Source organism: Streptomyces sp. NPDC001549 (genome assembly GCF_042894025.1).
Taxonomy (GTDB): Bacteria; Actinomycetota; Actinomycetes; order Streptomycetales; family Streptomycetaceae; genus Streptomyces; species Streptomyces kutzneri.
The window spans coordinates 8465-64610 of record NZ_JBIAVJ010000010.1 but is presented as its reverse complement, the minus strand read 5'-3'; the positions used below and the strand labels follow the sequence as shown (position 1 = coordinate 64610).

The following is a 56146-nucleotide window of genomic DNA, read 5'->3' as shown; positions in this document are numbered from 1 at the left end:
GGGAAGCAGATCGCCGGGTACCTGGTGGAGAGCGAGATCGGGCGCGGCGGCATGGCCGTCGTCTACGAGGCGCGTGACCTGCGACTCGACCGGCGGGTGGCACTGAAACTGCTGGCCCCCGAGCTGGCCCGGAACGACACCTTCAGGAAGCGGTTCGCCCACGAGTCGAAGGTGGCCGCGACCATCGAGCACCCGCACATCGTGCCCGTGTTCGAGGCGGGGGAGGCGGACGGCCTGCTCTACATCGCCATGCGCCTCGTCGAGGGACCGGACCTGCGGGTGATGCTGGACCGGACGGGCCCGCTGCCGGTGGAGACGGCCGCGCGGATCGCCGGCCAGGTGGCCTCCGCGCTGGACGCCGCCCACGCTCACGACCTGGTCCACCGGGACGTGAAACCGGGCAACATCCTGATCGCCCCGGGCACGGACCGGGACCACCCGGAACACGCCTACCTCACGGACTTCGGGCTGACGAAGAAGTCGCTGTCGCTGACCGGGTTCACGACCGACGGGCAGTTCGTCGGGACCGTGACCTACGTGGCGCCGGAACAGATCTCCGGGAAGCCGGTGGACGGCCGCTGCGACGTCTACAGCCTGGGGTGCGTCGTCTACGAGGCCCTCGCCGGGGAACCGCCCTTCCAGCGGGACGACGACATCGCCCTGCTGTGGGCCCACCAGTACGACCCCCCGCCACCGCTGAGCTCGCGGCGGCCCGGGCTGCCGGAGGAGGTGGACGCGGTACTGGCGAAGGCGCTGGCCAAGTCGCCGGACGACCGGTGGAACAGCTGTCTGGAGTTCACCGGAGCCCTGCGGCGGGCGGGGGAGGGCGGCCGGCCGCCGACGACGGACGAGGCGGGCGAGCCGGGCGTGGCGGGCGAGGCGTTCGGTGAGGCGGCGCAGCCCGCTCGGCCCGGGTTGCCCGCCCCGCCGCCGGTTCCGCCCTGGGCGCTGCCGGTGTTCCGCCTGCCGGCGTCCAGGGGGACGGCCTGAGCCGCTCCCGGCCTGTTCGGCCTGTTCGGCCTGCTCGGCCCGTTCCACCTACTCGGGTGCCGCGCGGGTCGCGGCGGCCGGTTCGTCGACCCGCCCGCCGCGGTGCAGCGGACGGGCCAGCAGAGCACCCAGGAATCCCGCCACCGCGCCCCACAGGAGCCCGAGACCGACATTGCGCCACAGCACGGGCTGCAGCTGGACCTGGCCGCCGAGGCCGTCCACCTCACCGATACCCAGCAGGGAGAGGCCGAACTGCGCCTGGATCCGTCCCAGCAGGCAGACCGCCAGGGTCGCCAGGGCCAGGGCCACGCCCAGATGGAGGGCGTGCTGCCAGGGGCGGACGTGGGCGGGGGAGCGCACGGCGGCCAGTACGCCCGTGCCGAGCAGCATGACGGCGGCCACCGCCACCAGCCACCAGGCCCGGGAGTCCTGCTCCGCGAGCGCGGCCACGTCGATCCGGGACGGGTCGGAGCCACGCAGGACCTGGTCCAGCAACTGCGGCATCGGCAGCCCGAAGGGTCCCTCCACGTTGCCCTCCCAGGCGCCGCCGAAGCCCAGGGTGAGCGCGAGCCAGACGAGGTTCGGCAGCCCGAGCAGGATCACGGCAAAGGTCCGGTCGGCATGGCCCTGGGTGGCGGCCACGACCACGCCGACCCCGATGCCGAGGACGACGTAGGCGAGGAGCAGCAGCATCGTGGCGAAGGCGGCCGGGCGCAGCGCCGTGTGGAAGCGGACCAGCCGGGCCGGCAGCGGGGCGCGGCGCGAGACCAGCAGGGCGATCAGCAACAGGCCGAGGATCCACAGCAGTCCGTACAGGAGGGTGGCCGGCAGGTCTGCCTGGAAGCCCACCGTGGGCGCGGAGTCCAGGAGTTCGGTGATGGTCCCGATGGGCGAGTCGCCGGTGGAGATGCCGAAGGTCTCGCGGGCCAGGAAGGCGGCGCCGGTCAGGGCGAGCAGCCACAGCACGACCAGCGGGACCGCGCGGCCGATGAGTTCGCGGGGCCGGGCCACGGCCCGGTTGTGCAGGGGGCGCAGGAAGAGGCAGCCGGTCACGAGGGCGCCGGCCAGGCTCACCGAGAGGGGGACCACCGACAGGCTCACCTCCGCCCCCGCCAGTGAACCGGCACCGCCCGACACCTCCAGCGAACCGCCCGCCGCCATCACCACGACCGCGGCGACCACATGCGGGAACGCGCCGCCCGGAAGGCCGCCCGCGCCCGCGCACATCAGCCCGGCTGCGGCGACCGCGCCCATCACCACGAATCCCGCGACGACGGCGACGAGGGCGTCCCGCCAAGCCCTCGCGGAGCCCCCCGACGATGACGATTCCGGCGTCCGACTCACCCTGCCACCGTGACATCCCCGGCTTGCGGGCACCACCCGGACGGCGCACACAATGGTCCCCGGGGAACTCACTCCTCCTGGGAAGAAGAGCCCGTGACCACACAGCCCTCCGGCCGACCGCCGTCTTCAGAACGCCCCACCGGGCCGCCGTCAGGCCCGCTCTCGGGCGGGCAGCAGGGGCCTCCGCCACCGCCGCCGCCGGCGCCGCCGGGTGGGCCCGGAGGACCGGCCCCCGGACCGGCAGGAGGTCCCTGGTGGCGCTCCGTGCCACGGCTCGTCACCGCGCTGGTCGCGGTGGCGGCGGTCGTGGCTCTGGCCGTGGTCCTCACCCGGCCCGGCGGGAAGGCCGACAACGCGGGCGGCGAGGTGTTCCTCCAGCCGGTCGCCGCCTCCGGCCCCGACCCCTTCACTGAGTCCACGGTGGTGAAGGACGCGCCGCCCCCGCCGGAGAGCCCGCCGCCCTCTCCCCAGGGCACGGTCAGCCCGAGCGCCAGCCCGACCGGGCCGGTGGGTACCAGGAGCGTCAGCGGTTCCGCGCCGGGCGTGTACGGCGGCACCAGGAACGTCGCCAGCTGTGACGTCGAGAAGCTGATCGGATCGCTGAGCGCGGATCCCGCCAAGAACGCGGCCTTCGCCCAGGCGCAGGGCATCCAGCCGGCCGCCGTTCCCGGTTACCTCCGCTCGCTCACCTCGGTGCAGCTGCGGATGGACACCCGGGTGACGAACCACAGCTACCGGGACGGCAAGCTCGTCCCCTACCAGGCGGTGCTCCAGGCCGGGACGGCCGTGCTGGTGGACGACCGGGGCGTGCCGCGGGTGCGCTGCGCGTGCGGGAACCCGCTGGGTCCGCCGGTGCCGCTCAAGGCCTCCCCGAAGCGTTTCGGGCAGACGTGGCCCTCGTACCAGCCGGCGAAGGTGGTGGCCATCGCACCGGCGCCGACCGTCGTCACCAAGATCGTGATCTACGACCACCGTGACAACCAGTGGTACGAGCGCCCCAAGGGCGACCACCAGGGCAAGCCCAAGCCCGACCGGCCGATTCCGCCGCCGCCGGTCCCGACGCCGCCGCTCACCCCGAGCCCGGTGATCACACCGACCTCGTCCGTGACGGCCCCGACCCCGTCAGGGATCTCGCCGAGGCCGACCCCGTCCGGGACGTCCCCGACCCCGAGCACGTCCGTGACGACGCCGACACCGTCGAAGTCCCCCTCGAAGTCCCCCTCGAAGTCCCCCTCGAAGTCGCCCTCGAAGTCGCCCTCGGAGTCACCGAAGAAGTCCCCGTCCGAATCTCCGTCGAAGTCTCCTTCGGAGTCCCCGTCGAAGTCGCCCTCGAAGTCCCCGTCGGAGTCACCGAAGAAGACCCCCTCCGAGTCCCCGCCGAAGTCTCCTTCGGAGTCCCCGTCGGAGTCACCGAAGAAGACTCCGGCCGAGTCCCCCTCGACGGCGCCCTCGGAGTCGTCCGCCGAGTCGAAGCCGCCTTCGAAGCCGGCCTCGGAGACGCCGTCGAAGCCGCCGTCCTCGCCGGCTGCGGTGTCACCGACGCCGAAGTCCGCGCCCGCGACTCCCACGTCTCGCACGGCTCCGCCGACCGTGGCGTCTCCGGCGCCGCGCCCGTCCGCTCTGCGCCCGTCCGCTCCGCGGCCTTCCGTCCCGCAGTCGGTCGCTCCGCGGCCTTCCGCCCCGCCGTCCGTCCCGCCGTCGGTCGCTCCGCAGCCGAAGCCGGAACCGGCCCGGACCGCTCCCCAGCCCGAGCCTGAGGGCCCGGCCCAGGAGAGCTGACCGCTCCCGTCCGTGACCGCGCCTCCTTCCCCGTACCGGGGGGAGGAGGCGCGGTCACCGGGCGCCGCGGCAGCGGACCGGGATTCAGGCCTGGCCGCGGCGGGTGAGGGTGTCGCCCGCGGCACCCACCGCGAGGCCGAGGACGATCATGACGATGTAGCTGTAGATCTCGTAGCCGTCGGGGGCGAGGAACCGGACGAAGCCCATGAAGCGGATCCAGCCGAGCCACTCGTGCAGCAGGCCGCTCGCGCCGCCGACGACGAGGACGAAACAGAGCACACCCGTGACGGTGGCCAACGGGGACTTCGGGGACTTCGGTGAGGTGGAGGTCATGCTCCGACGTTAGGAACCGGGCGCCGGGCCGGACATCGGCCTTAGGGCTGCCCGCGCTCGTACTTAAGTATTCGGTACGGGACGAGCACGCCCGCTCCCGCACCCGCCCGCGTAGATTCCCAGGACATGCGCCGTATCCACCGCACCCGCCGGGACTGGGCCGCCGACCTGGCCCTGTTCCTCTTCGCCGCCTGCTTCGCCGCCGTCAGCTCGCAGTCCATCCCGGTCGCGGAGAGCCTCGGCCCGGGCTGGCGGGCCGCCGACCAGGTGGCCGGCGGGCTGGGGTGCGCGGCGGTCCTGCTGCGGCGGCGCGCGCCGGTCCAGCTGGCCGTGGTGCTGCTCCTGGCCGGCAGCGTGGCGCACTACCTGACCGGGCCGGCCATGGTGGCGGTGTACACGGTGGCCGCGACCCGGCCGTGGAAGGCCACGGCATGGGTGGCGGCCCTGGTCTTCGGACCGCTGCCCCTCTTCCTGTGGCAGCTGCCGGACATGTCCGAGGAGCGGGCCGGTTCGGCGGTGACGTACTTCGCCCTGATCGCCGGGGCCATCGGCTGGGGGCTGTTCCGGCGGTCCCGGCAACAGCTCATCACCTCGCTGCGCGAGCGCGCCGAGCTGGCCGAGGCGGACGCGGAGTCGCGGGCCGAGCGGGCCCGGATGGAGGCCAGGGAGGAGATCGCCCGCGAGATGCACGACGTACTCGGCCACCGGCTGTCGCTGCTCAGCGTGCATGCGGGCGCCCTGGAGTTCAATCCCGGCGCCCCGCGGGCGGAGATCGAGCGGGCCGCCGGGGTGATGCGCGAGAGCGCCCACCTGGCGCTGCACGACCTGCGCGAGGTGATCGGCGTACTCCGGGCGGGGCCAGGCACGGGTACGGGTACAGGTGCAGGGTCTGCGGAGGGCGGCGAGCGCCCGCAGCCGGAACTGGTGGACCTCCCCCGGCTGGTGGCGGAGGCGAGGGCCGCGGGCGGACGGATCGGGCTGGCCGGACCGCCCGAAGGGGCCGCGCCGCCACCCCTGGTGGGGCGTACGGCGTACCGGATCGTGCAGGAGGCGCTGACCAACGTACGCAAGCACGCGCCCGGCGCGGCCGCCGACGTACGGGTCACCGGGAGCCCGGGCAACGGGCTGACGGTGGAGGTCCGCAACACCCGGCCCCCCGGACCGGATCCGGCCCGGGGCCCGGTCCCCGGGCCGGCCGAGAGCGGCGGGCAGGGGCTGATCGGGCTGGCCGAACGCGCCCGGCTGGCCGGTGGGGAACTGACCGCCCTCCCCGCCGGCGGCGGCTTCGAAGTACGGGCCTGGCTACCCTGGCAGGGCTGACCGACGGGCAGGACACGGGACCACGACACACGGGACCACGAGACATGAAAGACGAGGCGCCGGTGATCCGCGTACTGCTGGTCGACGACGATGCGATCGTCCGGGCCGGACTGCGCCTGATGCTGGGCGGCGCCCCGGACATCGAGCTGGTCGCGGAGGCCGCGGACGGGGCGGAGGTGCCCGCTCTGGTCGACGCGCACGGACCCCACCTGGTGCTGATGGACATCCGGATGCCCGGCGTCGACGGGCTGGCCGCCACCGAGCGGCTCCGGGCGCGGCCGGGAGCCCCGGAGGTGCTGGTCCTGACCACCTTCCACACCGACGCGCACGTCCTGCGGGCGCTGCGGGCAGGAGCGGCCGGGTTCCTCCTCAAGGACACCCCGCCGCAGGAGATCGTGACGGCCATCCGGACGGTGGCCGCCGGGGACCCGGTGCTCTCCCCGGCGGTCACCCGTCGGCTCATCGACCAGGTGGCGGGCGACTTCGGCCAGGACGCCCGGACGAGTGCCGCCCGCGCCCGGCTGGCACTGCTGGCCGGGCGCGAGCGGGAAGTGGCCCTGGCGGTCGGGCGGGGTCTGTCCAACGCGGAGATCGGACGGGAGCTCCACCTGGCGCTGCCCACGGTGAAGACCCACGTGTCCCGGATCCTGACCCGGCTCGACCTCAACAACCGGGTCCAGATCGCCCTGTTGGTCCATGACGCGACCCTGCCGGACAGCGGACCGCGCTGAACCGTCCGGCCGCCGGTTCCGCCGCTTCCGCCGCTTCCGCCGCTTCCGCGGCCGCACCGCCGTCGGCCGCACCGTCGCCGGGGCGCACCCGCCGGGGTGGCGGGCCGGGCACGGAGGGTGTCCGGGCCTCCCGCAGGGACACCGGCGGGCGAGAGTGAGACCCTGGCTGCATGGCCCGGAGGGCAGAGAACCCCGACGTCGGCTGGCCGGCGCGGCCGGACACAAGCCTCGCGCTCAATCGCATGGGCACATTCGACTGGGACCTCGACAGCGGTCGGATGTATCTCGATCCCACCGCCCTGGAGGTACTGGACCTGCGCCCGGACGAGTACGACGGGACCCCCGGCGGGCTCCGGAGCCGCCTCGCGGCCGGTGAGGAGGCCCGGCTCGACACCCGGGTCGCGCAGGCGATCAAGGACGGCCGAAGCCACTACGGGGCCTACGTCCGCAGCCGCCGGCGCGACGGTTCGCCGTCCTGGACCCACATCCAGGGGCACCTCCTGCGGGACCCGTCCGGTCGCCCGTACCGCGTCATCGGGATCCTCCGCGACGCCGCCCACGACCCCGGCGAGCCCGGCGCCGCCGGCGAGGAGATCGAGGGACGGCGCCGGATGACCGGTGTCGTGGAGCGGACCACCGCCATCCTCGCCCACGCCCGCACCGTCAACGACGTGACCGACATCCTCAAGGACCCGCAGGCCCTCGGCCACCTCGGCGCCGTCAGCGTGATGCTGGGCGTCGTCGACGGCGGCCGCATCCACCTGGTCGCGGAGGGGCAGCTCGGCTCGTACGTACCCGAGATCGAGTACACGCGGATCGACGCACAGCTTCCGATGAGCGAGGCCGTACGCACCATGCAGTCGGTCTTCCTGGTCTCCCGGGAGGAGTTCCAGCGGCGCTACCCGGACCTGTGGCCGTACATCGAGCCGCTGTCCGTCCGCAGCGGCGTCTATCTCCCGCTGATCGCCCAGGGCCGGCCCGTCGGGGCGCTCGGGCTGCTCTACACGCGGGACGGCGATTTCACCGCCGAGGAGCGGAACCTGCTGATGGCGCTCGGCAGCGGGGTCGCGCAGAGCCTCCAGCGGGCCATCCTCTTCGAGCAGGAGCACGACCTGGCCGAGGGACTCCAGCGGGCCATGCTGCCCCGCCGGATCCCGGACGTGCCGGGCGCGCGGATCGCCGTGCGGTACCGGTCCGCGCGGATGGGCCGGGACATCGGCGGCGACTGGTACGACGTGGTCCCGCTCGGCGAGGGCCGGGTCGGGGTGATGATCGGCGACGTCGAGGGGCACGACACGGACGCGGCCGCCGTCATGGGGCAGCTGCGCATCGTGATGCGCGCCTACATCGTCGAGGGCCACACGCCGGGCGCGGCGATGGCCCGGGCGTCGGCCTTCCTGCGCGAGCTGGAGACGGAACGGTTCGCCACCTGCACCTACGCCGAGGTGGACCTCACCACCGGGATGGCCCGGCTGGTCCGCGCCGGGCACCTCGACCCCGTCGTACGGCGCGGCGACGGCAGCGTCCACCGGATCCAGGTGGCCGGCGGGCTGCCGCTCGGCCTGCCGCCCCGCGAACAGTCGGGCACCGGCTCCGGATACCCCGTCACCAGCCTCGAACTCCACCCCGGGGACACCCTGCTGCTGTGCACCGACGGCCTGATCGAACGCCCCGGCGCCGACTCGGACACCGGCATGCGGGAGCTCATGGCGGCGGTCCACAGCGGCCCGGTCGACGTGGAGGAACTCGCCGACGTGCTGTGCGACCTGGTCGGCGACTCGGGTGGCGGGGACGACATGGCCATGCTCGTCCTGCGCCGCCGCGGCACTCCCACCCCGCGTGGTGGGGGCCCGCTGCAGCAGCGGCTGGAACCGGGTGACACGAAGGCCCCGGCGCTGGCCCGGCACCTGATCCGGGCGGCGGTGGCCGCCTGGGGCGCGCGGCACCGGGCCGACGAGATCGAACTGGCGGCGGACGAGCTGATGACCAATGCCCTGGTCCACACGGACGGGGGCGGCCACGTCAGCATGCGGCTCACGGCGCAGGGCCGGATCCGGATCGAGGTCGAGGACAGCAGCAGCGCCCTGCCGAGGCGGCGCGAGGCGGGAGACTGGGCGGTCTCGGGACGCGGGCTGATGCTGGTGGACCGCCTCGCGGACGAGTGGGGCGTGGAGCCCCGGGGCGGTGGGAAGTGCGTGTGGTGCGAGTTCGCCCTGGCCGCCCCGGAGGACGCCGGCTGAGGCCCGGGCGCAACGGTCCGGACCCGGCGCGCCGCCGGTACCCGGGGTCTGGGACCGGCGCCTCTGGGATCCGGGCCCGGGGGGATCCGGGACCCTGTGATCCGAAGCCCGGGGATCCGGGGCCTGGGATCCGCCTGGGACCCGCGCCGTCAGAGGCGTACCAGGGTGACCTCGGTGGCCTTCACGCTCGTCCACACCGCGGCGCCTTCCACGATGCCCAGTTCGGCCGCCGCGTCGGGGGTGATCTCGGCGACCAGGTCGGGCGCGGCGGCCGAGGCGATCAGCACGCGCAGCCGGCTGCCGACCGCGGTGATCTCCCGTACGGTGCCCGGCCAGACGTTGCGGGGGCTGCCGCCCGGGCGGTCCCGGTGCACCGAGACCGCCTCCGGAGCGATGATCGCCAGTGCGGTCGCCCCCTTGGGCAGCGTCTCGGCGACCACCAGCCGACCGCCCGCCGCGAGAGCGAGCCCGTCGGCCGACGCGGTGCCCGGCCAGGCGTTGCGCCCCAGCATCCGGGCCACCCACGGGGAACGCGGGTGCCGGGTGACCTCGGTGGGCGGCGCGTCCTGCAAGGCCCGGCCGTCGGCCAGGACGAGGACCCGGTCCGCCAGCGACACGGCCTCGACGGGATCGTGGGTGACGATGAGGCAGACCCCGCCGAAGCCGGCCAGGTGGGTGCGCAGGGTGTGCCGTACCCGGGCCCGGGTGGTCTGGTCGAGTGCGGCCAGCGGTTCGTCCAGGAGGAGGAGCCGGGGGCGGGCGGCCAGCGCCCGGGCCAGCGCCACCCGTTGGGCCTGGCCACCGGAGAGCTGGGCGGGCCTGCGGTCGGCGAGGTGCAGGACGCCCAGCCGGTTCAGCCAGGCCTGGGCGTCGCGGCGGGCCTCCGCACGCGGCACCCCGCGGGCGCGCAGCCCGTACGCGGTGTTGGCCACGGCGGTCAGGTGCGGGAACAGCGCCCCGTCCTGCGGCACCCAGGCCACCTGGCGCTTGTGCGGGGGCAGGGCGGTGACGTCGGTGTCGCCGAGCCGCAGTTCGGCGTGGGCGCGCGGGGTGAGGCCGAGCAGGGCGCGCAGCAGGGTGGTCTTGCCGGCGCCGTTCTCGCCGACCACGGCGATGGTGGTGCCGGGTTCGGCGTCGAGGGTGAGCTCGGTGAAGCCGGTGACGGTGGCGTGCAGGGGCCAGCGGCCGCTGTCGTGGGGCGCCGCGGTGTCGTCGCCGCCGGTGGTGGTCGGGGTGGTGGTGCGGGCGTCGGAGGCGGGCGGCTCCTCGGGGACCGGCGGCGCAGTGGCCTCGCGGGCCACCGGAGTGCCCGTCCAGCGTCCGCGCAGGGCGATCAGGACGCCCATGGCGATCGCGAGGAGCAGCAGCGAGACGGAGGTGGCCGCCTCGGGCTTGTCCTGCAGCAGCAGGTACACCTGGAGCGGCAGGGTCTGTGTGGTACCGGGCAGGTTACCCGCGAAGGTGATGGTCGCCCCGAACTCGCCCAGCGCGCGGGCCCAGGTCAGCGCCGCACCGGCGATCAGGCCGGGGGCGACCATGGGCAGGGTCACGGTGAAGAACACCCGGACCGGCGAGGCGCCGAGCGAGGCGGCGGTGTCCTCGTAGCTCTGCCTGAGACCGCCGAGCGCGCCTTCGAGGCTGATCACCAGGAACGGCATGGCGACGAACGTGGCCGCGACGACGGCGCCCGACGTGTGGAACGGCAGGGTGATCCCGAAGGTGCCTTCCAGCCAGGGCCCGAGCAGCCCGCGCCGGCCGAAGCCGAGGAGCAGGGCGACACCGCCTACGGTCGGCGGCAGCACCATCGGGAGCAGGACGAGCGAGCGGACGAGGGCCTTGCCCTTGAACTCCACGCGGGCCAGCAGCCAGGCGAGCGGTACGCCGAGGAGCAGCGAGAGGGCCAGGGCCCACAGGGACACCACGAGCGAGAGCTTCAGGGCCTCGACCACGCCGGGGCTGGTGAGGTGGTCGCCGAGCTCGCCCCACTGCGTGCGGACGAGGATGCCGATGAGCGGCAGCAGCAGGAACGCGACGGCGAGCAGCGCGGGGAGCGCCAGGGCCAACGGGGGCCGGGTGCGGGCACGGGTGCGGACGCGTGTGCCGCTGTGCGTGCCGGTTCGGCTGCGGAGTCTGCTCATGAGGGTTCCTGGCTGGGGTGTCGGCTGCGGGGGAAGCGTAGGCGGCCGGCGGCGGGTCCAGGGGCCCGTCCGCGAGAACGCCGAGAGGGGCTTCCTGTCCCCCCGGTCCAGGCAGCCCCTCAGGGGGCGTGGGGCGTACGGCGGTTACGCCTTCTGGAAGCCCGCGTCCTGGAGGATCTTCTGCGCCTCGGGCGTGCTCAGCCAGGCCACGAAGGCGGCCGCGTCCGTGGCGTTCTTGGACTGCTTCAGCGTGGCGGCCGGGTAGGAGGCCACGGCGTTCTGGTCGTCCGGGATCTCCACGGTGACGACCTTGTCGCCGGACTTGGCGGAGTCGGTCTTGTAGACGAGACCGGCGTCGGCCTCACCGAGCTCGACCTTGCTCAGCACGGCACGGACGTTGGGCTCCTGGGAGACCGGCTTCACCTCGATCTTCTGGGCGTCGAGGATCTGCTTGCTGTAGCGGCCGACCGGGACCTCGGGCGCGGCGAGCACGACCTTGATCTTGGTGTCGGCGAGGTCCTTGAGCTCGTCGATCTTGAACGGGTTGGTCTTGCCGGCCGCGATGACCAGACGGTTCTTGGCGATGACGGTGGCGTCGCCGGTCTCGGCCTTCAGCCCGTCCATGGTCTTGGTGTCGGCGGTGACCAGAGCGTCGGCCGGGGCGCCCTGCTTGACCTGGGCCGCGAGCTCCTGCGAGCCGGCGAAGGAGAAGGTGATCTTCGTGCCGGGGTGGGTCTTCTCGTACTCCGCACCCGCGGTCTTGAAGACGTCGGTGAGGGAGGAGGCGGCCAGCACCGTGAGGTTCACGGCCTTCGGCTCGGGGGTGGTGCCGGCGGTGGCGGCCTTGTCGTCGCTCTTGCCGCAGGCGGCCAGTGGCACGAGCAGGGCGGCGGTCAGTGCGGCGGCGGCGGTACGACGGCGGATCGTGATCGGGGACATGAGCAGGTGCTCCTCGGTCGGGTCGGCGGCCGGCCTGGTGCCGGAACCGCGTGGTGGTGACCCGCGCCGGTGACGGGCGGAGCGGGTGGGGACGTTCGGTGGTGCCGAGCGGGTGGTGCGGGGGACCGCGGGTGGACGGCGGGCGGCGCCGTCCGGATCAGGTGCGGTCGATGTGCACGCTGGTGGACTTCACGCGGGCGGTGGCCTGCATGCCGACCTCCAGCCCGAGCTCCTCGACGGCCTCACGGGTGAGCAGGGAGACCAGGCGGTGGGGACCTGCCTGGATCTCGACCTGAGCGGCCACGTCGCCGAGCTTGACGGCTGTGACGATGCCGGGAAAGGCATTGCGCGCCGAGGTGTACGGTTCCCCGTCCTCGAGGTGGGCGCCCTGGCCCACCTCGACGGAGAACGCGGCCAGGTCGCGTCCGTCGATCAGGCGTCGGCCGCCTTCGTCGCGATGGGTCACGACCCGGCCGGCGTCGGCCCAGCGGCGGGCGGTGTCCGGGCTGACGCCCAGCAGGCGCGCCGCCTGTCCGATGGTGTAGGACTGCATGGGCGACAACGTAGGGCCACTTGTGGCGCATTTGCAATTCTCTTGGCCTGATCTCCATGGCAGATGCCATACTTCTTGGCGCATCTGCCAAAACTCGTTCCGTTCCGCCGGGCCCGGCTCGCTAGAGTCGGGGGCATGGCTGATGAGGGAACGGGAACGGGCACGGTACGGGTCGACGCGTGGATCTGGTCCGTGCGCCTGACCAAGACCCGCTCGATCGCGGCGACCGCCTGCCGGGCGGGCCACGTGAAGGTCAACGGGGAGCGCGCCAAGCCGGCGCAGCCCGTGCGCGCGGGGGACGAGGTGCGGCTCTTCCACGCGGGGCGCGAGCGGATCGTCGTCGTGAAGCGGCCCGTGTCCAAGCGGGTCGGCGCCCCGGCCGCCGCCGAATGTCTGATCGACAACAGCCCGCCGCCGCCGACGCCCGTGGAAGCCGCCGTGGTCGGCATCCGCGACCGGGGAGCGGGCCGTCCGACGAAGCGCGAGCGCCGCGAGATCGAAGTCCTCCGCGGACGTCCGTAGAGGTCTCCCCGCAAGGTCCCGGTCGGCCTGCCCGCGGCGCCCGCGGTCAGGCCTTGCGGTCCAGGCCTTCCGGTGCAGGCCGGGCGGTCCAGGCCTTGCGGTCCAGGCCGTCCGGTCAGGCCTTGCGGTCAGGTCTTGCGGTACGTGTACGCGTCGGCGGCGGACGCCGCGACCGCCGTCAGCGGGGCTCCGGCGGACGCGGTCACCACCGCCGCCACCGCGCCCTCGACGAACGGCGCGTCCAACAGCTCTGACCCCGGCGGGAGTTCGTCCTCCATCAGCAGGGCCTTCACCGTCAGCACCGAGCTCCCCAGGTCGGCCAGCAGGGCCACCCCGGCGCCCCGGTCCACCTCCCGGGCGGCCGCGACGATCCGCTCCGTGCTCGTGCCGAGCCCGCCGACGGCCGTGCCGCCCGCCGCGGCCACCGGGGCCACGGGTCCGCCGGCCGCCAGCTCGCGCGCCAGCTCCGCCACCGCCTCCGCGACCCGCGCGCTGTGCGACACCAGCACGATGCCGACCAGGGCCGGGCCAGGGCCGGAGTCGGAGTTGGAGTCGGAACCGGAACCGGAACCGGAGCCGGAGCCGGAGCCGGGCCCCGGGCGCTCGCCCGTCACTGCGCACCCGCCGATTCCGCCACGTCCGCCAGCGTTCCCAGCAACAGCGCCGACGAGGTCGCCCCCGGATCCTGGTGGCCGATGCTCCGCTCGCCCAGATAGCTGGCCCGCCCCTTGCGCGCCTGCATCGGCACCGTCGCCAGCGCCCCGTTCTCCGCCGCGCTCCCGGCCGCCCGGTACGACGTACCCAGCGCGGCCACCCCCGGCACCAGCGCGTCCAGCATCGTCTTGTCCCCCGGCGCCGCCCCGCCCAGCTGCGCCACCGCCCCGATCCCCTCGGAGAGGGCCTCACGCAGCTCTGCGTCCGACACCTCGGCCGACTCACCGAGTGCCTTGCCCGTGCGCCGCAACAGGGTTCCGTACAGCGGCCCCGACGCCCCGCCGACCGTCGAGATCAGCGTCCTCCCGGCCAGCTGGAGCACCGCGCCCGGGGCCGCCGCCGTCGGCTCCGCCTCCAGGGCGGCGAGCACGGCCGTGAAACCCCGCAGCAGATTGCTCCCGTGGTCGGCGTCACCGATGGGGGAGTCGAGCTCGGTCAGCCGGTCCGCCTCCCGCTCCACAGCGGCCGCGGCGGCCGCCATCCAGCGCCGGAAGAACTCTGCGTCACGCACTGGATCTCCTCGCCTCGCACCCGTCTGGCCAGTCCCACCGACACCATACGTTCAGAGACCCCAGCGCAGCGCCGCGGTCCGGACGGGCGCGTCCCACAGCCGCAGCACCTCCTCGTCGGCCCGGCACAGCGTCACCGAACACCCCGCCATGTCCAGCGACGTGACGTAGTTGCCGACGAGCGCCCGCGCCACCGGCACACCGCGCTCGGCCAGCACCCGCGCCACCTCCGCGTGGAACCCGTACAGCTCCAGCAACGGTGTCGCCCCCATCCCGTTGACCAGTGCCAGGACCGGCCCGTCGGCCGGACCGATCTGCGCCAGCTCCTCCAGTACGGCGCCCACCGCGATCTCCGCGATCTCCCGCGCCGACATCATCGGGCGCCGCTCCCGGCCCGGTTCGCCGTGGATGCCGATGCCCAACTCCAGCTCCCCGTCGGGCAGGTCGAAGGTCGGGCTGCCCTTCGCGGGAGTGGTGCACGCGCTCAGCGCCACCCCGAAACTCCGCGAGCGCGCGTCGACCCGCCGGGCGAGCGCGGCGACCCGCTCCAGCGGCGCCCCCTCCTCGGCGGCCGCCCCGGCGATCTTCTCGACGAACAGGGTGGCCCCGGTACCACGGCGCCCGGCGGTGAACAGGCTGTCGGTCACCGCGACATCGTCGTCGACCAGGACGCGCTCGATCCGCAGGCCGTCCTCCTCGGCGAGCTCGGCGGCCATCTCGAAGTTCAGCACGTCCCCGGTGTAGTTCTTGACGACGAACAGCACCCCCTGGCCGGAGTCCACCGCCGCGGCCGCCCGCACCATCTGGTCCGGCACCGGCGAGGTGAACACCTCCCCGGGACACGCGGCCGACAGCATCCCGTACCCCACGAACCCGGCGTGCAGCGGCTCGTGCCCGGACCCGCCCCCGGACACCACCCCGACCCGCCCGCCGGCCCGCGCGTCGCGCCGTACGACGACCCGCCGCTCCACGTCGACGTCCAGCTCGGGATGGGCGGCCGCCATCCCGCGCAGGGCGTCGGTGACCACGGTCTGCGGACTGTTGATCAGCATCCTCATGCGTATCTCCCGGCGAGGTGAACAGGTGACTTTCTGAGCAGTGTCTTCGCAGGTCAGAGTGTGTAGGTATGAATATCTGCCCTGGTGGTTCACGGTGCCTGAAAGCGGTTTCCGGCGGTACTGATGCCGACCTCTCGCCGACTTCAATGACGTTCCGTCAGACGCCATGCTGACGGCACACCGCTCACGTCGACCGTAAGGGAGCCCGCCCCGCAGCGACAGGCAGACGGTGTCTCGGGCGTGGCACAGGGCTCAGGCCGCGCTGCCGGCGAACTGCGCGCCCTGGCCGGGCTCGCCGCTGCGGCGGGATGCGCAAGGCGGTGGGGTGTGCTTCACCGGGAGGCTGCTGACTGGTCGCGGTCGTGGGGGAGCCGTGCGAGGGTGACCGCGCGGAGGAGCCATTCGACCGGGGCGTACCGGTACCGCGCCGTGAGCCGTCTGCTGAGGGCGAGTTGGCCGGCGTAGAGCACGAGTGCGCCGAGTGTGACGACGGCCGGGCTGAGGCGGTCGTACAGGGCCAGTCCGTAGCCGGTGAAGACGAGGGCCGTGATCAGGGACTGGCTCAGGTAGTTCGTCAGGGCCATCCGGCCGGCGGGGGCGAAGACCGCTGCGATCCGTGCGCCGCGGGTGGTCTTCATGAGCAGGAGCATTCCGCAGATGTACGCGGCGGTGAGGGCGGGGGCAGTGACCGTTCCCACCATCAGACCGAAGGTCGACCATCGCGGACCGAGCGGGCCGGTGGTGGTCATGGCCATGAAGAGGCTGCCGGGCAGGCCGACGGCGGCACCGAGCAGGAAGATGCGGCGCATCTGCGCGCGGTGGTGCCCCGTGTCGGCGAGCAGGCGCCGCTTGCCGCAGTGCAGCCCGACCAGGAAGGCCGTCATGACGAAGCCGCTCATGAGCAGCGTGGCGAGGAGTTGGTCGGGCAGCTGGCCGATGTTGGCCTGCACGACGGACGATGCGTCGCCGCGGTAGCCGGCGATGAGTTCGGGCAGGCCTTCCGCGAGTTCGGCGTCCGCTTCGGCTGTTTCGGCATCCGACATGAACAGGGTCCCCAAGCCGAGAAGGACAAGGAAGACGCTGAGGCATCCGTACAGGATTCGGGCGGCGCGGAGTGCCGCGCCGGGTGTGCAGTTGCGTGCGGCGATGAGGATCAGGCCGAGCACCGCGTACGTCGTGAGGATGTCGCCGGTGTACAGGAGTACGGCGTGCAGGACGCCCAGGACGAGCAGGCCGAGCGAACGGCGCAGCTGCCGGGGAACCGCGCTCGCGCCGGCGCGTTCGGCGGAGGCCAGCTGCAGGGTGAAGCTGTAGCCGAAGAGGAACGAGAACATCAGGTAGAACTTGCCGACCGCGAAGGTCAGGACGACACCCTCGACGGTCCCGTCAAGGGCAGAGGCCCCCGGATCAGTGATGGCTCCGAGGCCGTACGGATTGGCCATCATCTGCGCGTTGACCAGGAGGATGCCCATGAGCGCGAAGCCGCGCAGGGCGTCGACCTCCGGTATTCGCGCCGGCCGGTCTTCTCGTGTGCGGGCGGCCGTCAAAGGCACTGCTTCCCCCAGGTGGTCGTGGGTGTGGGGGCTCCTGCCCATGTCGTACAGGCGGCCGGCTTGGTCGAGCCGTTCTCGGGCCGAACTTGGCAGAGCTGACGGGAGGAGCCGCGCACCGTGGTCTGGTGACGGTAGCCCAGTTGCCCGTGCCGCGGCCGAAGACCAGGCGCTGCGCACTGAGGCGTTCGATGCGATGGCGACGGGGGAGCGGGACCTCGCGGACGGCATACGGCAGGAGACCGAGCTGCCGCAGCGGAAACCGACGGGCGCCTGGTCCGGCATCAACGCCTTCTTCACCGGCGCCGGTCGTCGGAACTGGCAGGTGAACCTGGAGCGGCGCGTGTACATCCTTCGATGTACTGTTTCATTGTGATTCATCCCCGTGTGCTTATGGCGGGGCGATGCGGGTTCGGCCAGAGGGCTCCGCGAGGTCAGGCTCCGGAGTGGACCGGCCTCTGCTGCGACTCCAGGCTGTCTCGAATCGCGCTACCTGTACCGGGCAGCTGAACGGTCGCCTCTCCAGGACGGCGAAGCGCGTCGTGACGCCCTGCGCCTCGCGGACCACGCCGTACAGCCGGCCCCCGACGTGCCCAGGTCCGGGCCGTCCCCGGTCGACCCGGGCAGCACCACGGGGGGCTGTCCAGGAGCTTCGGAAACCGCCTCTACAGCGCCCACGCCGGCATCGACAAGCAGGTGTACATCACCCGCTTCGACGGCACCTCGCGAGGGCGGGCGCGTGGTGGCTGACGCCGCCGGGCTGGGCGCTGCGCGCCGGTCGGCGGGCTCCGGGCAGGACGCCGGCGCGGTGTGGGGTGTACGCAAACGGCCGGCAGCAGACGGGCAACGCTACGCACCGACGCCGCAGGCACCCGGCGGGCGGCACCCGGCGGGCGGCGGGTATGCGGCGACAGTTGGGCACGCGAGCTCACCCGTACGGACCACGCCGGCCGGCTCCGGCGCACGCGCGGGAATGATCTTGCCGATCAGGTTTCGTGTGGAGCGTTCTTGGCGAAGTACTTCAACCATGGGCTTATCGCCGGTTGCCGGTCATCCTGCTGTCGCTGTTTTCCGTGAGCCCCGAGGCGGGCGGTCCGTCCCGGTGCTGGGCCCACGGGTCGATGCCGAGGCGGAGCGGGCCGCGCGCGTGCTGGCCGGGCTGGCGACCCATGCCAGACCTGTCGAGCGGACCCGCGCGCTGCGCCAGTCCGCTGCGGCTGCAGGTGAGTTGGTGGCCGCGCTGTCGGCTCTGGATCCGGCCGTGGCCGGTGAGGGACTGCCGGCGGAGTCGACCAGTCAGTCGTTCTTCCGGGTCCGTGAGGGGGAACTGTCGGATCAGCAGGCCGCCCTGCACGGTGTCCTGGTCGTCCACCGCGGTCTGGAAGACCTGTGTGAGGCCCCGCTGTCGGGCGCCGACCTGGCGCTGGAGGCGGCCGGGATGCGGCAGGCGGTGCTCGACCTCACCGGCGCGGTGCCGGGCGCAGACCCTGACTCCATACCGCCGGCGGCCGTCCCCGAGCCTGCTGCGGGGGCGTCGATGGAGAGCGTGTGGAGTGCTCGGTGGCTCATCGGGCACCAGGTCCACGTCCTGTTCAACATCTGCGCCGCGGTGGCCGTGGCCGACGCCACCCGCCATCTACGGCACGGCGACGGCGATGCCGCTCTGCCACGGCTGGCAGATGCGACGGTGTACGTGCGGGGCTTCCCGGCGGCCATGACCCACGCAAGTACGGTCCCGGCCGACTACTACATGGCGGCGATACGCCACACCATGGCGCCCCCGTCGGTGGACGTCCCGCTGAGCGGGCGCCAGCATCGCGGATACAAGCTGTTCCGGGCGGCGATGAAGGAGCTGCTGTCCGTGGTTCCCGACACCTACGAGCAGTTGGCGGCCCGCGCCCCGGAGCTGGCCGAGGCACGGGACGCGCTCCTGGAAGCCGACATCGTGGACGGTGAACGGCACGTCACCCTCGCGTACTCGATGGTGCATCTGCGCCGTTCCATCGCTCAGAAACCCGAAGGCCCCGAGAACGCCGTCGCCGAACTACGGCTCATGCGCCATCGCCGCGCGGCCCAGTACGCCTCCCTGATCCGATTCGGGGACCACTACATCGCCGACGCCGTGGCCGGCCTGCGCCACGCGTGAGTCCGCGTGTCCGCCGCCCACACCTCCGGCAGGAGCCCCTGATGCCCGAGACGACGCCCGGCACCACCCAAAGCTCTGCCGTCGTCGCCGACTGGGCACTCGACCCGGTCGATGCCGGCGCGTGCGAGCAAGTGGCCCGCACCCTGTGCGCCGGCGAGCACGACCAGGTCGACCACCCCGGGTGGGTGGCCCGGGCCCGGGACGCCTGGGAGGACCTTCCGTTCCCGCTGCGCCGTGGGCTGCGCCGATTTCGAAGGAACTCCGGCCCGCACGGCACATTGGTGATCGGGGGCCTGCCCGTCGATCAGGCGGCCCTGCCCGCGACACCGTCCGTAGCCGGCTCGGTCCAGCGCCGGGCCACCGTCCCGGCCGCGGTGCTCACCATGGTGGCCTGCGGGCTCGGCGAGCCTCTCGCCTACCGGGCGGAGAAATCCGGCGCCCTCGTGCAGGACGTCGTGCCCGTGCCCGGGCAGGAGAGCTTCCACGGCAATGCCGGATCGGTGCCGCTGTCCTTCCACACCGAGAACGGCTTCCACCCCCACCCACCCGACTACGTGGTCTTCCTGTGCCTGCGCGCCGACCACGACCAGCTCGCCGGCATGCGCGTCGCCGGCATCCGCCAAGCGCTGCCGCTCCTCACCCCGGCCAGTCGCCAGGCCCTGTTCGCACCGGAGTTCATCACCACACCACCACCTTCCTTCGGCTCCGGCGCTGCGACGCGTGAGCCCGACGTCGAGCCCCGACCGGTGCTGTCGGGAGCGGACGAGGATCCCGACATACGGATGGCCCAACTCGTCACCACCCCGCTCACCCCTCGGGCCGCCGCCGCGCTGACCGAATTCGGCCGCGCCTGCGAGGCGACCGCCCGTACCCTGCGCCTGAACCCGGGCGACCTGGTCATCATCGACAACCGCGTCACCGTCCATGGCCGCACCGCCTTCCACCCCCGCTACGACGGAGCAGACCGCTGGCTGCAACGCACCTACGTCACCACCGACCTGCGCCGCTCCCGCGACCACCGTCCCCACGACGGCCACGTACTCGCCCGCTGACCGGCGTCCAGCCTGCCGGGTTGCGCAGCCCGTGCCGGTGTCAGCCGTCGCCCTCGAAGGGCCAGGACTGGATGTCGCGGTAGTGGATGGGGCCGGGGCCGCGGCCGGTGTTGCTTCCGACGAGGTGGAGGCGCCGGGCCTCCCACGGGCGGCCGGTGAACGCGTCGAGCCCGGTGGCGGCCTCCACCGCGCTGGTGGTGTCGTGGCGGCGGGAGCGCGCCAGCGTCAGATGGGGGCGCAGGGGCCGCCCGTGGAAGGGGACGCCGCAGTCGGTGACCGCGGCGCGCACCTCGGTGGCGAGCAGGTGCAGTCCTTCGAGGTCTCCGCCGATCCCGGTCCACAGGACCCGCTCGTCGAAGTGCCCGCCGCCGCGCAGCGCGAGCCGCAGGGGCCGCCGGGCCGCGGCGAGCTCCGCGAGCGGCGGCCGCAGCAGTTCGACGGCGGTGACCGGGAGCTCGCCGAGGAAGGCCAGGGTGATGTGCCAGTCCTCGATGCGGTTCCAGCGCATGCGCGGGTACGCGGCGTAGGCCGGCTGCATCCGCTGCTCCAGCTCTTCCTTCGCGTCGTCGGGCGGGGCCAGCGCTATGAACACGCGGACGGTCGCTGCCTGGGTCTTTTCGTTCACGAGGTCTTCGTATCCTGTTCGGGCACGTTCCGTCATCTTCTGCCCGGTGGGGTGCGGGTCAGCGGGCGCCGGGGGATCCGATGGTCACCACGCGGGCCCAGGCGGGCGGGGAGTCCGGCACGTAGTCGGGGTCGTCCTCGCTCCAACGGCTCCCCCGATCCCGGGGGAAGAGGCCCACCACCGTGCGGCAGGGCGGTCGCGTGGCCGGCCAGGCCGTCTGCCCGTCCGTCAGGACCACGATCACGTCGGGCCGGGGTCCCGTGCCGAGGGCCTTGGCGAATCCCGTGCGCAGATCCGTACCCCCGCCGCCCAGCAGCGGGATGCCCTCACCGCTGCACAGCGGGTGCACGATCCGGGCCGCCGCGTCGCACGGCACCACGCTCACCATGTCGCTACGGCCGCCCACGGCACGGGCGATCGCGGCTACCTCCAGCAGCGCACTGCCCAGTTCGGCGTCGCTGACCGAACCGGAGGTGTCGATGACCACGCAGACCCGGGGCGGTCTGCGCCGCAGGCTCGGGAGTACGGTGCCGGGCACCGCGGCCGAGCGCCGGGAGGGCCGGGCGTAGCTGTAGTCCTCGCCCGCGCCCGCACCGGAGGCCGCCGACCGGACCGCCGCCCCCAGCAACTCCCGCCAGGGCTGAGGCGGCTGGAACGCCTCCTCCGCCCACCGCCGCCACCCCGCCGGCGTGCTTCCGGGACGGCCGTTGATCCCCTGCGCCACCCGGAACCGCACCGCGTCCTGCTCCTGCGCGCTGAGGCCGTGCGCGCCGTCCGGCCCCAGGTCCCATGCGCGTTCCAGGCCGTCGGCGCCGCTGCCGCAGTCCAGCCAGACCAGCTCCTGCGTGAGCGGTCCGAGCCCGAACTGCCGCAGGTAGTCCTCCATGAGCTCGCCCGGGCGCAGCCCCAGGTACTCCGGCGTCAGCGCCCCTTCGGGACGTACCAGACCCTCGCCGTACGCATCGTCGTTGATCTCGCAGTCCGCGGCGATGTTCATCCGCAGCCGTTCGCCCGGGCCGGTCAGTCCGCGTTCCCGGGCGACCCGGTCGCCGCGCCCGTGGTGGTCGCGCAGCAGGTGGGACACCTCATGGACCCAGACCCCGGCGAGCTCCTCCACCGGTGTCCGGTCCACGAACCCCGGCGAGACGTAGCACCGCCAGTGCCGGTCGACGGCCATCGTCGGCACCCGCCGTGATTCCACGGTGTGCAGGGCGAACAGCGCCGTCGCCAGGTAGGGCCGGACCCGGGCGGCGTGCAGCCGGGCCGCGAAGAGCTTGTCGAGGTCCAGTGCCCCGGCCCGCTGCGTCCCCGCCGGGTGCGCTCCCGCCCGCCCTGGCCCCGTCGCCGGTGCGCTCATCGGCCGGCCCCCACGGGGTCCCCGGTCCGGGCCGCCGCCCGCTCCTGCGACAGGTCCGCCCGCCGGGACAGGGCCACCACTCCGGCGAGCCGCTCGATCGACTCCGGCACGTCCCAGTCCTCCTGGCGCAGCGTGGCGAGGGTGGTCGCGGGAACGACCACCAGGTCGGGGGCCCCGGTCTCCAGCGCCCGGACCAGGAGCGCCCACGCCGCGTACCAGCGGGCCCTGTCCGGGCGCCTGCGGACCGCCTCCACCACGCCGTCGAGCGTGGCCTGGCGCCGGTCCCCCCGCTCGGGCAGGTCGGCGCCCGCCGGGTCGGCGAGCAGCTCCTCGGGGTCCGGGAGGTCCATCCGGTCCAGAGCGGCCAGCAGCTCCAGCCCCGGACCGTCCCCCACCGTGCCCCTGACCAGCATGGAGAGCACTTCCCTGGAGGAGTCGGCCGCCTGCGCGAAGGCGAGCAGACGTACCGTCATCTCCCAGCTGCGGGGCGACGGCCACGCACCTCCCCGGCGGGTCTCGGTGCCGGGGAGCCGGTGCACGAGCGCGGGGCGGGTGGTGAGGAGCCCGCACACCGCCCGGCGGGCGTGGTCCACGGCCGCCGGCAGCCTCTCGGCGTCCAGGCGCGGCAGGGTCGCCCGGGGCCAGGTCCCGCCGAGCCCGCGGACCACGACATCGTGGTCGTGGGTCCACTGGAGGTGGACGAACCGGTTGGCCAGGGGCGGGCTCAGCTCCCAGCCGTCGGCCGCCGAGCCCCTCGGGTTGGCGGCGGCCACGATCCGTACCCCGGGCGGCAGTTGGAGCGAGCCGATCCGGCGTTCGAGTACGAGGCGGAGCAGGGCGGCCTGGACGGCCGGCGGTGCCGTGGACAGCTCGTCCAGGAACAGCAGCCCGCGCCCGGCCCGTACGAGCCGCACGGCCCAGTCCGGCGGGGCCATCGGGACACCCTGCTCGGCGGGATCGTCTCCGACGATGGGCAGACCGGAGAAGTCGGACGGCTCGTGCACGCTGGCGATCACCGTGGTCAGGGGCAGGTCCAGGGTCTCGGCGAGCTGTGTCAGGGCCGCGGTCTTGCCGATGCCGGGCTCACCCCACAGGAGTACCGGCAGGTCGGCGGCCACGGCCAGGGTCAGGGCCGCCAGCTGGTCGTCGGGGCGCGGTTCGGTGGTGGTGTCGCGCAGGAGGGCCAGCAGCCGCTCGGCGACGTCGAGTTGGTCGAGTGGGGAGGGGGCACCGGTGGACGTGAACGGGGTGTGCGAGGGCATGAGTGATCACCTGTGGGTTCGTGAGGAGTGGGCGGTCCGGGGGACCGGGGGAGAGAAGGGAGAGGGGCCGAGGGCCGGAGGGCCCCGGGGTCAGCGGGCCTGTGCCTGGCGCGGGTGGAGCCGGTGGTCCCGTGGACGGGATGCTCCGGGGCGGATCCGGCCGGGGCCGGGTCCGGCCAGGCCCGCCCGGAACAGCCCGTAGGTGATCCGCCGTAGCGCGGCCGCTTCCAGTTCGTCCCGCAGGGCCCCGGCGCGCAGCGGGGCGTCGGGGCCGAGCAGCCCTTCCACCACGGCCAGCGCCCCGGCGATGTCGCCGTGGTCGAGGCGTTCGCGGACCCCGGTGAGGCCGTCCGGCCGGCGGTGCGTCGCGTCGATGGCCTGCAGGCAGGGCAGCGGAGTGCCGGTCAGCGCGGCCAGCAGTTCCTCCCGGCGGATCTCGGCCGGGTCGTGGTCCAGCGCGGCCAGTACCCCGTCGACCAGGCCGATACGGTGCCGGGCGCCCCGGCACTCGACGGGGCGGGGCTGCCCCGCACGGCCCGCGTCCGTGTCCGTGGTCCATGCCGGTCCGGCCGGTGCACGGTCCGGTACCAGGGCCGAGGCGACCAGCGGGTGCAGCCGCCCGGCCTCGATGGCTCCGGAGCGGATCAGGTCCAGGTCGGGCAGGGTCCAGACCGCCGCGTCGGGCAGGACCGGCAGCGCGGAGGCGCTGCCGTCGGCGGGCGCCTCCCCGGTCCGCGCCACGGGCGGCCCCGGGCCGTCCGCGGCCAGGTCCAGCACCAGCCGCTGCCGGGCCCCCAGCCGTACGGCGACGCTGCCGGTGGTCCGGCCCTCGGCGCGGAGCAGGATCCCGGCCTCGGCGGCCCACCTGCCGACGGCGCACCGGTGCCCGTGCGGGAGCGCCGCCAGGAGTTCGGCGTCGGGTGCGGGAAGGCTGTCGGCGGGCGGCCGGTCGGCCCCGGACCGGGCCCGCAGCTCGTCGGTCCTGCGGGCGTCCCACAGGTGGCGGTGCAGGTCGAGGCGGAACCGGCGGTCGGGACGGGGCCCGCGGCGCGGGTCCCCCCAAGGGCCGTGCCCGGAGCGGGATCCGTCCCACAGGGCGAGGCTGATCCGCTGGCCGCCGTCCGCCCACGCCGGCGGAGTCCTGGCCACGAGGTACACGGGGTGCCCAAGTTGCCCAAGGTGCCCAGGATGTACGGGGTCTCCGGGGTCTCCGGGGTGCGTGGGGTCTACGGCGTGCGCGGCATGCGGTTCGTCGCGCGGGGCCGTGTCGTACCGGGCCAGGGCGACGGTCAGCCCCGGGCGCAGCAGTCCGTCGGGAGCGATGCGCGGCATGTGCCAGCGCAACAGGTCGGGCGCCAGGTGGCGAAGGTCGGCCCGGATCCGGGCGGCGAGGTCGTGGCCGCGCGAGCGCGCCAGGAAACGGAGATCGAGATCGACGTCGATGCCCGCGGCGGCGCAGGCCCCGGCCCAGTCCCCGGCGGAGCGGCGGGCGGTCGCAGTCTCGATCATGGACGCCGGCACGGCGTACTCGCGTACGCGGAGCCAGAGGGAGAGGCGGGAATCCCCGTGCACGTTCTCGGTGGGCATCAGCGCTCACCTTGCGTGGACGGGACCCCCGATCTGTGAACGGAATGAGTGGTCATCGCGGTGATCGTAGCGCTGCTCAGCACGACCGGCCAGGTGTTTTCCCGGGCCAGCGGTGGTGGTGCCGGTCGATGACGTAGTGGTGGCCGTGCCGCCAACCGCCCGTGGCCGGGCGGGCGTCGGCGAGGTGCGGGTGACCGGGCGGGAGGTCCGGGTGCACGTGTTCCAGCCGGTACGGATCCCGGGCCGGCCAGATCACCGCCGCGGCCGTGGCGGCGATCAGGGCCACGGCGCCCAGGACCAGAACGGTCAGCGGCAGCCCCGCCCCCGCGGCGAGCCACCCGGCCAGCGGGTAGGTGAGCAGCCAGCAGCCGTGGGAGAGGGAGAAGCGGGCGGCGAACGCGGCGGGCAGGTCCGCGTCGGCGGTGGAGCGGCGGATCACCCGGCCCCCCGGAGTCAGGACGGCCGAACAGGCGGCGCCGATCGCGGCCCAGACGGCCAGGAGCGCGGGCCAGGACCAGGCGCGCGGGCCGGTCGCGGCGAGCGCGGCCCCGGCCGCCAGGGCCACCGGGAGGGCGAAGGCGGCACGGAGCATCACCGCCCGGTCGGTGGAGCGTTGCAGGAGGCGGGGCAGGAACAGCGCGGTCGCCATGGATCCGGCGCCGTACGCCCCGAGGGCGAGCGGGACGGCGCCGGCCGGGCGGTCGAGGTGGCCGCGCACCAGGGAGACGGTGTCGACGAGGACGACGGCTCCGGCGGCGGCGACCGCGAGGTCGAGTGCGAGCAGGGCCCGCAGCCGGGGGGTGGCCCGGAAGAGGTGGGTGCCGAAGACGGCCCTGGTACGGACGCCGCCGGTCCGCTCGACCGGGGCGGGTCCCGGCAGCGCCGTGGCGACGATGAGCGCGGCGGAGGCGAGGAAGCCGACGGCCGTGCCGGCGAACAGCCAGTCGTAGGAGACCAGGCTCAGCAGCGCCGTGGCCAGGACCGGACTGAACAGGCTCTCCAGGTCGTAGGCGAGCCGCGTCATCGACAGGGCCCGGGTGTAGTCGCGTTCGGCGGGCAGGATCGCGGGGACGGTGGCCTGGAAGGTCGGGGTGAAGGCCGCCGACGCCGCCTGGAGCAGGAAGATCAGGACGTGGATCTGCCAGATCTCGGTGACGAACGGAAGGGCCACGGCCGCACCGGCGCGGGTCAGGTCCATGGACGTCATCAGGACGCGGCGGGGAATCCGGTCGGCGATCGCGCCGATCACCGGGGCGATGGTGACGTAGGCGATCATCTTGATCGCGAGGGCGGTACCGAGGACCGCCGAGGCGCGCTCGCCCGCGAGTTCGTAGGCGAGCAGGCTCAGTGCGACGGTGGCCAGGCCGGTCCCGACCAGGGCGATGACCTGGGCGGTGAACAGGCGGCGATAGCCGGCGTTGCGCAGTACGGACAGCACGGTCCCCGTCCCGGTCGGCGATCGATGACAGCACGTCGGATTCGGTCGGATCCAGCGTAGTCAACATGTGCGCACCTGTGCACCTGTTGTGCGCCGTTCCGGGCGGGCCGGGCCCGGCCCGATCCGGAAGGGACGGCCTACGTGGGAACGTGGCCGTCGAGCGCGGTGAGGAAGGCAGCCGCCGCCGGGGTGCGGCCGGTCCGGCTCCAGACGGCGTACTCGACGCGCGCCGGGGCGTCGGTCACCTCGACGGTCGCCACTCCGGTGAGCCGGGGCGCGTAGGCGGAGGGGAGCATGGCCACGGCGAGGCCCGGTCCCACGAGGCGGGCGATGTAGTCGGCGCTCGTGACCTCGAAAGCGACGTCACGGGTGAGACCGGCGGCAGAGAAGGCCAGGTCGGACTGGACCCGTCCCGCCGTTCCGGCCGGCAGGTCCACGAACACCTCGCGGGAGAGCCTGCGCAGGTCGACCGCCGCTTCGGCGGCGAGCGGATGGTCCGGCGCGACCACGGCGACGAGCCGGTCCCGGGCGAGTTCGCGGGCGGCGACACCCTGGGGCCGGGCGGTGGTCGGCAGTCCCAGGAAAGCCACGTCGAGGACCCCTTCCCGGACCTGCTCGACCAGGTCCTCGCTCGCGCCCACCCGCAGGCTGACGCGCACGTGCGGGTACCGCCGGCGGAAGTCGTGCAGTGCGCTGGGGATGTCGACCGCGGCGACGGTCGGGATCAGCCCGACGGCGAGCCGCCCGCGGACCTCTCCGACGGCCGCCGCGACCTCGGCGGCCGCCCGCTCGGCGGCGTCCAGACACTGACGGGCGGCCGGGAGGAACGCCTCACCGGCCGGTGTCAGCCGCACCCGGCGGCTGGTGCGCTCGAAGAGCCGCGCGCCGAGTTCCCGTTCCAGGCGCGCGATCTGGTGGCTCAGGGCGGACTGGACGACCAGGCACCGTTCGGCGGCACGGGTGAAGCTGTTCGTCTCGGCGACGGCGAGGACGTAGCGCATCTGCTGGAGCTCCATCGATCCATCGTGGATCACGATCGATGGGCTGACAAACATGTGTTGGACTCATCGACCGGGCCCCATGAGACTCCGAAGCATGACAAGTCCAGCCGCACGGGCGGCCCGTGGGAACCTGCCCCGCACGCTCCTGACCGCGCTCGCCCCCCTGACGTGGGGCACGGTCTACATCGTCACCACCGAGCTGCTGCCGCCGGGACACCCCCTGTTCGCAGGCCTGTTACGGGCGTTACCCGCCGGCCTGATCGCCCTGGCGCTCACCCGCACACCGCCCCGGGGGGTCTGGTGGGGGAGGGTCGCGGTGCTCGGCACGCTGAACATCGGACTGCTGTTCCCACTGCTGTTCATCGCGGCCGAACGCCTGCCCGGAGGCGTGGCCGCCACCCTGACGGCGGCCATGCCCCTCATGGTCGCCGTCCTGGCCGTGACCGTCCTCCACGAGAGCCTCTCCGCCCGGCGCTTGACCTGGGGTGTCATCGGCGTCGTGGGCATCGGAGGGGTGGTGATCGGCCCGGACGCGGCGCTGGACGCCGTGGGCATCGCGGCGGGCCTGGCCGCCGCGGCCGTACTGGCGCTCGGGGTGACGCTCACCAAGCGCTGGGGGCGGCCCGCCGGCATGGGACCCACCGCCTTCGCCGGCTGGCAGCTCACGGCCGGCGGCCTGTTCCTGATTCCCGTCACCTTCCTCGCCGAAGGGCCACCGCCCGCCATCGGCCCGACCGCGGCCCTCGGCTACCTCTGGCTCTCCCTGGTCTGCGGCCTGGCCACCTTCGTCCTGTGGTTCCAGGGCATCGGCAGCCTCCCCGTCACCTCCGCCGCGGTGCTCGGCCTGCTCTCGCCACTGGTCGCCGCACTGCTCGGGGCCGTGCTGCTCGGCCAGACACCGGGCCCGGTGCAACTCGTGGGCTTCGGGCTCGCGCTCGCCGCGATCGTGGCGGGACAGCTTCCGGCGCCCGGCCGGCCGCCCGGCCGCCCGCCAGGCCGCCCGGCCGGCTCCGGTCGACGTGGTGGTCAGTCGTGCGGCGGGAGGGAACCGAGCTGGTGGTCGGCGACGTTCAGGGCCTCGTCCACCAGCCGCCGCAAATGCCCGTGACCCAGGGCGTAGACGACCCGGCGGCCGTCCTTGCGGGTGGTGACCAGCCCGGCCAGACGGAGCTTGGCGAGGTGCTGGCTGACGGAGGGGCGGGCGGCTCCGCACGCCTCGGTGAGGGTGGTGACATCGGCCTCGCCCCGGCCGAGGCGTTCCATGAGCGCCAGGCGGGTGCGGTCGGCGAGCAGGGCGAGCACGGACGCGGCGGCCTCCAGCCGGTCGCCCCGCTCAGGCGCGCCCGGCGTGCCGGGCGTGCCCGGTGTGCCCGGTGTGTCCGGCACGATCTGCGCACCGTGTGCACCTGCCAGGTGTCTGCCTGCACTCATGCGCCCATCGTAGGGCGCCCCTCCGCGCAAGTGCCCGGGCCCCGCCACCCCCACAAGGGGTCGGCGGGGCCCGGGCACAGGCGGCGCGTTCGGTATCAGCCGAGCGCGGGCGCCTCCTGCTGAGCCGGAGCCGTCACTTCCGCGCCGTCGGCGCGCGCGGCCAGGAGCCGCTGGGCGAGGACGCCGAAGACGACGGCGAACACGGCCCACAGGACGAGCTGGACGGCCAGCGAGGCGACCCGGAACTCCCACAGCAGGGCCGCGGGGAAACCGGGCTGGACGGCGTCGCTGTTGTCCGGCAGGAACACGAACGCCAGGGCGGCGGCGACGATGAAGCCGGCGCCCGCGGTCAGCGTGGCGTTCCAGTTGCCCAGGCGCGGTGCCAGCCGCCGCCCGAGGATGATCGCGCCGATGCCCAGCAGCACGCTGAGCAGGATCATCAGGAAGAACAGCGTGGTGCGCTGACCGATCGTGTCCGGGTTGCCGACCGCCGGCGGGGTGGCCGGGTACTTCAGGAACGGCACCAGGTAGACCGTGGCGAAGGCACCCGCCGCGGTGAGCGCCGCCGTGGCCCGCGGGCTGAACCCGCCGACGCGGCCGAGGGCGAACGAGAACGCGAGGGAGGCGATGCCGCCCAGCGCGACCCCGTAGACCAGGACACCGGTGGCCAGGCCGAAGGTCGACTGAACCGGCCGGCTGACCAGCTCTTCCTCCTCCTCGGCAGCCTCGCCCGACGCGGCGTCACCGCCGTGCCCGGCGTGCGCGCTCGGGGCGCTCGCGGCGTCCTGGGCAGCCTGGGCCTCTTCCACGGCGATGGAACCCCGTACCGGCGGCTCACCGACCACATAGGCGACCGCGAAGGCGAACAGCCCCGCGATCAGGCCCGCGAGCATGCCGCGGACCAGCAGTCCTCTGACAGTAGAGGCGTACATGTGCGTGGCCTCTCAGTGGCAGGGGAAGCCGAGCAGATGACGACCGTCGTGCACCCACTCGTGCACGCCTTCACCGGCGAACACGGCCGTGGCGCCCTGTTCGGCGCCGACGAAGTACAGGGCGACGAGCATCAGGAGACCGACGAAGAGCGCCCAGGGCAGCACCGCGCGCACAGGCAGCGGAGCCGACAGGGAGCCGGCGGGGGTGGATACGGCAGCGGAAGCGACAGCCTCGGCCATGATGGAACCTCCTCGGGGAACAACGCGTCCCATACGGTGGTGCAGGACGACGGTCCTCGGGTCTGACTCGCCGCGACGCCATCGTGGAGATGCCGCCGCAGCACACAGTGGCGCGACCATGCCGGATTCACACCGGACTTCCGTCTCGCCGTCGTCGCTATGTGGAAATGTCGCCGTGACGGTACCGTGCGCAGCGCCTGCGGCCAAGACCGTGAGTCCCTGATCACACGCCTACGCTGCGGTAATGAGGGTCAGGCGCGGCCCGCGGGACCCGGAGTGTCCGTCAACTGGACCTGCAGACTGCTAAAATGACCCCGTTGGCCTTCGGCGTGCGTGCCCCGTGCATGTGTCCGGAGGCTTTTTTCATGCCTTCACACCGATCCACCACCAGCCCTGCCGTACCTCCGGCCACCGCCACCACCGGCTACCGCGACCTGCTTCGCAACAAGGAGTTCAGCGGCCTGTACATCAGCTTTACCCTCACCGTCGCCGCGAGTACTTTGTCCGGCTTCGCGCTCGGCACACTGGTCAACCACCGGACCGGCTCCCCGTTCCTGACGGCCGTGAGCATGTACGGCGCCACGTTCGCGACGGTGCTCGGCGCGCTGACGCTGATGTCCGTCGCGGACGGGAAGCGGCCCCGCCGGACCCTGCTCCTGCTCCAACTCGTCTCGCTGGTGGGTGTCGCCGCCCAGGCGGTCCCGGGGCTGCCGCTCGCGGCCCGGTTCGCCCTCCTGCTGACGCTGGGCTTCTTCCAGTCCCTCGGCTCCGGCACCCGGCTGGGGCTGCTCGCCGAGGCCGTGCCCAGCTCCGCCTACGCGCCCGCCCGTTCGCTGATGAACATCACCTCGGGCGGCACGGTGATCACCGGCTACGCCGTCGGCGCCGTACTGCTGCGCCACCTGAGCCCGTGCGGGGTCTTCGCCGTCGCCGCGGCCCTGACCGCCCTCGGGTCGGCCGCGGCGGCCGCCACCGTCCGGGAACGCTCGATCCGGCTCACCCGCCGGCCCGGGCTGCGCCGGACCTGGACGGCGAACGCCGAGCTGTTCGCCCACCCCGGCCGCCGGACGCTGCTGCTGAACCTGTGGGTCCCCAACGGCCTGATCGCCGGCTGCGAGGCCCTGTTCCTCTCCTACGACCCCGGCCGGGCGGGCACCTTCCTCGCCGCCGCTTCGGCGGGCATGCTCCTCGGGGACCTGACCGTCGGCCGGCTGCTCACCGCCGAGCGGCGACGCCGCCTCGCCTTCGCCCTGCGGCTGCTGCTCGCCGCCCCCTTCCTGCTGTTCGCCGTCCACCTGCCCGTCCCGGTCGCGGCGGTCGCGGTGTTCCTCGCCGGTGCCGGGTTCGCGGCCACCCTGCCCCTCCAGGAGCAGCTCCTCGAACAGACTCCCGAGGCCATCCGCGGCCAGGTCCAGGGAGTCGAGTCGGCCGGCCGGATGACCTGGCAGGGCATCGGCGCCGCCATCGCCGGGGGCCTGGCCCAGTACGTCGCCCCGGGCACCGCGATCGCCGTCGTCGCCGGGGCCTCCGTGGCCGTCACCCTGCTGTGCCGGCCGTCGCGCCGTACGGGGCGGGAAGAGACGGTCTAGCCACAGCGAGATATTCGAGCACATGTTCGGTTACCGGGGTTAGGGTGGATCCATGCACGCAGTCCAGGGCCTTCAGGGTTCCCTCTTCGACCAGGGCGACGAGATCCGGCTCGGCCCCCTCGGCGGCATGCGGCGGACGGACCTCGGGGCCGGGGCCTGGGTCGATCACCTGCCCGGCTGGCTGAGCGGCGCCGACGCGCTCTTCGAGCGGCTGGCCGCCGACGTGCCCTGGCGCGCCGAGCGGCGGCAGATGTACGAGCGGGAGGTCGACGTGCCCCGGCTGCTTGCCTTCTACGCCGCGGACGAGCCCCTGCCCCACGCCTCGCTCACGGAGGCCCGCGAGGCGCTGACCGGCCACTACGCCGCCGAGCTCGGTGAGCCCTTCACCACCGCCGGCCTGTGCCTGTACCGCGACGGCCGCGACAGCGTCGCCTGGCACGGTGACCGGACCGGCCGCTCCTCGGCCGAGGACACGATGGTGGCCATCGTGTCCGTCGGCGATCCGCGCGATCTCGCCTTCCGCCCGCGCGACGGCGGGGCCACCCTGCTGCGGCTGCCCCTGGGCCACGGCGACCTCGTGGTCATGGGCGGCTCCTGCCAGCGGACCATGGAGCACGCCGTACCCAAGTCGGCGCGGGCCGTCGGCCCTCGCATCAGCATCCAGTTCCGGCCCCACGACGTCCGCTGACCAGCCGCTTCCCGTCCGCCGCCGCCCGCGCTCGCGGGCGCGGTTGCGGCCCGGTCGGGGGCGTCCAGGCCGGTGCGCATGGATCTCGGCGCATTCTCCAGTCGGGCCCGGGCTTCCTCGTCGTCGACCCGGACGGGAATCCGGTCCTCTTCGACCGGCACGTCTGACCGGCACGGCCGCCCCGGACGCTTCAGGCGGCGGCGCCGGGCTCCTTCGGGGAGCGGACGGCCCCGGCCGCCGCGTGCAGCGAGCGCAGCGCCAGCAGCAGGATTCCGATGTCGTCCAGGTACACCGGGTCCGGAATCAGGTCCACGGGCGAGACGGTGTAGATCACCGCGGCCCAGAACAGGGCCTTGTCGTGCAGCGGGATCCCCGCGTCGGCCAGCAGTCGCCGGGCCGCGAAGACCCGTACGAGCAGCACGGCCGCGGCGATCGCGAGCCCTACCGCGACGACCATGCCCAGGGCGAGCCAGACCTTTCCGTCCATGGCGGCCCTATACCCCGATATCGGGCCGCGATACCTCGCGGGCGGCCGGATCCATCAGGTGCCTTCTCCGCGCAGCCTGCGGCCGACCTCGCCCAGCCCGTCGGCGAGCGCGTCGAGCTGGGCAGGGGTGAGGACGTCGACGAGGATCTCCCGGACCGTCGCCACGTGCCCGGGGGCGGCCTCCTCCAGCTTGGCGCTGCCGGCGTCGGTGAGGACGGCGAAGACGCCGCGCACGTCGGAGGGGCAGCTGCGGCGGCGGACCAGACCGGCCTTCTCCATCTGGGTGACCTGGTAGGTCAGCCCGCTCTTGGAGTTGATCAGCCCGTTGGCGAGCTCGGTCATCCGCAGCTCGCGCCCGGGCGCCGCGGCGAGCCGTACCAGGATCTCGTACTGGGGGTGCGAGAGCCCGGCCTCGTCCTTGAGCTGTTGGTCGAGACGGCGGTTCACCAGGGCCGATGCGGCGAGGAACCCGCTCCAGGCGCGCATCTCGCGGTCGTCCAGCCATCTCGGTTCAGCCATGGCTCAAGACTACACGGGTTGTTCCAATTTGAATCAATGGTTAGGGTCGGGCCTAGCGGTTCGAATTTGAACAACTCTCTCCCGCCTCCCCACCGGGCCGCCCGACCGGAAGGATCCCCCCCGATGACCAGCCCCTCCGTCACCGCGACGAAGCCGCAGGCCGCCGCGCCGGCCGCACGTCCCGAGCCCTCCGCCCTCTCCACCCCGGGCCACGACACCGGCCTGCTCCTGCTGCGCCTGGTCCTCGGCCTGACCATGGCGGCGCACGGCTCGCAGAAGCTCTTCGGCTGGTTCGGGGGCGGCGGCATCAGCGGCACCGGCCAGTTCTTCACCGCCAGCGGCTACCCCGCGGGCGACGCCATGGCGGTCCTCGCCGGTCTCACCGAGACCCTCGGCGGACTCGGCCTCGCCCTCGGGCTGCTCACCCCGCTCGCCGGGGCCGCCGTCGTCGGCACCCTCATCAACGCGATCGCCGTCCACGGCGCCGGCGCCTTCTTCGCCCCGAAGGGCATCGAGTACGAGCTGCTGCTGACCGCGGGCGCCGCGGCCCTCGCGCTCACCGGCCCCGGACGGTACGCCGCCGACCGCTTCCTGCCCGTCCTGCGGAGCCACCGCCTCGCGCACGGCGCCCTCGCCGTCACCCTCGGCGTGGTCCTCGCCGCCGTCCTGCTCCTCGTACGCGACTAGCCGGACCGGAGGCCGGAGACCGGTGCACGCCGGGTGGGCCGCAGCGGCCCGCCCGGCGTCGACGTATTCCGACCGGCCATATGGATTTGCGCCAACTCTCCTTGACTTCAGGTGGGTTGCTGCTGTGCTCACCTATGTTCTACGGGGCACATCAGTTCGCCCCAGGAGGTCAGATTGCAGTCCAGGCGCTTCCTCGCCTTTCACCGCGCGATACGCCGTTCCCACCTGCTCATCGCTCTCGGCCTCGGCTCCCTGCTGATCGGTCTGACCCCGTGGTTCGTGGTCACGAGCACCGCAGCGGCCGGCCGCGCACCGGCGCCCCGTCCCGCGCCCGTGCCCTTCGACCAGCAGGCGGCGAAACAGTCGCCGCACCATGGCATCGTCCCCGCGAACGCGATGGAGCCGACCGCTCCGATCCTCGACCGCGCCGGATGGACGGCCGCGGCGAGCGACGAGGAGACCGGCGCCGAGAACGGCCGCGCGGCCAATGTCCTCGACGGGAACACCGCCACCATCTGGCACAGCAAGTACGTCCCCACGCCCACCCCGCTGCCGCACGTCATCACCGTCGACATGCACCGCACCGAGGTCGTCTCCGCCCTCGTCTACCGTCCCCGCACCAGCGGGCCCAACGGGCGCATCGGTGAGTACAGCATCAGCCTCAGCACCGACGGGCTGAGCTGGGCGACCCCGGTCGCCACCGGCACGCTCGCGGACGACGCCAGCCCCAAGACCCTCGGATTCGCCCCCCAGGGCGCCCGGTTCGTCCGGCTGACCGCGCTCAGCGAGGCGGGTGGCCGCGGACCGTGGTCCTCCGCCGCCGAGATCGACCTGCTGGGCGACCCCGGCACCCCGGCGGCCACCATCGACCTGTCCCGCGCCGGATGGACGGCCACGGCGAGCGACGAGGAGACCGGCGCCGAGAACGGCCGCGCGGCCAACGTGCTGGACGGCAATGACGGCACCATCTGGCACAGCAAGTACGCACCCACCCCCACCCCGCTGCCGCACAGCATCACCGTCGACATGCACCGCACCGAGGTCGTCTCCGCCCTCGTCTACCATCCCCGCTCCAACGGGCCCAACGGGCGCGCGGGTGCTTACTCCATCGCCACCAGCGCCGACGGGGTCACCTTCGGCACACCGGTGGCCTCCGGCACCTGGCGGGACGACGACACCGTCAAGACGGCCACCTTCACCCGCGCCGCATCCGCCCGTTTCGTCCGGCTGACCGTGACCAGCGAGGCCGGCGGCCGCGGGCCGTGGACCTCCGCCGGTGAGATCCGCCTGAGCGGTCCGGCCAGCCCGGCCGTCCACGGCTCCTGGGGCCGGATCACCGGCTTCCCGCTGGTGCCGGTGGCCACCGCCGCCCTGCCCGGCGACAAGCTGCTGGCCTGGTCGGCGTACGCCGTCGACCGCTTCGGCGGCAGCAACGGCTACACACAGACCGCGATCCTGGACCTGAAGACGGGCAAGGTCACCCAGCGCCGGATCGACAACACCGGACACGACATGTTCTGTCCCGGCATAGCCATGCTCGCCGACGGCCGGGTGCTGGTCACCGGCGGCAGCAACGCGGAGAAGGCGAGCATCTACGACCCGGCCACCGACAGCTGGTCCGCCACCACGAGCATGAACATCGCCCGCGGCTACCAGGCCATGACCCTGCTCTCCACCGGCGAGGCCTTCGTGCTCGGCGGATCCTGGAGCGGAGCCACGGGCACCGACAAGGCCGGAGAGGTCTGGTCCCCGGACACCCGCACCTGGCGCAGCCTGCCCGGCGTCCCCGCCGCCCCGGCGCTGACGGCCGACCCGGCCGGACCCTACCGCGCCGACAACCACATGTGGCTGCACGCCACTTCGGGCGGCAAGGTGCTGCAGCTGGGCCCGAGCAAGCAGATGAACTGGATCTCCACCAGCGGGCAGGGCGGCATCACCTCCGCCGGCACCCGGGCCGACAGCCAGGACGCCATGACCGGCAACGCCGTCGCCTACGACATCGGCAAACTGCTCACCCTGGGCGGCTCGCCCGCCTACCAGGACACCCCGGCCACCCAGCGCGCCTACACCGTGGGCATCTCGGGCAGCCAGGTCCAGGCCGCCCGCACGGGTGACATGCAGCATGCCCGCGCCTTCGGCAACAGCGTGGTCCTGCCCGACGGCAAGGTGGCCGTCTTCGGCGGTCAGGCCTATCCGGTGCCGTTCAGCGACGCCACCTCCGTCCTGACCCCCGAACTGTGGGACCCGGCGACCGGCGCCTTCACCCCGCTCGCCACCATGGCCGTCCCGCGCAACTACCACAGCGTGGCCAACCTGCTGCCCGACGGACGGATCTTCTCCGGCGGCGGCGGTCTGTGCGGCGACTGCGCGACCAACCACGCCGACGGGGCGATCTTCACCCCGCCGTACCTGCTCAACGCGGACGGAACCCCGAAGCCGCGTCCCGCCATCACCGCGGGCGTGCCCCCCAGGGCGGCCCCCGGCGCCTCGCTCACGGTGAACACCCAGGGCTCGGTGGCGTCCTTCGTCCTGATGCGGGCCGCTGCCGCGACCCACTCCACCGACAACGACCAGCGCCGGGTTCCCGTGGTGTCCACCGCGACGGGAGGCGGCACGTACACGGTGTCCGTGCCCGGCGACACCGGTGTGGTCCTGCCGGGGACCTACATGCTCTTCGCCCTCGACGCCCAGGGCGTACCGAGCATCGGTCAGTTCGTCACGATCTCCTGACCTTGACCTTGACCCCATGAGCGATGTCCGGGGCCTGAGCTGATTGGCCCCGGACATTCAAGGGAATAGCGCACAAATGACACAACCCATCGAAGACTACGCACTCATCGGCGACCTGATGACCAGCGCACTGGTCGGCCGCGACGGGTCCATCGACTGGCTGTGCCTGCCGCGCTTCGACTCGGCGGCCTGCTTCGCCAAGCTCCTCGGCGAGGAGGAGAACGGCCACTGGCGCATCGCGCCCCTCGACGCCGCCGTCGGCGAGCCCTGCACCCGCCGCGCCTACGTCGACGGCTCGCTCATCCTGGAATCGTACTGGGAGACCGAAACCGGGACCGTCAAGGTCACCGACTTCATGCCCCAGCGCGAGGTCGCCCCCGACGTCATCCGCATCGTCGAGGGCATCAGCGGCACGGTCAGGATGCGCAGCACCCTGCGCCTGCGCTTCGACTACGGACACGTCGTGCCCTGGGTGCGCCGCAGCGACGGCGACCGGGTCGCCATCGCCGGGCCCGACTCCGCCTGGTTCCGCAGCGAACCCCCGGTCCGTACCTGGGGCGAGGCGAACAGCACCTGCTCCCAGTTCCCGGTCACCGCCGGCCGGCGCGTCGCCTTCGTACTGACCTGGCACCCCTCGCACCGGCCGCGACCCGATCCCTGCGACCCCTTCGAAGCGCTGGAGCAGAGCCTCGCCGACTGGCGGGAATGGACCGCGCAATGCCGCTACGAGGGCCCCTACCAGGAGGCGGTCACCCGCTCCCTGATCACCCTCAAGGCCCTCACCTACGCCCCGACCGGCGGCATCGCCGCCGCGGCCACCACCTCCCTCCCCGAGGAGCTCGGCGGCGTCCGCAACTGGGACTACCGCTACTGCTGGCTCCGGGACTCCACCCTCACCCTCGGCTCGCTCCTGTCCACCGGCTTCCTCGACGAGGCCCGCGCCTGGCGCGAGTGGCTGCTGCGCGCGGTCGCGGGCGACCCCGCCGACCTCCAGATCATGTACGGGATCGCCGGCGAGCGGCGGATCCCCGAGAGCGAACTGCCCTGGCTGAGCGGCTACGCATCCTCCGCCCCGGTCCGCGTCGGCAACGCCGCCGTGGACCAGCTCCAGCTGGACGTGTACGGGGAGGTCATCGACTCCCTCTACCTGGCCCGGTCCGCCGGTCTGCCCTCCGAACGTCACGCCTGGCGGATCCAGCTCGCGCTGCTCGACTTCCTCGAACGCAACTGGCACCGGCCCGACGAGGGCCTGTGGGAAGTCCGCGGCCCCCGACGCCACTTCGTGCACTCCAAGGTGATGGCATGGGTCGCGGCCGACCGGGCCGTACGCACCCTGGAGAGCGACCCCTCCCTGGACGGCGACGTGGAGCGCTGGCGGGCCATGCGCGACGAGGTGCACCGCGACGTGTGCGCCAACGGCTACGACCCCGAGCGGGGCACCTTCACCCAGTACTACGGCTCCGCCGAACTGGACGCGGCGACCCTGCTCATCCCCAGGGTCGGATTCCTGCCCCCCGACGACCCGCGGGTCGTCGGCACGGTCGACGCCGTGCGCGCCGAACTCGGCAGCAGCGGACTGGTCCGCCGCTACAGCACCGCGGGCTCCACCGTCGACGGGCTGCCCGGGGACGAAGGAGCCTTCCTGGCCTGCTCGTTCTGGCTGACCGACGCCCTGCACATGACGGGCCGGCCGGAGGAGGCCCGGGCCCTGTTCGAGCGGCTGCTGTCCGTACGCAACGACGTGGGCCTGCTCGCGGAGGAGTACGACCCCCTCGCCGGACGCCAACTCGGCAACTTCCCGCAGGCGTTCAGCCACGTCGGCCTGGTGAACACCGCGCTCACCCTGGCGAGCCCGGCCTGACCCGCACGACGCGCTGAGACGGCCTACGGGTCTCCGCCGGTACGGGAGGCCAGCAGCAGGGCGATGTCGTCCGGCCGGTCGGCGGTGTTGCCCGCCTCGCTGATCAGCCGGTCGGCGGTCTCGGTCAGCGGGGACGGCCGGGCCTCCTCCAGAGACTTCCGCAGCCGCTCCACGCCGACGTCGATGTCGAGGCCCGGCTGCTCCACCAGCCCGTCCGTGTACAGGGCGAGGACCGAGCCCGTCGTCAGCCGCAGCTCCGTGAGCGGGTACGAGGCCTCCGGGTCGATGCCGAGCACCACCCCGCCCGCCAGGTCCAGCACCTCGGTCCGGCCGTCCGGGTGGCGCAGCAGCGGCTGGGGGTGCCCGGCCCGGGCGGCCGTCACGGAGCCCGACGCCGGGTCGAGCAGCATGTAGCAGCAGCTCGCGAACTGGCCCGGATCCAGGTCGATGAGCAGCTGGTTGGTGCCGCTCACCACCTGCTCTGGGGTGCTGCCGCTGAGCGCGAAGGCCCGTACCGCGCTGCGCAGCTGGCCCATGGTCGCCGCGGCCGCCACACCGTGGCCCTGGACGTCCCCGATGACCAGGGCCAGCAGACCGGCGCCCGTCTCGACGACGTCGTACCAGTCGCCTCCGACGTCCATGCCCAGGGTGCCGGGGAGGTAGCGGCCGACGGTGTCCACGTGCTCGCGCACCGGCAGCCGGTGCGGCAGCAGGGCCGACTGCAGACCGCGGGCCAGCTCCACCTCGCTGTCGTAGCGCCGGGCCCGCGCGAGCGCCTGCGCGATCAGACCGGCCAGCGCCGTGAGCACCGTACGCTCCTCCGCGCTGAAGCCGCGGGGCGAGTCGAAGCCGAGGATGCACGAGCCGACCGGCCGGCCGGAAGCGATCAGCGGCAGGAAGGCACGGGCGCCGACATCGGCGTCCAGCGGAATGCCCGGATAGGCGGCGGCCAGGTGCTGCATCGACTCGAAGAACAGCGGCCGGCCCGTGGTCAGCGTCTCCACACCCGGCAGCCGGACATCGAGCGAGACCCCGTCGAACCGGTTGAGGAAGCCCTGCGGGAAACCGGTCTCCCAGGCCAGGTGCAGATGCCGCTCGTCCAGCAGATAGATCGCCAGCTGGCGGCCGCCGAAGGCCGGCAGCAGCTCCTCGGTGACCACCGCCGACACCTGCCGGGCCGTGACCGCCTCCGTCAGCGCGATGGCGAGGGCCACCGGCCGGTACAGCGCCGAGGCCTCGTCGGCGGACGCGTCGAGGTTGGCCGCGTCCGCGTCCGCGTCAGCGTCGGCGTCGGGGTCCGGGTCCGGGTCCCGACGGGCCCGTGAATCGGGCGCGTAGGCCGGTTTCGCGGAAGTACCCAGCGTCAGGGTCACGCCGTCGGCAGCGGGGTACAGGTCCACCGACAGCCACTGGCCGGGCGCGTGCCGGCCGCGCCGGGCGGGGAAGTGCACCGGCTCGCCGGACATGAAACCGGCCCGGAAGTGGTCCTCGTAGGCGGGATGCCCGAGCCACGGCAGCGCCTCCCACAGCAGCCTTCCCTGCAGATGGGGCCCGTCGACGCCGAGCAGTTCCTCCGCCGCGGTGTTCACGTAGCCGATCCGGCCCTCCCGGTCCAGGGAGAGCACCGCCTGCGCGAGCCGGTCCGCGGCCCTGCGGGCGCCCTCGGCCCCGGCCTCGGGCGGTGGCGCCGGCACGCCCACCGGGTCGCCCTCCCACAGCACCCGCGCCCCGGCCGCCGCGAGCGCGGTGAGGTCGGCGGCCAGCTGCTCCGCGGCCCCTCGCAGCCGTTCGCGGTCCGCGGTCCCGACCGGGATCCCCGGGGTCGCCTCGCGCAGCACCACCAGCACGCCGAACCGTTCCGTCCCGGCGGTCACCGGCTCGTACAGCGAGGCGAAGGTGAACGGAAGCCCGGCCATCAGCTGCGGAAAGCGGCTCATGGTGGACTCGGCGTCGGGCAGGTGCACGGCCTGCCCGGAGCGGTAGGCCTCGGCGACCGGGAACGGGCGGTTCACCTGCATCCGCCACCAGGGCCGGAACAGCTGCAGCGGCAGCCCGGTGAACACGGCCATCAGGAGCAGCCCGGTGGTGGGCGAGCGCAGGTAGACGCCGGCCGCGTACCCGCCGACGGCCTCCATCGCGTTCACGGCGGCCCGTGCGAGCACCTGGGCCGTCGCATCAGGGGCATCCGTGGTGTCAGGCGCGGCGCCGACGCTGTCCGCTCTCGCCATCACACAGCCAGGATGCGCCCTCGGCGGCGCCGCCTGCATCCTGGCTGGTCGCGGCCGTGCCCCGGCCGATAGGCCGGACCGCTTCCCTCGTCCGGGGGACGCCCGGGTGTGCGGACCACCCCCCGGACGGCGCCGCGGGGCACGATAGCGCAGACGTCCCCCCGGCAGGCCCCCGGAAGGCAGAGCATGCGGTTCCAGTACGACACCATCGGCGAGCGCTACGCGGAGTCCACGAGCACGGCGGCCTTTTCCGCGGCCGACACCTACACCCTGCACGGAGCCCTCGACGCCCTCGGCGGGGTGCGCGGGCTCGACGCCCTCGACCTGGCCTGCGGATACGGATACAACACCCGGCTGCTGGCCCGCGGCGGGGCCCGGCGGACCGTCGGCGTCGACGTATCGGAGGAGATGATCCGGCTGGCCCGCGCGCACGAGGCGACCAAGGACCGGCCGGACGTCGAGTACCACGTCGCCGACGCCGCCGGCCTGCCGCACCTGGGCCCCTTCGACCTCGCGACCGCCGCGTACGTCTTCAGCTACGCGCCCGACCGCAGGTCCCTGCACGCGATGTTCCGGTCCGTCCGCGCCAATCTGCGGGCGGGCGGGCGGCTGCTCGCCATCGTCCCCAACGCGGGGGCGTTCCCGCGCGTGGACTGGTCGCCGTACGGGGTGCGCATCCTCGACCGGGTCCCGGACGGCGACGCGCCGCTGCTCAAGGCGCATTTCCTGACGGAGCCGCCGGTGCCCTTCGAATTCCGCGAATGGGCCCACGCCGACCTCGCCGAGGCCGCCGTCGAGGCGGGCTTCGTCACCGTCGGCTGGCAGCCGAACCGGACCCCGCCCGCCGACGCCGTACGGGACGAGGAGTACTGGACGGCGTACCGCGCCTGGCCGATCAGCTCACTGATGACCTGCACGGCGTAGCGCCCGTCAGCGATCCGCCGTCAGCGCCGTGCCCTCAGAGATCCGCCGTCGACCTGATCAGCTCGACGATCCGCTCGCGTGCCGCCCGCCCCTCCGGCACGGGCAGCAGCGGGTACCCGTGCGGCAGCCCCGCCGCCTCGTGGAACTCCACCTCGGCCCCGTCCGCGCGGGCCCGGCGCAGCAGCTCCCGGCTGTCCGTGGTGAGCATGTCCCGGGTCCCGGTGAACACCGTCATCGGCGCCAGCCCGGCGAAGCCGCCGTGCAGCGGGCTCACCCGGGGATCCTCGGCGGCCAGGGTTCCGGCGTACAGCCGCCCGGCCTCCAGCAGCCCCGGACGGGCCAGCAGCGGATCGGCCGTCTCGATGGCCGCCTGGTCCGGATGGCTCATGGTCACGTCCAGCCAGGGCGAGATCAGTACGATCCGGGACGGCTGGTCCCCGGTGCGGTCGCGCAGCCGCTGCGCGGCCGCCAGCGCCAGCCCGGCCCCGGCGGAGTCCCCGATCAGCACCGTTCCGCCGGAGCCGCCGCTCGCGATCAGACCGCTCAGCAGGTCGGCGGCGACCGGGACGGTCCGGTCGGCGGTACCGCGCGGAGCGAGGATGTACGCGGGTACGACCACCCGCGCCCGCGCCTGCGTGACCAGGGTCCGGATCAGCGCCCAGTGCGGGCGGACCAGCTCGTCGATGTAGCCGCCGCCGTGCACGTACAGCACATGGGCCGCGGGCTCCGCCCCGAGCGGGGAGACGTCGTACACCGGCCAGGCTCCGACGAAGGTCCGCGAGATGTCGGCGACCCGCCCCAGCGACCGCGGCGGCAGATGGGAAGCGGGCCGGCGGGCGGACTCGGCCACCCGGCTCCGGACGGCCTCCGCGCTCGCGTACCGTCTTCGCCGTCCCGCCGCGATCAGCGCCACCGACACCGCTCTGCTGCGCAGACTCGGCACGCTCCTCACCTCCCCTTTTTCCCGCGCCGTCCCCAGCGCGAGCCCCTTCCCCGTCACGGGAGGAGCATAGGCGTGAAGCTGCGCTGTCGACCCGCTTAAGAAAGTCTCGATGGACTGATCACCGCGCCGATCGGCAGATTGGTGCACGTCACCGCCGCCGTTCGGGCCCATCCGCCCGCGGCGTACCCTTCCGCATGCCTGGAGCCACCCCATGAAGGCACTCGTCAAGCACAAGGCAGAACCCGGCCTGTGGCTCATGGACGTCCCCGAGCCCGAATACGGCCCCGGCGACGTGCTGATCAAGGTGCTGCGCACCGGCATCTGCGGAACCGACCTGCACATCCGCGCCTGGGACGGCTGGGCGCAGGGCGCGGTCAAGACCCCCCTCGTCCTCGGCCACGAGTTCGTCGGCGAGGTCGCGGCGCTCGGCGCGGACGTCCAGGACATCGAGATCGGCGCGCTGGTCAGCGGCGAGGGCCACCTGGTGTGCGGCAAGTGCCGCAACTGCCTGGCCGGCCGCCGCCACCTGTGCCGCAGCACGATCGGGCTCGGGGTCGGCCGCGACGGCGCCTTCGCCGAGTACGTGGTCCTGCCCACCCAGAACGTGTGGGTGCACCGCACCGCCGTGGACCCGGACGTCGCCGCGATCTTCGACCCGTTCGGCAACGCCGTGCACACGGCGCTGTCCTTCCCGCTGGTCGGCGAGGACGTACTGATCACCGGCGCCGGCCCGATCGGGATCATGGCGGCGGCCGTGGCCAAGCACGCCGGCGCGCGCAACGTGGTCATCACCGACGTCAGCCCCGAGCGCCTGGAGATCGCCCGCAAGGCGGGCGCCACCCTCGCCGTCAATGTCGCCGAGTCCTCGATCGCCGAGGCGCAGACCAAGCTCGGCCTGCGCGAGGGCTTCGACATCGGCCTGGAGATGTCCGGCCGCGCCGAGGCCATGCGCGACATGATCGACAACATGACGCACGGCGGCCGGATCGCCATGCTGGGCCTGCCCGCGCAGGAGTTCCCGGTGAACTGGGCGAAGGTGGTCACCTCGATGATCACGATCAAGGGCATCTACGGCCGTGAGATGTTCGAGACCTGGTACGCGATGACCGTGCTGCTGGAGGGCGGGCTCGACCTGAGCCCGGTCATCACCGGCCGCTACTCGCACCGCGACTTCGAGGCCGCCTTCGACGAGGCGTCGACCGCCCGCAGCGGCAAGATCATCCTGGACTGGACCGCGTAGGGGGGACCACCCCTCCCGCCACCCCACCGAACCATCTCCCTCCGGGCCGGGCCCCGCACACCCTCCCCCCTCCGCGGGGCCCGGTCCCCTCCCTCGTCGCCCTCCGCCGCACAAGGAGAACCGCACCATGTTCGAGTCCGTCCGCGAGGACCTGCGCTCCACCCTCGACGAGATCCGCGCCGCCGGCCTGCACAAGCCCGAGCGCGTCATCGGCACCCCGCAGAACGCGGCCGTCGCCGTCACCTCGGGCGGCGCCGCCGGCGAGGTGCTCAACTTCTGCGCCAACAACTACCTGGGGCTGGCCGACCACCCCGAGGTCGTCGCCGCCGCGAAGGAAGCCCTGGACCGCTGGGGCTACGGAATGGCCTCCGTCCGCTTCATCTGCGGCACCCAGGAGGTGCACAAGGAGCTGGAGGCGCGGCTCTCGGCCTTCCTCGGCCAGGAGGACACGATCCTCTACTCCTCCTGCTTCGACGCCAACGGCGGCGTCTTCGAGACCCTGCTCGGCGCCGAGGACGCGGTCATTTCCGACGCCCTCAACCACGCCTCGATCATCGACGGCATCCGCCTCTCCAAGGCCCGCCGCTTCCGCTACGCCAACCGCGACCTCGCCGAGCTCGAAGCCCGCCTGAAGGAGGCCACCGAGGGCGGCGCCCGCCGCAAGCTGATCGTCACCGACGGCGTCTTCTCCATGGACGGCTACGTCGCCCCGCTCGCGGAGATCTGCGACCTGGCCGAGCGCTACGACGCCATGGTCATGGTCGACGACTCGCACGCCGTCGGCTTCGTCGGCCCCGGCGGACGCGGCACCCCCGAGCTGCACGGCGTCATGGACCGCGTCGACATCATCACCGGCACCCTGGGCAAAGCCCTCGGCGGCGCTTCCGGCGGCTATGTCGCGGCCCGCGCCGAGATCGTGGAGCTGCTGCGCCAGCGCTCGCGCCCGTACCTCTTCTCCAACTCCCTCGCCCCGGTCATCGCGGCGGCCTCCCTCAAGGTCCTCGACCTGCTGGAGTCGGCCGGTGACCTGCGCGAACACCTCGCCGCCAACACCGCGCTCTTCCGTACGAAGATGACCGAGGCCGACTTCGAGGTCCTGCCGGGCGACCACGCCATCGCCCCCGTCATGATCGGTGACGCGGCCGAGGCGGCCAGGATGGCGGAGCTGCTCCTGGAGCGCGGCGTGTACGTGATCGGCTTCTCCTACCCGGTGGTGCCGATGGGCGCGGCGCGCATCCGCGTCCAGCTCTCCGCGGCCCACTCGACGGCCGACGTCGAGCGCGCGGTGGCCGCCTTCATCGACGCCCGTGCGGCCCTTGAGACCGCTGGGGCCTGAGGGGTCTGTGCACCCTGAGACAATGGTGGGGTGATCGACCCCCGCCGGCTGCGCATCCTGCGGGCCGTGGCGGACCACCGTACGGTGACCGCCGCGGCCGCAGCCCTGTACCTCACCCCCTCCGCCGTCTCCCAGCAGCTCGCGGCACTGGAGCAGGAGACGGGCCACGCGCTGCTCACCCGCAGCGGTCGGGGCGTACGGCTCACGGCGGCCGGTGAGATCCTGCTCGGCCACGCACACGAGGTGCTCGCGCAGCTGGAGCGGGCGGAGGCGGAACTCGCGGCGTACGCGGGCGGTTCGGCGGGCGAGGTCACCGTCGCCGCCTTCGCGACGGGCATCGCGGAAGTGCTGGCCCCGGCCATCGCCCGGCTCGCGCTGGAACAGCCGGGCATCCGGCTGCGGGTCCGCGACGCGGAGGGTGACCAGAGCCTGCCGCTGCTGCTGGACGGCGAGGCGGACCTCGCGCTGGCCGTCGAGTACCGGGGCGGCCCGGGCGCCGACGACGCGCGGCTGTCCGTCCTCCCGCTGTACGCGGAACCCTTCGACGCGGTCCTGCCCTCGGGGCATCCGCTGGCCGACCTGCCCGCGGTGTCGCTGGCCGACCTGGCCGACTCGGACTGGGTGGGCCAGTACCCCGGCAACCCGTGCCACGACGTGACGCTGCTCGCCTGCGAACTGGCGGGCTTCCAGCCCCGGCTCGTGCACTCCTCGGACGACTTCCGCGCCGTGACGGCGCTGGTGGGCGCGGGGGCCGGAGTGGCCCTCGTCCCGCGCTCGGCCCTGCGCGGTATGGACCTCAAGGAGGTCCAGGTCCGCCCGGTCACCGGGCCGGCCGCCACCCGCCGGGTCTTCGCGGCCACCCGCCGCGGGGCCGAGACCCACCCGCTGATCGCCCCGGTCCTGGCCGCCCTGGTCCGCGAGTCGGAGCGGCTGCCGGCGCACTGAGCACCGCCCGGGTCCGGCCGGCCGGACCCACGCGCAGACGGCCCCGGGCGCCACGGGGCGCGAGCTGTGTGTCTCCGTGCCGCAGCCTGATCTCCCGGGCGGGCGGGGGGCTTTGCGGCGCGTGCTCGCGTCGCGGGACTCGGCGCACGACGCTACGCTTTTGCTGAGAGTGCCGATAGTCCACGGCGGTTCCTGTAAGAGGAGCGGTCACGCGACGGGCGCCCGGGGGCATCCACCCGCTCTGATGATGCGTTTCCTTACCCTCCGCATGTGCGTTGAGGAGGACATCATGGCTCGGGATCACGGTAAGCAGCAGAGGAACATGCCGGGCCCGGAGGCCGACCGGCCCCTGCGTATGGTCCCCGGCGTCGGCGAACACGCGGATGCCGGTGGGGTACTGCGCAAGTACGTCGATCCGGGAGCGACCCTGGCCCGTGCCTCGACGGCGCGAAAGGCCATCGACTCGTTCATGAAGGCGCGCTCGGGAGAGCTGAAGACCGGCTCGATCGATCTGCGCGAGGTGGAATCGACCGAAGGCGCGGCGACGCTGCGCGTGCGCTTCCAGCAGTTCCACAACGATCTCCCGGTGGTGGGCGCCACCGTTCAGGCCGTTGCCGACGTCAAGCAGGCCAGTGTGATCCAGGTCGATCACACCGGGGAGATGGACGTCGCCGATGCTCCCGACCCCGGTGACGCACGTACGGTGGCCGATGTCCTGAAGGCCGCCCTCGCGCCGTTCAAGAAGGACTTCGAAACCGCCGACGTGACCAGGGACGAACTCGTCTACCTGCGGGACACGGACCGGCCCTCCCTGCCGGAGAGCGACTACCCCTCCGCTTCCGTCGCGCTGCTGAAGAAGGGGAGGAAGCCGGACGGTGCACTGCACCTCGTGCACGATCTGGTGGTCGAGACCACCGGCCCCTTCGAACACTTCCGCGTCGTCGTGGACGCCATTGCCGGCACCTTGCTCTGGGTCGAGCTCGTGGGAAAGTACGTGACGGCCACGCTCAAAGTCTTCTCACCCGACCCCGTGACCGAGTCGAACGACAGCACGCTCCACGCCGGGTCCGGCGCGGCGAAGCTGAACGGCTTCCGGCACGACGTCCAGGCCGAGGTCGCACCCTCCGGCGGTGGAAAGTTCAGGCTCGACGGGGAGTGGTTCCGGTGCAACGACTGGGACACCCCGGCCTTCGCCCAACCCGCGGAGACGTCGGCCTCCTTCTCCTACGACACCTACCCCAAGAACCGCGCCTTCCTGAGTGCGAACGCCTACTACTGGCTCGACTCCACCGCGCGCTACCTCCGGACCCTGGGAAACACGACGCTCAATGCCAACATGGTCAAGGTCGACGTCGACCCCCAGGGAGCCAACGGCGCGGACAACAGCGAGTGGCTCGGCTCGACGACACCCCCGCGGATCCGCTTCGGCGAGGGCGGCGCCCCCGATGCCGCCGATTTCGGCGTCATCGTTCATGAATACACCCATGGCGTATTCGACTGGCTCGGTGCCAGCCACGGCGGGTCCGGATCGTACGAGCACAGCATCTGCGACGTGCTTCCCGCCATCTACCGGGACCGGTTCAACCCCGGCCAGCACCGGCGTACCGAGACGTTCCCCTTCGACAACAACGTGAACAACCAGTGGAGCACGGAGCGCACGCTGGACCGCTCCGAGCGGTTCGACGACGCGGGGTTCAGCGGTTACTCCTCCGACCTCCGCAACTCGATGCTGGGCACGGCGCTCTGGCGGTGCTACCTGGGCATGGGGGGCGACTCGTCCGATCCCGCCGTACGGCTCGCAGCCGCCGACGCGATGATCAAGACGATGCTGGAGATGCTGCTCATCGTGCCGGACTCCTCCTCCACGGGCCGTGCGCACGCCGTCAGCATGGCGCAGGGCTGCATCACCGCGGACTCGGCCCTCACCGGCGGCCTCTACAGCAAGGTGATGGACGAGGCCTTCGTGAACCAGGGGCTGTGGGCACGGCGGCCGGTGGACGTGTACATCGCGGACAACCCCGCCGACCTCGGCGCGCAGCCGAGCGGTGCGCTGCACTGGACCTCCCCCGACATCTGGGTCCGCAACAACGGCATCAGCACCGGCGACAACCCCGAACTCGGTCACGAGCCGCCCATCAACGACCAGCCGAACTTCCTCTACGTGCGGGTGCACAACCGGGGGATCCAGGCGGCGGCGAGCGGAGGCTTCCAGGTCGAGGCCTTCCGGTGCGACCCGGGCACGGGGATGATCTGGCCCACGCACTTCGAGTCGCTGGGCACGCTGGTGATCGACGAGCCGATCCCGCCCGGTGGGTCCGTGCGGGTCGGGCCCTTCAGCTGGACCCCGCAGATCGTGGAGCAGGAAGGCCTGGTGGCCGTGGTGCACGGCGCCCCGGACCCCGCCATCACCGCCACGCTCAACGGGCCGGTGCCGCACGACCGGGTCATCAGGTTCGACAACAATGCGGGGCAGCGCAACGTGGTTCCGCAGATGGCCGCGCCGGGCGGCAAGACCAGCACGACGATCGCCCTCCGCGGCGGCCTGACCTCCACCTCCGGCTCCTGGCACCTCGACGCGACGGCACTGCCCGACGACACCAGGATCTCGATCCGCATGCTGAGCCGCATCGTCGGGTCCGCCGAGCTGACCAACCTCAAGGTGACCGAGAAGGGCACCGTCCGCACGACGCTCGAAATGAAGGGCGGCAGCACCGCAGTCGTCGACGGCTTCCGTCTCGAGGCGGACGACCGGGCGGCAGCCGACATCACCATCGATTTCTCCCACCACGCCGACCACCTCCGCCTCTACCCCTTCATCGCCACCCAGTACCAGGACAGCCTGATCGCCGGCCGCATGACCATCCAGATCACCGCGGTCAAGGAACTCGAAGGCTTCTTCTTCGGCAATCCGCGCAGCGGCGAGCTCCACATCTCCACCTGCCCGTACTGGTCGAAACTCGGCGCCGGCAGCAAGGTCCCCTTCCTCCGTGCCGAAGACGCGGTCGCACGCGGATACAACGGCTGCGCCTACTGCCAACCCGCCCTCAACACCAACTGAAGGCGGCCCGTGATGGAACGTGACACACGTGCGGCGCTGCCGCTGGCACCCCCCGAGAAGCGCTACCCGCCCAGCGCCGCCGAGCCCGTGGCACCGGCCGAACGCAAGCGGGCGGCCACGCAGAAGAACGAGTTCGTCACCACGCTGGTCGAGTCGGTCTCGGCGGACGAGCTGATGAACTCCGTCGAGGCACTCGCGGCCTTTCACACGCGTCACACCTTCTCACCCCTCATCGGGCAGGCCGCCGAGGAGATCGTGGGCCGGTTCGAAGCGGCCGGGTACACGGATGTGGTCCGGCGCACGTGGACCAATGCCGGTCACAGCGCCGACAATGTGATCTGCACCAAACCCGGGACGGGTGCCGGTCGGCCCGTCATCATCGTGTGCGCCCACTACGACTGCCGCATGGCGGACCTGAACAACACCACGGCACGTGCTCCGGGAGCCGACGACAACGGCAGCGGTGTGGCCGCGGTGCTCGAGATCGCGCGTCTGCTCGCCCCTGTCGCACTGTCCTCCACCCTCCAGTTCGTGGCCTTCTCCGGCGAGGAACAGGGGCTGTGGGGTGCCACGGAGTACGCCGCGGAGCTCCACGCCACCGACGGCGACGCCTACCGGGTCGTGAACCTGGACATGGTCGGGAGGCCGCCGACGGACGGCTCCGTGACGGTGGAGCGCGACCTGGGGAACGCCGTACCGGACAATGACGCCGCGTCAAAGGCCTTCGCCGCGGTCATGGCGCAGGCCGCCGCGGACCACACCACACTGCCGGTCATGCTCGGCCCCATCTTCGCCAGTGACTACATGCCGTTCGAAGCACAGGGCGACGTGACGATCGGCGCCTACGAGGGGGAGGGGAACCCGCACTACCACGAGACGTCCGATGCTCCGGACACGCTCGACTACGGTTACCTCGCCGACGTCACCAGGATGACCCTGGCGACCTTGCTCGCCGATGCGCTGGGGGCCGTGGAGTAGCGCACCGTGCCTCCGTAGGCGGCGGCCGTGCCGGCCGCCGCCTACGGCCGTCTCTTCCTACGCTCACACCCGCAGTACTTCCACGCCCGCCGTCTCGAACTCCCGGGCGACCGCCGCCGCCAGGCCCGTGTCCGTCACCAGGACGTCCACCGACGAGGTCGCGCAGATACGGGCGAAGGCGCGAACGCCCAGCTTGCTGGAGTCGGCCGCGACGACCACCCGGCGGGCGCGTTCGCACAGCAGGCGGTTGACCGAGGCCTCGTCCTCGTGCCGGGTCGCCGCGCCGTCCTGCGGGTCGAAGCCGTCCACGCCGAGCACCGCCGTGTCCACCGCGAGCTGCCCGAGGACCTGCTCGGCGAGCGGACCGGTCAGTTCGTACGACTGGGGGCGGGCCACCCCGCCGGTCAGTACGATCTTGAACTGCGGCCGGATCACCAGTTCGCCCGCGATGTTGAGGGCGTTGGTGACCACGGTGAGCGCCGGCGAGCCCTGGGCCAGGTCCGGACGCCCGGCGAGGGCCCGCGCCACCTCCGTGGTCGTGGTGCCGCCCGTCAGGCCGATCACCTCTCCCGGGGTGATCAGGGCCACCACCGCCTCGCTGATCCGGTGCTTCTCGGCGGCGCGCCGTGACGTCCGGTAGCGCAGCGGGAGTTCGTACGAGACCCCGTGCAGCACCGCCCCGCCGCGCGTACGGACCAGCAGCTGCTGCTCGGCGAGCTGGTCGAGGTCGCGGCGGATGGTCGCGGCGGACACCCCGAGGGTCTCGGCCGCCGGTTCCACCTCCAGCTCGCCGCGTTCCACCAGCAGATCCAGCAGCGCCTGCCAGCGCTCCTTGCGGGTCATCGGCCGCCCCCTCCCGTGCTCGTCCCGTGGCCGCAGTCGGGCTACCCGGCGACACTAACTCAGCAGATCACCCCGTGGTTGCTTGAAGTTGCGCGAAAGTGCGAGCTACCTTGCAGGAAAACGCAAAGCGTTCCACGCAAAACGCATTCAGACCCGCCTGCCGCACGAGGGAGCCTGTATGAGTCACGTCGCGTACGAGTTGGGCACGCAGCCCGCATGCTGGGAGCGGGCCGTCGAACTGGCCCCGGCCCGGCGGGCGGTGCTCCCGCAGCCGGGGGAGCGTACCGCGATCGTCGGGTGCGGGACCTCGTACTACATGGCCCAGGCGGCCGCCGTGCTGCGCGAGGAGTCCGGACAGGGCGAGACCGACGCCTTCCCCGCCTCCGAGTTCCCGCGCCACCGCCGCTACGACCGGGTCGTCGCCCTGACCCGGTCCGGCACCACCACCGAGGTACTGGACCTGCTGGCCGGGCTGCGGGACGCGGGCGTGCCCACGACCGCGGTCGTCGGCGATCCGGCCACCCCGGTGATGACCGCCGCGGACGAGCTGGTCGTCCTCGACTTCGCCGACGAACAGTCCGTCGTGCAGACCCGGTTCGCGACCACCGCCCTCACCCTGCTGCGCGCCCACGTCGGGCTGCACACCCCCTCCGCGGTCGCCGACGCCCGCACCGCCCTCGTCGAGCCGCTGCCCGCCGACATCGCCGGCCGGGGCCAGTTCACCTTCCTCGGCCGTGGCTGGAGCGTCGGCCTCGCCCACGAGGCCGCGCTGAAGATGCGCGAGGCCTCGCTGTCCTGGGCCGAGTCCTACCCGGCGATGGAGTACCGGCACGGGCCCATCAGCGTCTCCGGGCCCGGCACCGTGACCTGGTCGCTGGACGAGGCCCCCGACGGGCTCGCGGAGCAGGTACGCGCCACCGGCGCCCAGTGGGTGCCCGGTCGGCTCGACCCGCTCGCCGAACTGGTCCGCGTACACCGCCTCGCCCTCGCCGTCGCCGCCCACCAGCAGCTGGATCCGGACGCGCCGCGCAACCTCACGCGCTCGGTGATCCTCACCACCGGCGAGGAGGCGGTCCGATGAGCCTCGTCCGGGCCGGCGACCTGGTCCTGGAGGCGGCCGCGGCCGGCCGGGCCGTCGCCGCCTTCAACATCATCACCCTGGAGCACGCCGAAGCCGTCGTGGCCGGGGCCGAGGCGGCCGGCCTGCCGGTCATCCTCCAACTGAGCGAGAACGCCGTGAAGTTCCGCGGCGGGCAGCTGCTGCCCATCTCCCGGGCCGCCGGCGCGTGCGCGGAGGCCGCCGGGGTCCCCGTCGGCCTGCACCTCGACCACGTCAAGAGCCCCGAACTGCTCCGGATGGCCTGCGACGCCGGATACAGCTCGGTGATGTACGACGCCGCGCAACTCCCGTACGCCGAGAACCTGGAGACCACCCGGTCCGCGGCCGACTGGGCGCACGCCAACGGGCTGTGGATCGAGGCCGAGCTGGGCGAGGTCGGCGGCAAGAACGGCGCCGCGCCGCTCGATCCGCACGCGCCCGGCGCCCGTACCGACCCCGACGAGGCCCGGCGGTTCGTCGCCGACTCCGGGGTCGACGCCCTCGCCGTCGCCATCGGCAGCAGCCATGCCATGACCAGCCGGACCGCGGCCCTGGACCACGTGCTGCTGGCCCGGCTGGCCAAGACCGTGGACGTACCGCTCGTCCTGCACGGCTCCTCGGGGCTGCCGGACGCCGAGCTCGCGGCGGCCGTCGCGGGCGGCATCCGCAAGGTCAACATCGGTACCGCCCTCAATGTGGCGATGACCGAAGCCATCCGTACCCACCTGACCCCGGCGGACCCCCGGCCGTACCTGACGGCGGCCCGTACGGCGATGACGGTGACGGCGACGGCTATGATCGGCGCCCTGAACTGACGGGCGGCGGGGGCGGCGATCATGGACACACAGCGGGGACGTACGAACCGTCGCCGGTTTCTGCTGATCGCCGGCCTCCCGCTGCTGACGGCGGGCGCGGGCATGACGTACCTCCTGTGGCCGGAGCCGCCGCGCCGGGCCGAGGTCCGTACCGACCTGGAGCCGCTGAACCGCCGGCTCGGGCCGTTCCTGGGCGAGCTGACCGACGCGCACTGGCTGGGCTACGACATCGACGACACGCGTGACGACCGGAGCATCCCGGGCCCCGACTCCCGGGTCCGCGTGGTCGGTGTCGCCCACCTGCCCGCCGGCGGGGCGGCCGCGATCACCGGCAAGCCCGACCACGCCTTCGCCGCCGCCGGCGCGCCGTCCGGCCTGCCCGCCGCGCTGAAGCAGCACCTGCCCGCCGCCGCGGCCTGGCAGCACAGCCCCGGGTTCGACGCGTACGCGAACGGCCAGGGCGCCGGCGGCCAGGCCTCGGACGGGATCCCCTCGGGCCGGTACCTGTTCGACACGGCCCGCGACCTCGTCCACTTCGACGTCCTGTACCTCTTCACCTGACATCGGGCTGCCCTCGGACGCCTTGCGCGGGGAGACCGTGACGGCGGCGGGTGTCAGCGCGGTGTGAGGCGGGCCTGGTGGTACTGGATACCGTGCCACCGGGCCTGGTCCGGGCGGGCGCCCCGGTCCAGGGTCCGGGTGCCCTCGGCGAGGGTCAGGGCGCGCTCGGTGGACAGGACGAGGGCGACGAACCAGGTGGTCCGCCCGGGCTCGACGGTCTCGTCGTAGTACCAGTCGGCGGTGACACGGGCCTCCCCGGCGAGGAAGGGGCGCTGCAGGAAGTCCTGTACGGGGAGCGGGAAGTGGCCGAGCACCCCCTGGGCCTCCGGGCCCAGTTCCAGGCGCAGCACCGGAGCGCCCGGCAGACCCGGGGCGGTGGCCCGCCCGTCCGGCGCGGGCCTCCCGTCGAAGGACCGGCTGTGCAGCGAGCCCGGCTCCACCCGGGCGCGCTGCCCGCGGAACTCCGCCACCCCGTCCCGCAGCACCTGGCCGACCCGGCACAGCCCGCGGTCCCCGACCACCAGCGCGGCGGGACGCCCGTCGGAATCCGGCCCGGCCCACCAGGTCAGGCGCCGGCCGGCCTTCTCCAGCAGCCGGGCCCGTACGTCCCCCGGGAGCAGCTCCCAGTAGGCGTGCCGGGCCGGGATCCCGGGGTCGGTGGGGAGGGCGCCCGGCTCGTGGATCTGCGTCACCGCCCGCGTGAACTCGGGGTCCTCGCGGCGCCATGCGTCGATGTCCATATCCGCCCATTGTGCGGCAGGCGGCCGAACTGCACCCGTGTTTCAGGTGAGTTGGGGACGAACCGACGGCTCGGCCGGGCGCTCTCGGATGCCTATGGCGTTCTCAGATGCCTATGGCCCCGTCGATCCGCTCGCGCAGCAGGTCGGCGTGCCCGTTGTGCCGCGCGTACTCCTCGACCATGTGGATCAGCACCCAGCGCAGCGACACCTTCCCGCGCCACGCGTCGACGGCCTCGACGTCCAGATCGGGTGCTTCGGCCACGAAGCTTTCGGCGAAGGCCACTTCGGCGCGCCATGCCTCCCAGGCCGCTTCGACCGCCGCGGGATCGGACCGGGCCCCGTCGAAGTCCCCGTCGGGATCCTCCGCCGAGGAGAACCGGGGCGGTGCGTCCTGGCCCGCCAGGACCTGCCGGAACCAGCGGCGCTCCACATCGGCAAGGTGCCGGACCAGGCCGAGCAGGGAGAGCGTGGACGGTTCCACCGAGCGGCGCGCCAACTCCGCGCCGATCCCCGCGCACTTGAGTTCCAGGGTGGCGCGGTGGTCCGCCAGGAAGGCGACCAGCATCCGCCGCTCGTCACCGGTCGCGGGGCCGCTGAAACGGCCGTCCCGCTCGGGTTCGACGAAGAATTCCGCTCTGCTGCGTGGGCTCGTCATGGTCGCGATTATCAACGCCGGTCCCGAACGGCCGGTACCCGGGTCCTTCCGAATTCTTGTAACAGGTTCTACTCTGACCGCCGCCACCACAGCGACCGGCTGGACCGCGAGACCCCCGGAGGGGCCGTGCACCTCGAATACACGCCTGAGCAGCAGCAGTTGCGCACCGAGCTGCGCGCCTACTTCGCCGAGCTCGTGCCGCAGGACGTCTACGCCCGCTACGAGGACCCGGCCGCCCAGAAGCGCTTCTACCGGGACACCATCCGCCGGCTCGGCGCCGACGGCTGGCTCGGGGTCGGCTGGCCCAAGGAGTACGGCGGCCGCGGGATGACCCCGATGGACCAGTTCATCTTCTTCGACGAGGCCGCGCAGGCCGTCGTACCGCTGCCCCTGATGGCGCTCAACACGGTCGGGCCGACCATCATGCAGTTCGGCACCGACGAGCAGAAGGCGTACTTCCTGCCGAAGATCCTCGCCGGGGAGATCGACTTCGCCATCGGCTACAGCGAGCCCGACGCCGGCACCGACCTCGCCGCGCTCAAGTGCAAGGCCGTGCGCGAGGGCGACGAGGAGACCGGCACCTACGTCGTCGACGGACAGAAGATCTGGACCACCAACGGAGACACGGCCGACTGGGTCTGGCTCGCCGTACGCACCGACCCGGACGCCCCCGCGCACAAGGGCATCACCATGCTCCTGGTCCCGACCTCGGACCCCGGCTACTCCTGCACCCTCATCAACACCCTCGCCTCGCACGACACCACCGCCAGCTACTACGAGAACATCCGCGTTCCGGCGAGCCGCCGCGTCGGCCAGGAGAACAAGGGCTGGCGCCTGATCACCAACCAGCTCAACCACGAACGCGTCACCCTCGCCGCACACGGCACGATGGCCATCCGGGCCCTCCACGACGTCCAGCGCTGGGCCGCCGCGACGAAACTCGCCGACGGCCGACGGGTCATCGACCTCTCCTGGGTCCGCGGCCGCCTCGCGCGCACCCACGCCCGGCTCGACGCGATGAAGCTGCTCAACTGGCAGATGGTGGGCGCGGTCGAGGCCGGCACCCTCACCCCGCAGGACGCGTCCGCGGTCAAGGTGTACGGCTCGGAGGCCCGCCGGGACGCGTACGCCTGGCTGATGGAGATCGTCGGCGCGGCAGGCTCCCTCAAGGACGGCTCGGCGGGCGCGGTCCTGCACGGCGAGCTCGAACGCGGCTACCGCAGCGCCGTGATCTTCACCTTCGGCGGGGGCAACAACGAAATCCAGCGCGAGATCATCTCCTGGATCGGCCTCGGCATGCCGCGCGTACGCCGCTAGGCGGCCCGGCCGAGCCGGCCGGCCTTGTGGGGGGGGGGGGGGGGGGGGGGGGGGGCGGCGCGGGGGGGGGGCGGGGGGGGGGGCGCACGGGGGCGGGGGGCCGGGCGGCGGG

General features: G+C 73.2%; 49 protein-coding genes and 1 pseudogene (1 of these 50 only partly in view). 25 read left to right on the top strand and 25 right to left on the bottom strand.

Features of this window, described 5'->3' with window-relative positions; all coding sequences use genetic code 11:
- Positions 1-990, top strand: partial view of a serine/threonine-protein kinase gene (locus ACFY04_RS18455; RefSeq protein ID WP_389118148.1) — the 3' portion only. Its footprint begins 57 nt before the window's first position; the window shows 990 of its 1047 coding nt (coding positions 58-1047); its start codon lies beyond the left edge, outside the window; it ends in the stop codon at positions 988-990.
- 48 nt (positions 991-1038) lie between these two features.
- Here the strand turns inward: ACFY04_RS18455 and ACFY04_RS18450 are convergent, their stop codons facing one another.
- On the bottom strand, positions 1039-2334 hold the full coding sequence (locus ACFY04_RS18450) for a streptophobe family protein (RefSeq protein WP_389117885.1): 1296 nt from the start codon (positions 2332-2334) through the stop codon (positions 1039-1041).
- Positions 2335-2427: 93 nt separating this feature from the next.
- On the opposite strand from ACFY04_RS18450, the pseudogene ACFY04_RS18445 reads away from it, so the two are divergent.
- Positions 2428-3675 (top strand): annotated as a pseudogene (locus tag ACFY04_RS18445) (DUF6777 domain-containing protein); the annotation flags it as partial.
- Positions 3676-4197: 522 nt separating this feature from the next.
- Here ACFY04_RS18445 and ACFY04_RS18440 read toward each other — a convergent pair.
- A complete protein-coding gene (locus ACFY04_RS18440) occupies positions 4198-4446 on the bottom strand; it encodes a hypothetical protein (protein WP_389117884.1) in 249 nt (82 codons plus the stop codon).
- A 126-nt stretch (positions 4447-4572) separates the two neighbouring features.
- Here ACFY04_RS18440 and ACFY04_RS18435 point away from each other — a divergent pair, with 126 nt between their 5' ends.
- The 3 genes from ACFY04_RS18435 (at position 4573) to ACFY04_RS18425 (ending at position 8737) form a co-directional block, all read left to right on the top strand.
- Positions 4573-5766: a sensor histidine kinase gene (locus ACFY04_RS18435; RefSeq protein WP_389117882.1), complete on the top strand. Its 1194-nt coding sequence runs from the start codon at positions 4573-4575 to the stop codon at positions 5764-5766.
- Between the two features lie 44 nt (positions 5767-5810).
- Positions 5811-6497 carry a response regulator gene (locus ACFY04_RS18430; RefSeq protein ID WP_389117880.1) on the top strand — a complete coding sequence of 229 codons (687 nt, stop codon included), beginning with the start codon at positions 5811-5813 and terminating at the stop codon, positions 6495-6497.
- A gap of 170 nt (positions 6498-6667) precedes the next feature.
- Positions 6668-8737 (top strand): SpoIIE family protein phosphatase, encoded by a 2070-nt coding sequence (locus ACFY04_RS18425; RefSeq protein WP_389117879.1) that lies wholly within the window; start codon positions 6668-6670, stop codon positions 8735-8737.
- 149 nt (positions 8738-8886) lie between these two features.
- Here the strand turns inward: ACFY04_RS18425 and ACFY04_RS18420 are convergent, their stop codons facing one another.
- From ACFY04_RS18420 to ACFY04_RS18410, 3 genes are all read right to left on the bottom strand, one after another.
- Positions 8887-10875, bottom strand: a complete 1989-nt coding sequence (locus tag ACFY04_RS18420; RefSeq protein WP_389117877.1) for an ABC transporter permease — start codon at positions 10873-10875, stop codon at positions 8887-8889.
- 144 nt (positions 10876-11019) lie between these two features.
- On the bottom strand, positions 11020-11814 hold the full coding sequence (gene modA, locus ACFY04_RS18415; protein ID WP_389117875.1) for a molybdate ABC transporter substrate-binding protein: 795 nt from the start codon (positions 11812-11814) through the stop codon (positions 11020-11022).
- A 157-nt stretch (positions 11815-11971) separates the two neighbouring features.
- Positions 11972-12367, bottom strand: coding sequence for a molybdopterin-binding protein (locus ACFY04_RS18410; protein WP_030730138.1), 396 nt, complete (start codon positions 12365-12367; stop codon positions 11972-11974).
- A 135-nt stretch (positions 12368-12502) separates the two neighbouring features.
- On the opposite strand from ACFY04_RS18410, the gene ACFY04_RS18405 reads away from it, so the two are divergent.
- Entirely contained in the window at positions 12503-12889 is a 387-nt protein-coding gene (locus ACFY04_RS18405; protein WP_389117872.1) for an RNA-binding S4 domain-containing protein, read from the top strand.
- A gap of 128 nt (positions 12890-13017) precedes the next feature.
- Here ACFY04_RS18405 and ACFY04_RS18400 read toward each other — a convergent pair whose 3' ends face one another.
- From ACFY04_RS18400 to ACFY04_RS18385, 4 genes are all read right to left on the bottom strand, one after another.
- Entirely contained in the window at positions 13018-13410 is a 393-nt protein-coding gene (locus ACFY04_RS18400) for a PTS-dependent dihydroxyacetone kinase phosphotransferase subunit DhaM (RefSeq protein WP_389118147.1), read from the bottom strand.
- Positions 13411-13499: 89 nt separating this feature from the next.
- The gene (gene dhaL, locus ACFY04_RS18395; RefSeq protein ID WP_389117871.1) at positions 13500-14114 is read right to left on the bottom strand and encodes a dihydroxyacetone kinase subunit DhaL; all 615 of its coding nucleotides are present in this window, start codon (positions 14112-14114) and stop codon (positions 13500-13502) included.
- Positions 14115-14165: 51 nt separating this feature from the next.
- Positions 14166-15170 carry a dihydroxyacetone kinase subunit DhaK gene (gene dhaK, locus ACFY04_RS18390; protein WP_389117869.1) on the bottom strand — a complete coding sequence of 335 codons (1005 nt, stop codon included), beginning with the start codon at positions 15168-15170 and terminating at the stop codon, positions 14166-14168.
- 332 nt (positions 15171-15502) lie between these two features.
- Positions 15503-16765, bottom strand: coding sequence for a DUF418 domain-containing protein (locus ACFY04_RS18385; protein ID WP_389117868.1), 1263 nt, complete (start codon positions 16763-16765; stop codon positions 15503-15505).
- Between the two features lie 151 nt (positions 16766-16916).
- Between ACFY04_RS18385 and ACFY04_RS18380 the strand changes: the two genes are divergently transcribed.
- From ACFY04_RS18380 to ACFY04_RS18370, 3 genes are all read left to right on the top strand, one after another.
- Complete coding sequence (locus ACFY04_RS18380) at positions 16917-17096, top strand: hypothetical protein (RefSeq protein WP_389117867.1); 180 nt, start codon at positions 16917-16919, stop codon at positions 17094-17096.
- Between the two features lie 726 nt (positions 17097-17822).
- Positions 17823-18866, top strand: coding sequence for a hypothetical protein (locus tag ACFY04_RS18375; protein WP_389117865.1), 1044 nt, complete (start codon positions 17823-17825; stop codon positions 18864-18866).
- 41 nt (positions 18867-18907) lie between these two features.
- Positions 18908-19918, top strand: coding sequence for a TauD/TfdA family dioxygenase (locus ACFY04_RS18370; RefSeq protein ID WP_389117864.1), 1011 nt, complete (start codon positions 18908-18910; stop codon positions 19916-19918).
- 40 nt (positions 19919-19958) lie between these two features.
- On the opposite strand, the gene thpR is transcribed toward ACFY04_RS18370, so the two are convergent.
- From thpR to ACFY04_RS18340, 6 genes are all read right to left on the bottom strand, one after another.
- Positions 19959-20543, bottom strand: coding sequence for an RNA 2',3'-cyclic phosphodiesterase (gene thpR / locus ACFY04_RS18365; protein ID WP_389117862.1), 585 nt, complete (start codon positions 20541-20543; stop codon positions 19959-19961).
- 58 nt (positions 20544-20601) lie between these two features.
- Complete coding sequence (locus ACFY04_RS18360) at positions 20602-21900, bottom strand: VWA-like domain-containing protein (protein WP_389117861.1); 1299 nt, start codon at positions 21898-21900, stop codon at positions 20602-20604.
- Positions 21897-23162 (bottom strand): AAA family ATPase, encoded by a 1266-nt coding sequence (locus ACFY04_RS18355; RefSeq protein WP_389117860.1) that lies wholly within the window; start codon positions 23160-23162, stop codon positions 21897-21899. The genes ACFY04_RS18360 and ACFY04_RS18355 overlap by 4 nt, the downstream gene beginning before the upstream one ends.
- A 90-nt stretch (positions 23163-23252) precedes the next feature.
- The gene (locus tag ACFY04_RS18350; RefSeq protein ID WP_389117858.1) at positions 23253-24749 is read right to left on the bottom strand and encodes a hypothetical protein; all 1497 of its coding nucleotides are present in this window, start codon (positions 24747-24749) and stop codon (positions 23253-23255) included.
- Positions 24750-24825: 76 nt separating this feature from the next.
- Positions 24826-26187 (bottom strand): MFS transporter, encoded by a 1362-nt coding sequence (locus tag ACFY04_RS18345; protein ID WP_389117856.1) that lies wholly within the window; start codon positions 26185-26187, stop codon positions 24826-24828.
- A gap of 137 nt (positions 26188-26324) precedes the next feature.
- Positions 26325-27203, bottom strand: a complete 879-nt coding sequence (locus ACFY04_RS18340; RefSeq protein ID WP_389117854.1) for a LysR family transcriptional regulator — start codon at positions 27201-27203, stop codon at positions 26325-26327.
- 79 nt (positions 27204-27282) lie between these two features.
- On the opposite strand from ACFY04_RS18340, the gene ACFY04_RS18335 reads away from it, so the two are divergent.
- Positions 27283-28296, top strand: coding sequence for an EamA family transporter (locus tag ACFY04_RS18335; RefSeq protein WP_389117851.1), 1014 nt, complete (start codon positions 27283-27285; stop codon positions 28294-28296).
- Here the strand turns inward: ACFY04_RS18335 and ACFY04_RS18330 are convergent.
- The 3 genes from ACFY04_RS18330 to ACFY04_RS18320 all read right to left on the bottom strand — a co-directional run bounded on the left by ACFY04_RS18330 (position 28215) and on the right by ACFY04_RS18320 (position 29791).
- Positions 28215-28619 (bottom strand): ArsR/SmtB family transcription factor, encoded by a 405-nt coding sequence (locus ACFY04_RS18330; protein ID WP_389117849.1) that lies wholly within the window; start codon positions 28617-28619, stop codon positions 28215-28217. The genes ACFY04_RS18335 and ACFY04_RS18330 overlap by 82 nt on opposite strands.
- A gap of 95 nt (positions 28620-28714) precedes the next feature.
- Entirely contained in the window at positions 28715-29551 is an 837-nt protein-coding gene (locus ACFY04_RS18325; protein WP_382535205.1) for a CbtA family protein, read from the bottom strand.
- 12 nt (positions 29552-29563) lie between these two features.
- Positions 29564-29791, bottom strand: a complete 228-nt coding sequence (locus tag ACFY04_RS18320) for a CbtB-domain containing protein (RefSeq protein WP_030708804.1) — start codon at positions 29789-29791, stop codon at positions 29564-29566.
- 365 nt (positions 29792-30156) lie between these two features.
- Between ACFY04_RS18320 and ACFY04_RS18315 the strand changes: the two genes are divergently transcribed.
- Both ACFY04_RS18315 and ACFY04_RS18310 read left to right on the top strand, forming a co-directional pair.
- A complete protein-coding gene (locus ACFY04_RS18315) occupies positions 30157-31380 on the top strand; it encodes a hypothetical protein (protein WP_389117848.1) in 1224 nt (407 codons plus the stop codon).
- A gap of 52 nt (positions 31381-31432) precedes the next feature.
- Positions 31433-32068 carry an alpha-ketoglutarate-dependent dioxygenase AlkB gene (locus ACFY04_RS18310; protein WP_389117846.1) on the top strand — a complete coding sequence of 212 codons (636 nt, stop codon included), beginning with the start codon at positions 31433-31435 and terminating at the stop codon, positions 32066-32068.
- A 190-nt stretch (positions 32069-32258) separates the two neighbouring features.
- On the opposite strand, the gene ACFY04_RS18305 is transcribed toward ACFY04_RS18310, so the two are convergent.
- Both ACFY04_RS18305 and ACFY04_RS18300 read right to left on the bottom strand, forming a co-directional pair.
- Positions 32259-32555 carry a YkvA family protein gene (locus ACFY04_RS18305; RefSeq protein ID WP_389117844.1) on the bottom strand — a complete coding sequence of 99 codons (297 nt, stop codon included), beginning with the start codon at positions 32553-32555 and terminating at the stop codon, positions 32259-32261.
- Positions 32556-32609: 54 nt separating this feature from the next.
- A complete protein-coding gene (locus tag ACFY04_RS18300; protein WP_389117843.1) occupies positions 32610-33074 on the bottom strand; it encodes a MarR family winged helix-turn-helix transcriptional regulator in 465 nt (154 codons plus the stop codon).
- Positions 33075-33197: 123 nt separating this feature from the next.
- On the opposite strand from ACFY04_RS18300, the gene ACFY04_RS18295 reads away from it, so the two are divergent.
- The 3 genes from ACFY04_RS18295 (at position 33198) to ACFY04_RS18285 (ending at position 38352) form a co-directional block, all read left to right on the top strand.
- Entirely contained in the window at positions 33198-33761 is a 564-nt protein-coding gene (locus ACFY04_RS18295) for a DoxX family membrane protein (RefSeq protein WP_389117842.1), read from the top strand.
- A 174-nt stretch (positions 33762-33935) separates the two neighbouring features.
- Positions 33936-36491 carry a discoidin domain-containing protein gene (locus tag ACFY04_RS18290; protein ID WP_389117840.1) on the top strand — a complete coding sequence of 852 codons (2556 nt, stop codon included), beginning with the start codon at positions 33936-33938 and terminating at the stop codon, positions 36489-36491.
- Positions 36492-36567: 76 nt separating this feature from the next.
- On the top strand, positions 36568-38352 hold the full coding sequence (locus tag ACFY04_RS18285) for a glycoside hydrolase family 15 protein (RefSeq protein ID WP_389117838.1): 1785 nt from the start codon (positions 36568-36570) through the stop codon (positions 38350-38352).
- A gap of 23 nt (positions 38353-38375) precedes the next feature.
- Here the strand turns inward: ACFY04_RS18285 and ACFY04_RS18280 are convergent, their stop codons facing one another.
- Positions 38376-40580, bottom strand: coding sequence for a SpoIIE family protein phosphatase (locus ACFY04_RS18280; protein ID WP_389118146.1), 2205 nt, complete (start codon positions 40578-40580; stop codon positions 38376-38378).
- A gap of 186 nt (positions 40581-40766) precedes the next feature.
- On the opposite strand from ACFY04_RS18280, the gene ACFY04_RS18275 reads away from it, so the two are divergent.
- Complete coding sequence (locus ACFY04_RS18275) at positions 40767-41504, top strand: class I SAM-dependent methyltransferase (RefSeq protein WP_382535184.1); 738 nt, start codon at positions 40767-40769, stop codon at positions 41502-41504.
- Between the two features lie 34 nt (positions 41505-41538).
- Here the strand turns inward: ACFY04_RS18275 and ACFY04_RS18270 are convergent, their stop codons facing one another.
- A complete protein-coding gene (locus ACFY04_RS18270; RefSeq protein WP_389117836.1) occupies positions 41539-42447 on the bottom strand; it encodes an alpha/beta hydrolase fold domain-containing protein in 909 nt (302 codons plus the stop codon).
- Between the two features lie 211 nt (positions 42448-42658).
- Here ACFY04_RS18270 and tdh point away from each other — a divergent pair, with 211 nt between their 5' ends.
- From tdh to ACFY04_RS18245, 5 genes are all read left to right on the top strand, one after another.
- Entirely contained in the window at positions 42659-43687 is a 1029-nt protein-coding gene (tdh, locus tag ACFY04_RS18265) for an L-threonine 3-dehydrogenase (RefSeq protein ID WP_389117835.1), read from the top strand.
- A gap of 127 nt (positions 43688-43814) precedes the next feature.
- On the top strand, positions 43815-45023 hold the full coding sequence (locus ACFY04_RS18260; protein ID WP_389117833.1) for a glycine C-acetyltransferase: 1209 nt from the start codon (positions 43815-43817) through the stop codon (positions 45021-45023).
- Positions 45024-45053: 30 nt separating this feature from the next.
- Positions 45054-45968 (top strand): LysR substrate-binding domain-containing protein, encoded by a 915-nt coding sequence (locus ACFY04_RS18255; protein ID WP_314241728.1) that lies wholly within the window; start codon positions 45054-45056, stop codon positions 45966-45968.
- Between the two features lie 289 nt (positions 45969-46257).
- Entirely contained in the window at positions 46258-49026 is a 2769-nt protein-coding gene (locus tag ACFY04_RS18250) for a hypothetical protein (RefSeq protein WP_389117832.1), read from the top strand.
- Positions 49027-49038: 12 nt separating this feature from the next.
- Positions 49039-50004 (top strand): M28 family metallopeptidase, encoded by a 966-nt coding sequence (locus tag ACFY04_RS18245; RefSeq protein ID WP_389117830.1) that lies wholly within the window; start codon positions 49039-49041, stop codon positions 50002-50004.
- A gap of 63 nt (positions 50005-50067) precedes the next feature.
- Here ACFY04_RS18245 and ACFY04_RS18240 read toward each other — a convergent pair whose 3' ends face one another.
- Positions 50068-50847 carry a DeoR/GlpR family DNA-binding transcription regulator gene (locus ACFY04_RS18240; RefSeq protein ID WP_389117829.1) on the bottom strand — a complete coding sequence of 260 codons (780 nt, stop codon included), beginning with the start codon at positions 50845-50847 and terminating at the stop codon, positions 50068-50070.
- 178 nt (positions 50848-51025) lie between these two features.
- On the opposite strand from ACFY04_RS18240, the gene ACFY04_RS18235 reads away from it, so the two are divergent.
- Genes ACFY04_RS18235 through ACFY04_RS18225 form a run of 3 tightly spaced genes read left to right on the top strand, consistent with a single transcriptional unit; the run spans position 51026 to position 53322 of the window.
- The gene (locus tag ACFY04_RS18235) at positions 51026-51928 is read left to right on the top strand and encodes an SIS domain-containing protein (protein ID WP_389117828.1); all 903 of its coding nucleotides are present in this window, start codon (positions 51026-51028) and stop codon (positions 51926-51928) included.
- Complete coding sequence (locus ACFY04_RS18230) at positions 51925-52761, top strand: class II fructose-bisphosphate aldolase (RefSeq protein ID WP_389117827.1); 837 nt, start codon at positions 51925-51927, stop codon at positions 52759-52761. The genes ACFY04_RS18235 and ACFY04_RS18230 overlap by 4 nt, the downstream gene beginning before the upstream one ends.
- A 21-nt stretch (positions 52762-52782) precedes the next feature.
- Entirely contained in the window at positions 52783-53322 is a 540-nt protein-coding gene (locus ACFY04_RS18225; protein WP_389117826.1) for a hypothetical protein, read from the top strand.
- Between the two features lie 53 nt (positions 53323-53375).
- Here the strand turns inward: ACFY04_RS18225 and ACFY04_RS18220 are convergent, their stop codons facing one another.
- The gene (locus ACFY04_RS18220) at positions 53376-54062 is read right to left on the bottom strand and encodes a hypothetical protein (RefSeq protein ID WP_389117824.1); all 687 of its coding nucleotides are present in this window, start codon (positions 54060-54062) and stop codon (positions 53376-53378) included.
- Positions 54063-54165: 103 nt separating this feature from the next.
- Positions 54166-54717, bottom strand: coding sequence for a DinB family protein (locus ACFY04_RS18215; protein ID WP_389117823.1), 552 nt, complete (start codon positions 54715-54717; stop codon positions 54166-54168).
- 126 nt (positions 54718-54843) lie between these two features.
- On the opposite strand from ACFY04_RS18215, the gene ACFY04_RS18210 reads away from it, so the two are divergent.
- A complete protein-coding gene (locus ACFY04_RS18210) occupies positions 54844-56034 on the top strand; it encodes an acyl-CoA dehydrogenase family protein (protein WP_389117821.1) in 1191 nt (396 codons plus the stop codon).
- Positions 56035-56146 lie beyond the last annotated feature (112 nt).

Coding starts and splice junctions, on each gene's coding strand:
- ACFY04_RS18320 (WP_030708804.1), bottom strand. CDS start 29,791: ATGGCCGAGGCTGTCGCTTCCGCTGCCGTATCCACCCCCGCCGGCTCC.
- ACFY04_RS18420 (WP_389117877.1), bottom strand. CDS start 10,875: ATGAGCAGACTCCGCAGCCGAACCGGCACGCACAGCGGCACACGCGTC.
- ACFY04_RS18235 (WP_389117828.1), top strand. CDS start 51,026: ATGAGTCACGTCGCGTACGAGTTGGGCACGCAGCCCGCATGCTGGGAG.
- ACFY04_RS18425 (WP_389117879.1), top strand. CDS start 6,668: ATGGCCCGGAGGGCAGAGAACCCCGACGTCGGCTGGCCGGCGCGGCCG.
- ACFY04_RS18440 (WP_389117884.1), bottom strand. CDS start 4,446: ATGACCTCCACCTCACCGAAGTCCCCGAAGTCCCCGTTGGCCACCGTC.
- ACFY04_RS18385 (WP_389117868.1), bottom strand. CDS start 16,765: ATGGGCAGGAGCCCCCACACCCACGACCACCTGGGGGAAGCAGTGCCT.
- dhaK (WP_389117869.1), bottom strand. CDS start 15,170: ATGAGGATGCTGATCAACAGTCCGCAGACCGTGGTCACCGACGCCCTG.
- ACFY04_RS18405 (WP_389117872.1), top strand. CDS start 12,503: ATGGCTGATGAGGGAACGGGAACGGGCACGGTACGGGTCGACGCGTGG.
- ACFY04_RS18315 (WP_389117848.1), top strand. CDS start 30,157: ATGCCTTCACACCGATCCACCACCAGCCCTGCCGTACCTCCGGCCACC.
- ACFY04_RS18410 (WP_030730138.1), bottom strand. CDS start 12,367: ATGCAGTCCTACACCATCGGACAGGCGGCGCGCCTGCTGGGCGTCAGC.
- ACFY04_RS18340 (WP_389117854.1), bottom strand. CDS start 27,203: ATGGAGCTCCAGCAGATGCGCTACGTCCTCGCCGTCGCCGAGACGAAC.
- ACFY04_RS18380 (WP_389117867.1), top strand. CDS start 16,917: ATGGCGACGGGGGAGCGGGACCTCGCGGACGGCATACGGCAGGAGACC.
- tdh (WP_389117835.1), top strand. CDS start 42,659: ATGAAGGCACTCGTCAAGCACAAGGCAGAACCCGGCCTGTGGCTCATG.
- ACFY04_RS18250 (WP_389117832.1), top strand. CDS start 46,258: ATGGCTCGGGATCACGGTAAGCAGCAGAGGAACATGCCGGGCCCGGAG.
- ACFY04_RS18240 (WP_389117829.1), bottom strand. CDS start 50,847: ATGACCCGCAAGGAGCGCTGGCAGGCGCTGCTGGATCTGCTGGTGGAA.
- ACFY04_RS18370 (WP_389117864.1), top strand. CDS start 18,908: ATGCCCGAGACGACGCCCGGCACCACCCAAAGCTCTGCCGTCGTCGCC.
- ACFY04_RS18435 (WP_389117882.1), top strand. CDS start 4,573: ATGCGCCGTATCCACCGCACCCGCCGGGACTGGGCCGCCGACCTGGCC.
- ACFY04_RS18285 (WP_389117838.1), top strand. CDS start 36,568: ATGACACAACCCATCGAAGACTACGCACTCATCGGCGACCTGATGACC.
- ACFY04_RS18295 (WP_389117842.1), top strand. CDS start 33,198: ATGACCAGCCCCTCCGTCACCGCGACGAAGCCGCAGGCCGCCGCGCCG.
- ACFY04_RS18220 (WP_389117824.1), bottom strand. CDS start 54,062: ATGGACATCGACGCATGGCGCCGCGAGGACCCCGAGTTCACGCGGGCG.
- ACFY04_RS18360 (WP_389117861.1), bottom strand. CDS start 21,900: ATGAGCGCACCGGCGACGGGGCCAGGGCGGGCGGGAGCGCACCCGGCG.
- ACFY04_RS18280 (WP_389118146.1), bottom strand. CDS start 40,580: ATGGCGAGAGCGGACAGCGTCGGCGCCGCGCCTGACACCACGGATGCC.
- ACFY04_RS18430 (WP_389117880.1), top strand. CDS start 5,811: ATGAAAGACGAGGCGCCGGTGATCCGCGTACTGCTGGTCGACGACGAT.
- ACFY04_RS18275 (WP_382535184.1), top strand. CDS start 40,767: ATGCGGTTCCAGTACGACACCATCGGCGAGCGCTACGCGGAGTCCACG.
- ACFY04_RS18355 (WP_389117860.1), bottom strand. CDS start 23,162: ATGCCCTCGCACACCCCGTTCACGTCCACCGGTGCCCCCTCCCCACTC.
- ACFY04_RS18300 (WP_389117843.1), bottom strand. CDS start 33,074: ATGGCTGAACCGAGATGGCTGGACGACCGCGAGATGCGCGCCTGGAGC.
- ACFY04_RS18325 (WP_382535205.1), bottom strand. CDS start 29,551: ATGTACGCCTCTACTGTCAGAGGACTGCTGGTCCGCGGCATGCTCGCG.
- ACFY04_RS18225 (WP_389117826.1), top strand. CDS start 52,783: ATGGACACACAGCGGGGACGTACGAACCGTCGCCGGTTTCTGCTGATC.
- ACFY04_RS18350 (WP_389117858.1), bottom strand. CDS start 24,749: ATGCCCACCGAGAACGTGCACGGGGATTCCCGCCTCTCCCTCTGGCTC.
- ACFY04_RS18330 (WP_389117849.1), bottom strand. CDS start 28,619: ATGAGTGCAGGCAGACACCTGGCAGGTGCACACGGTGCGCAGATCGTG.
- ACFY04_RS18260 (WP_389117833.1), top strand. CDS start 43,815: ATGTTCGAGTCCGTCCGCGAGGACCTGCGCTCCACCCTCGACGAGATC.
- ACFY04_RS18215 (WP_389117823.1), bottom strand. CDS start 54,717: ATGACGAGCCCACGCAGCAGAGCGGAATTCTTCGTCGAACCCGAGCGG.
- ACFY04_RS18230 (WP_389117827.1), top strand. CDS start 51,925: ATGAGCCTCGTCCGGGCCGGCGACCTGGTCCTGGAGGCGGCCGCGGCC.
- ACFY04_RS18310 (WP_389117846.1), top strand. CDS start 31,433: ATGCACGCAGTCCAGGGCCTTCAGGGTTCCCTCTTCGACCAGGGCGAC.
- ACFY04_RS18305 (WP_389117844.1), bottom strand. CDS start 32,555: ATGGACGGAAAGGTCTGGCTCGCCCTGGGCATGGTCGTCGCGGTAGGG.
- modA (WP_389117875.1), bottom strand. CDS start 11,814: ATGTCCCCGATCACGATCCGCCGTCGTACCGCCGCCGCCGCACTGACC.
- ACFY04_RS18245 (WP_389117830.1), top strand. CDS start 49,039: ATGGAACGTGACACACGTGCGGCGCTGCCGCTGGCACCCCCCGAGAAG.
- ACFY04_RS18335 (WP_389117851.1), top strand. CDS start 27,283: ATGACAAGTCCAGCCGCACGGGCGGCCCGTGGGAACCTGCCCCGCACG.